Genomic DNA, 55,450 nt, shown 5'->3' with positions numbered 1-55,450 from the left:
CAACCTGTTCAACAACCAGAAGACCATCAACGTGCACCAGCGCTACGAGGCGCAGCCCGGCCAGTACCGCGAAGCGACCTTCGCAACGGGGACGCGCTGGCAGGCGCCGCGCTATACCCAGCTGGTGGTGACCTGGAATTTCTGAGCCGGTATCCCGCGCCGTCCCGGTGGGCGGCGCGGCCCCGGAGGGACGCCCGCATGCATCCTCTGTTGATCCTGGCGGCCGCACTGGCCGCTCCCCCCGCCGCATCGATCGACACCGCGTCCATCGATGCTGATGTGGCCAGCGTGGTCCGGCACGAGCATCTGCCGGGCCTGGCACTGGCGGTGGTCGAGGACGGGCGCGTGGTCTATCGCCACGCCGAAGGCGCACGTGGCGATGGCGGTCGCATCGACGAGGACACGCTGTTCAAGATCGCCTCCAACAGCAAGGCGATGACCGCGGCCCTGCTGGCCCGGCTGGTGCAGCAGGGCAAGCTGCGCTGGGACGATCCGGTGCAGCGGTACCTGCCCGGCTTCCGCATGCAGGATGCGTGGGTGGGCCAGCAGATGCAGGTGCGCGACCTGCTGATCCACAACAGCGGGCTGGGCCTGGGCGCCGGCGACCTGATGCTGTGGCCGGAGCCTAACGCGTTCACCCGCGCCGACATCATCGCCGGCCTGGCGCACCTGAAGCCGGTCAGCAGCTTCCGCAGCCGCTACGCCTACGACAACCTGATGTACGTGGTGGCTGGCGAGGTCGCGGCCGCCGCCGGCGGCAAGCCTTACGACCAGCTGATGCGCGAGCAGGTGTTCGCGCCGCTGGGCCTGTCGCGCTGCCAGGTTGGCGCGTGGCCGGTGCAGCAGGTGGGCAACGTGGCGCAACCGCATGCCTGGCGCGGTGATCGCAACGAGGTGGTGAATGCCGACGCTGCGCTCAGTCCGGACCTGCCGTCGATGGCCGCGGGCGGCATCCGCTGTTCACTGCGTGACATGACGCGCTGGATGCAGGTGCTGCTGGATCCAGCACGGGTGCCGGACTGGCTGGACGCCGGCCAGCGGCGCACGCTGTGGACCCTGCACATGCCGATGCCGTTGGGTGAACGCCAGCGACGCTGGGAGAACGCGCACTTCTACGGCTACGGCTATGGCTGGCGGGTCTCGGACATGGACGGGCAGTGGAAGGTGGCGCACACCGGCACGCTGTCGGGCATGTATTCATCGTTGGCCCTGTTGCCGGATCGCAACGTCGGTGTGGTGATGCTGATCAATGGCGAAGGCGAGGATGCACGCAGCGCGCTGATGCAGGCGGTGCTGAAGCGCTTCACCGCTGCGGGCGATGCGCGCCCGGCAATGGCGTACCTGGCCGAGCTGAAGGCCGACCAGGTGGCGCGCGCGGCCTCGGGCCAGTTGCGGCCCGCCACGGCGGCGGCGCGTGCGGCGGGCGGTGCCGATCTGCCGCGCTGGCAGGGACGCTACAACGATCCCTGGCTGGGACCGGCCTCGCTGTGCGCGGGCACGCAGGGCCTGCGCTTCAGCGTGGACAAATCGCCGAGGTTGCAGGGCCGCGTGCTGCAGCTGGAGGGGCGCTGGCTGCTGCGCTGGGATACGCTGGGCGACGACGCACAGGTGTGGCTGCAGCCCGCTGAAGGCACACCGCCGACCCTGGACCTGCGTGCCATCGACCCGGACATCGACTTCAGCTATGACTTCCAGGACCTGCATTTCACTCGTACTGGCGATTGCCCTGTCAGCGGGCGCACGCGCCGCTGAGCCCGTACGCGTCTCGCCAGCCACCGATGCCGCCAGTGCCGGGCTGGTCGAGATCCGCACGCTGTCGCCCAGCATCGAGATGGACATCCGCTACGCCGGTACCGACAACTTCACCGGCGCGCGCGTACCGGGCTACCAGGCGCCCTCCTGCTATCTGCTGGCGCCGGTGGCGAAGGCCCTGGCACAGGTGGAAGAGGACCTGCGCGCGGATGGCTTCGGCCTGCGGGTCTACGACTGCTACCGGCCGGTGCGCTCGGTGCAGGCGTTCATGGCCTGGGTGAACGATCCGCACGAACACTCGCGCCAGGCCGTGCAGTACCCGGGTCTGGACAAGCCGCAGCTGGTGGCTGATGGCTACATCGCCGAACGCTCCGGGCACAGCCGTGGCGCCACCGTCGATCTCGGCCTGCTGGACTGCCGCAGTGGCCGTTGCACGCCGCTGGACATGGGCACCGACTTCGACTTCTTCGGTCCCCGCGCGCATACGCGGACGCACGGGCTGAGTGCAGCACAGCAGGCCAACCGGCAGCAGCTGGTGCGAGCGATGGCCCGCCGTGGCTTCGTCAACTATCCGCAGGAATGGTGGCACTACACCCTGCAGCCCGAACCGGATCCCGGTACGGCCTACGACGTTCCAGTGCTTTAGGGGGTATCGGCAGGGCTGCGCCCTGCACCGGCAGAGGCAACGGCAACGGCAGAGGCAACGGCCGAAGCAACCGCTGGCGTTTTCGATGCAGATTCGTCCACGCATGGCGTGGATCTACAGACATCAGCGCGCCTGCGATGGCGCGCACCGGGCTGCTACCCGGCCGATACCCTTACACTGGCCGCCTTCTCCCTGCCGCCCCTCCGATGAACCTTCCCCTGCACTTCGGCCTGCTCGGTACCCTGGAAGCGGGCGCCATCGCCCTGCTGGTCGGCCTGCTGGTGTATTTCCTGTGGTCGCGGCTGTGCCGGCTGCTGCACTGGTCGGTAGGCCATGCGATCGGTTGGTCCTGCGTGATCTCGGTGGTGATCTCCGCAGGCATCGATGCGTGGAAGCTGTTCTATATGGGCATCGTGCGCCTGGAGTCGCCGCTGTACGCGCGCCTGTTCCTCGCCACCATCCACGATCCGAACGAACTCGGCAGCCGAGTGGTGCTGGAAATCGCCGGCGCGCTTGCCGGTGTGGCGCTGGGATGGGTGATGTTCAGTTCGCGGTCATCGGCGCAGAACGTCGACTGACGCAGGTTTTTCGTTCGCTGCCGGTTAAATCCGGTGGCGCTGAATGTGCATCTTATGAGCCGCTCACTTCGCGCTAACCACTGCGCTAACGCATGCGCGCGGGTGAGTGGTTAACCGTGCGTGTTGAGTCTGGTCGCGGCGCAAAATCGATTCAGAAACGCGGTGGCAGGGTAGGTGCCGTGCGGAAACAGACATGCCGCGCAACACCACCCAATCGGTAGGAGACACCCCTGATGACTATTCGCAACCGCAAGCCCCTGATCGCCCTGATCGTCGCCGCCGGCAGCGTGCTGGCCATCCCGGCGATGGCCCAGTCGGCCAAGCAGCAGGCCGCGCATGCGCAGAACGAAGCGGCGCAGGCCCAGCAGGCAGCGGCACAGGCCGGCCAGGCGGCAGACCAGGCGACCAATGCGGCCGCAGCGGCCTCGGCGCAGGCCAATGGCGGTGGCCAGACCTGGGCCAGTATCGATACCGATGGCAACGGCACCATCAGCAAATCCGAGGCACAGGTGAATGCCGGCCTGGCCCAGGTGTTCGATCAGGCCGATACCAACAAGGACGGCGAGCTGAGTGCCGATGAGTACAAGGCCTATGTGGCCGCCCAGCAGGCCGGTGCCGGTGGCGCCGCGCAGGGCGCACAGGGCAGGTAACACCAGGTTCGGGGCGTATGGGAACCCGGGCGGCGATGGCCGCCCGGGTTTTTTCTGCCCGACGGCCGCTGGCGCCGCCGCATTGACGGCAGCGGCGGCGTAAACGATGCTCCTCCGCAGATGGCAACCCTCAAGACCCATTTCGAGGCCATGGCCCGCTACAACGCCTGGGCCAACCAGCGCCTGTACGCGGCAGTGGAGCCATTGCCGGTGGAGGACTACCGCAGGCCATGCGGGGCGTTCTTCGGTTCCATCGAGGGCACCCTCAACCACCTGCTGGTGACCGATCGCATCTGGCTGCGCCGGCTGGCCGGGCTGGGTGACAGTGGGTATGCACTGGACACGCTGCTGTTCACTGAATTCACTGCCCTGCGCCAGGCGCGGATCGAGGAAGATGCGGGCATCGTCAGCTTCGTGCTCGACCTCCCGGAGGCCGCACTCGCCACCCGCGTTGCCTATCGGCGCGTCTCCACGCCCGAACCGCAGCTGCAACGGGTGGATGCCGGGCTGGCGCACTGGTTCAACCACCAGACCCACCATCGTGGCCAGGTGCATACCCTGCTGACCCAACTGACCGGGCAGGCCCCGGCACTGGACCTGCTGGTCTACCAGCGCCAGCACGGCGACTGAGCCCTTCCGGTGTCCCGCATGCCGGGACGGGGGTATCCTTGTGCGATGAATACCCCCACGCCTGCGCCGTCGCGCGCCATCGGCCTGGTCGGTTTTGACGGTGACGATACGCTGTGGAAGAGCGAGGACTACTACCGCAAGGCCGAGCAGGATTACCTTGACCTGCTGTCGCGCTATGTCGACGTGCATGACACCCAGACCGCGCGCCACCTGCTGGAAGTGCAGCAGCGCCACCTGGGCACCTTCGGCTACGGGGTGAAGAGCATGACCCTGTCGATGATCGAAGCGGCCATCGACATCACCGGCCAGCGCATCGACGCCAGGGATATCCAGCGCATCCTGGATATCGGCCACGACACCCTGCGCCACCCGGTCGAGCTGATCGACGGGGTGCGTGAAGCGGTGGCAGCGATCGCCGAGCACTACCCGGTGGTGCTGATCACCAAGGGCGACCTGTTCCACCAGGAAGCCAAGATCAAGGTCGCCAACCTCGCCGAGCTGTTCCCGCGCATCGAGATCGTCTCGGAGAAGGACCCGGAAACCTACGCCCGCGTGCTGGCCGAATTCGACCTGCCGATGCAGCGCTTCGTGATGGTCGGCAACTCGTTGCGCTCGGACATCGAGCCGGTGGTGACCCTCGGCGGCTGGGGCGTGCATACCCCGTACGCGGTGACCTGGGCCCATGAGACCCAGCATGGCGTGGCCGACGACGAACCGCGCATGGTCACTGCCGATACTGCCCACGACTGGCCCGCCGCACTGGCTGCGATCGAGGCCAAGGCCGCCGCGGCGGCCTGACAGGGCGCGGCGGCTGCGGCAGAATCGGCGCATGAATCCCCGACTGCGCACGCTGCTGTTGTCCCTGCTGCTGGCGCCGGCCACCGTGCTGGCGCAGCAGACCGCCGAGCGTTCAGCCGCCTATGAGGTGGACACCGGCGACGGTTGGGTCGATGCCCAGCTGCAGGACATCAACCACTACGCCGAACGCTACCCGGATGCCTTCCTCGACGAGGTGTCGCGCTATGCGGACGTGCCGCGTGGCTACATCAGCGCGTTGTTCAGCAGCCATGGCTGGCAGGCCGCCGATATCTACTTCGCCTGTTTCTGGGCCAAGGCCAGCGGCCAGACCTGCCGCGACAGCGTGCGCGCCTTCAGCCAGGACCCGGAAGGGGGCTGGGAGGCGGTGGTGAAGCGCATGCCGACCAAGCCGGACAACCTGCATTACCGCGCCGTGCGCCACGCCATCGTGGCCAGCTACGGGCATTGGGACCGGCCGATTACCCTGGATGCCACGCTGAAGCGCCAGCTGAAGCGGTAGTGCCGGCCGCTGGCCGGCAACTGCGTCCTTCCAGGCATCCGGAGGTTGCCGGCCAGCGGCCGGCACTACCGGTGTCCTTCATGTTGCTCTGCATATCGCCGCCACCGCGCGCTCCGGCGACAATACGGGTTCGAGCTGTTCCCCGTTCCCGTAATCGAGTGACTGATGAGCGCCTCTTTCGTTTCGCCTGATGTGATCCGCCGCCTGTTCGCACAGGCCATGTCCCGCATGTACCGCACCGAAGTGCCGCTGTACGGCACGCTGGTGGAACTGGTGGAGCGGATCAACGCGCAGGTGCTGGAGCAGGATCCGGCGCTGGCCGCGCAGCTGCAGCGCAACGATGAGCGCGCGCGCCTGGATGAAGAGCGCCACGGCGCGATCCGCGTCGGCACCGTGCAGGAGCTGGCGACGCTGCGCCGCCTGTTCGCGGTGATGGGCATGTATCCGGTCGGTTACTACGACCTGTCGGTGGCCGGCGTGCCGGTGCACTCCACCGCGTTCCGCCCGTTGACCGGCGCCGCGCTGGCGCAGAATCCGTTCCGCGTGTTCACCTCGCTGCTGCGCCTGGAGCTGATCGAGGACGAAGCACTGCGCGCGGAGTCGGCAACCATCCTTGCCCGCCGCCGGATCTTCACCGAGGGCGCGCTGGCGCTGATCGACCAGGCCGAGCATGACGGTGGCCTGTCGCAGGCCGATGCCGCGCGTTTCGTTGACGAGGCACTGGAAACCTTCCGTTGGCACGGTGATGCCACCGTTGACCTGCCGACCTACCACGCGCTGCACAAGGCGCATCGCCTGGTGGCCGACGTGGTCAGTTTCCGTGGCCCGCACATCAACCACCTGACCCCGCGCACGCTGGACATCGATGCGGCGCAGGCGGCGATGATCGAGCACGGCATGGCCGCCAAGGCGGTGATCGAAGGCCCGCCGCGCCGTGCCTGCCCGATCCTGCTGCGCCAGACCAGCTTCAAGGCGCTGGAGGAAGCGGTACATTTCCCGCACGGCGAGGGTGGCGACGCCGGCACCCATACCGCGCGCTTCGGCGAGATCGAACAGCGTGGCCTTGCGCTGACCCCGAAGGGCCGCGCGCTGTATGACCAGCTGCTGGCGCAGGCACGCGATGCAGGCGGTGCCGGCAGCACCGATGGCGACTACGGCCAGCGCCTGCAGGCGGTGTTTGCCGGTTTCCCGGATGACCATGACACCCTGCGCCAGGAAGGGCTGGGTTACTACCGCTACCAGCTGACCGACGCGGGCCGCACCGCACCGGAGCGCGTGGCCGATCTGCCGGCCGAAGTGCTGGTGGCCGCCGGCCTGGCCACGGCCGATCCGATCGTCTACGAGGACTTCCTGCCGGTCAGCGCCGCAGGCATCTTCCAGTCGAACCTGGGCGGTGAAGAACAGCGGGCGTATGCCGCCCATGCCAACCGCGGGGCCTTCGAGCAGGCGCTGGGCGCAGCGGTCAACGACGAGTTCGAGATCTACGAGCGGCTGCAGGCCGAATCGCTGGCGAGCCTGCGCAGCGCCTGAAGGTAGAGCCGGCCGCTGGCCGGCTGCTGGGGAAGCCGGCCAGCGGCCGGCTCTACCAGCTGTCCGTGCCTGGGGTCAGATCCCTTTTCGGCAGAAAAGGGCTCTGACCCCCAACGCAGTCAGCGCTTCATCGTGCCGGTATCCAGCCAGTGCTGGTGCCACGACAGCGCTTCCGGCAGCAGGTGCGGGGTGTGCTTGCCGTAGCTCTCGCGGCTGGCACGGTCGAAGTAGTCCTGCAGCTGCGGGCGGAAGTCCGGATGCGCGCAGTTGTCGATCAGCACCTGCGCGCGCTTGCGCGGGGTCAGGCCGCGCAGGTCGGCCAGGCCCTGTTCGGTGACGATCACCGACACGTCGTGCTCGGTGTGGTCAACATGGCTGGCCATTGGCACGATCGCCGAGATGGTGCCGTTCTTGGCCGTGGACGGGCTCAGGAACGCCGACAGGAAACCATTGCGGGCAAAGTCGCCGGAACCGCCGATGCCGTTCATGATCCGGGTGCCCATCACGTGCGTCGAATTGACGTTGCCGTAGATGTCCACTTCGATCATGCCGTTCATGCCGATGCAGCCAAGGCGGCGCACCAGTTCCGGATGGTTGGAGATTTCCTGCGTGCGCATGATGATGCGCTCGCGGTAGAAATCGATGTTTTCCTTGAACGTCTCGTTGGCCTGCGGGCTCAGCGCGAAGCCGGTGCACGACGCGTAGCTCAGCACGCCATCGCGCAGCAGGTCGAGCATGCCGTCCTGGATCACTTCGGTGAACGCCGCCAGGTCGCGGAAACCACTCTTGGCCAGGCCGGCCAGCACCGCGTTGGGGATGTTGCCCACGCCCGACTGCAGCGGCAGCAGGTTCGGCGGCAGGCGGCCCTTCTTCACTTCGTGCTGGAGGAACTCGATCAGGTGCGAGGCGATCTGTTCGCTGGTCGCATCGATCGGGCTGAACGGGCTGTTGCGGTCCGGGCCATTGGTGCGCACCACGGCCACGATCTTGTCCGGGTCGCAGCGCAGCGCGGTGTCACCGATGCGGTCGTTGGCGTTGACCAGCGGAATCGGCTTGCGGTGCGGCGGCAGCGCGGTGCCGTAGTAGATGTCATGCATGCCGTCGACGCCGGCCGGCTGCCATTCGTTGACCTCGACGATCACCTTCTTCGCCAGGTCCAGCCAGGTCTTGTTGTTGCCGACCGAGGTGGAGGGCACCAGCGAGCCGTCCTCGCGGATGGCCGACACTTCGATCACGGCGGTATCGATCTCGCCGTAGAAGCCGAACCACACGTGCTGGGCGACGTGGCTGAGGTGGATGTCGATGTAGTCCAGCTTGCCTTCGTTGATGCGGTTGCGCGCATCCGGGTCGCTCTGGAACGGCATGCGCATGGCGATGCCATCGGCCTTGGCCAGCGCGCCATCGAGTTCCGGCGCGGTGGAGGCGCCGGTCATCAGCTTGATCTGGAAGGGCTGGCCCTGGGCATGCACCGCTTCGATGCGGCGGGCCAGTTCGACAGGAACGGCCTTGGGATACCCGGAGCCGGTAAAGCCGCTCATGGCCACGGTTTCACCGGGCTGGATCAGCGCGGCTGCGGCCTCGGCGGAGACCACGCGGTCACGTAGACGCGCGTTGGCGATGCGATCAACAGACATGACGACAGTGTTTCTGGGGGGAAACCCGATTATCGGCCATCCTCATCCGTACGGGGGGTTCTACCTTCGTGGAATGGCTTTTCCCTGCCGGGGACACCCGTACCCACCGGTTTTGTTTTGCAGTGCAGCGTGCAAAGTGCTTTCGCAGCCCGCACGATGGCCCTGCATCCCGACGTGGGGGAGGGAGCAGAGCCCGCTGGCAGTTCGCTGCAAGCGGGCTTTTTTATTGCCCGTCGCCAAACATGAATACGCGACCCCATTACCGGTAGTGCCGGCCGCTGGCCGGCAACCCCAGCAATCTTCGGCAGGACCGTCGGATCTGCCGGCCAGCGGTCGGTACTACCGGGTCGATACAATCGACCCATGACCTTCGCCTCCGCTGAATTGCCCGCCGCCCTGCAGCCCGTCGTCGATCGCGCCCTGGCGCGCCTGGCCCAGGTCCTGCCCGAGCCCGTGCCGACCGACCTGCAGCCCCTGCTGACCCGGCTGGCCGTGGCCAGTGATTTCGCCCTCGACACCCTGGTCCGGCAACCGGCGCTGCTGGCGCAGCTGGCCGCGCCCGGATGCCCGCCGATTGCGACACCGGTACTCGACCCGCTGCAGCCCAGCGACTGGCCCGTGCAGTTGCGGCGCTGGCGCACGGCCATGTCCACGCGGCTGGTCTGGCGCGACCTGGCCGGGCTCGACGATGTCGCGCAGACCCTTGCCGGTGCCACCCGCCTGGCCGAGGACTGCCTGCGGCTGGCGCTGCAGGCGTTGCAGCAGGAATTCGCGCAGCGCCACGGCGTGGTCCGCGATGGCGAAGGCGCCGCGCAGCAGCTGGTGGTGTTCGGGCTCGGCAAGCTCGGCGGCGGCGAACTCAACTTCAGCTCCGATATCGACCTGGTCTACGCCTACCCGCACGGCGGTGAATCCGATGGGCCGCGCGCGCTGGCCGCCGAGGAATACTTCGCCCGCCTCGGCCAGCGCCTGGCCAAGCTGCTGGACGAAACCACCGTCGATGGCTTCAGCCATCGCGTCGACCTGCGCCTGCGTCCGTTCGGCAGCGCCGGCCGCGTTGCATTGTCGTTCGCGGCGATGGACCAGTATTTCCAGCGCGAGGGCCGTGACTGGGAGCGCTACGCGTGGCTGAAGGCGCGCGCGGTGGCGGGCGATATCGCGGCCGGCGAAGCGTGGCTGCAGACCCTGCGCCCGTTCGTGTATCGCCGCTACCTGGATTTCACCGCACTCGATGGCCTGCGCGAGATGAAGGCGGCGATCACCGCTGAAGTGGCGCGCCGCGAGCTGCACGAAGACATCAAGCGCGGTGCCGGGGGTATCCGCGAGATCGAGTTCCTGTGCCAGGCGCTGCAGCTGATCCGTGGCGGGCGTGAGCCGGTGCTGCGCGAACGCCGCCTGCTGGTCGCGCTGGATGCACTGGTCGGCGCAGGGCAGATCGCCGCGGACGACGGCGCCGCATTGCGCGAGGCCTACCTGTTCCTGCGCCGCCTGGAGAACCGCCTGCAGATGCTGCGCGACGCACAGACCCACGTGCTGCCGGGTGATGCGCTGGATCGCGAGCGGATCGCCGTCGGCCTGGGTTACCCCGACTGGGACGTGCTGCGCGCGGCACTGGCCGTGCAGCAGCAGCGGGTCAGTACCGAATTCGCCGCGCTGCTGGCGCCGCGCAAGGGCCAGGCCGCGCCGGACGCGCTGGCCAACTACTGGCGCAGCCTGCCGGAGGGCAGCAACGCGCCGCTGCTGGCCGAAGCCGGTTTCCTCGACGCCAACGGTGCCGACCAGTCGCTGCGCGATTTCGCCCAGGGCAGCGGCGTGAAGTCGCTGTCCGATGCGGCACGTGCGCGCCTGGACCGCGTATTGCCGGCACTGCTGCATGCGGCCACGCGTTCCCCGCAGCCGGACGCTGCGCTCAAGCGCGTGCTCGGCCTGCTGCAGGCGGTGTTGCGCCGGACCAGCTATCTGGCGCTGCTGGACGAGCAACCGAGCGCACTGGCACGGCTGGTCGATGTGCTGGCACGCAGCGCGCTGCTGGCCGAACGCCTGGCCGCGTACCCGCTGCTGCTGGACGAGCTGCTGGATGTGCGCGTGTCCGGACCGATGCCCGGCTTCGACGGCATGCTGGCCGAGTGCCGGCAGGTGCTGCCGGTGGAAGATCCCGAATCACAGCTGCGCTGGCTCAACGAGACGCGGCTGGCCCTCAGCTTCCGCATGGCGATGGCTACGCTGGACGGGCGTCAGGGCGCGGTGGACAGCACCCGGCAACTGGCCGAACTGGCGCAGGCGGTGGTGATGACCGTGCTGGCGATGGCCGAAGCGGACATGCGCGCAGCGCACGGCGAAATTCCGGGCGGACGCTTTGCGATCATCGGCTATGGCAGCCTCGGCGGTCTCGAACTGGGCTTTGGTTCGGACCTGGACCTGGTGTTCCTGCACGACCATCCGGCCGGGGTGGAGGCCAGCGATGGCGCACGCCCATTGGAGCCGGGGCGCTGGTATGCACGCCTGGCGCAGAAAGTGATGGCGCTGCTCGGTGCGGTGACCGCCGCCGGGCGCCTGTACGACATCGACGTGCGCCTGCGCCCGGATGGTGGCAAGGGCTCACTGGTGTCTTCACTGGCCAGCTACACCGAGTACCAGCGCGAGCGCGCGTGGACCTGGGAACACCAGGCGCTGGTGCGTGCGCGTGGCGTCGCCGGCGATGCCAGCCTGCTGGCCGACTTCGAGCAGGTGCGCGCGCAGACACTGGGGCGCCAACGCGATCGGGCCACGCTGTATGCCGACGTGCTGAAGATGCGTGGGCGCATGCGCACCGAGCTGGATCGCAGCGATGCCGCGCGCTTGGATCTGAAGCAGGGACCCGGCGGCGTGGTGGATCTGGAGTTCCTGCTGCAGACCGGGGTGCTGGCGTGCAGTGCGCAGCATGCGGGGCTGCTGCAGCCGCGCGATACACCGTCACTGATCGACGCACTGGCCGCGGCCGGCTTCCTGGTCGATGGCACGGCGCAGGCGCTGCACAGCGCCCACGCCACGTTGCTGGAAGTGGGCCTGGCCTGCACCCTGGATCGACGCCCGCGGCTGGCGCCGACCACCCCGGCGATCGAAGACGCCTGTGCGGCGATCACCGCCGCATGCATCGCCGCCGAGTTGCCGTTTGCCTGAGCGGCCACGACAGAACGCCAACCCAGGTTGGCAGCTACCAGGGCAGGAGCCGCGCATGGCTTGGCTTCTGGTGGGTGCCGACCGTTGGTCGGCACGATCTGTCGGTTGCGATGAAGGCTGAAGGCCAGTGCCGACCAACGGTCGGCACCCACCAACCAGCAAGCACCTACCAATCAGGCTTCAGCCGGCGCGTTCGGTCCGCAGCGGTGCCATCTTCCACAGCAGTGCGCGGAACGGGGCCAGCAGGCACACGCCGATCGCCAGCTTCACCGCCAGGTCGCCCGCGGCCCAGCTCACCCACGGCAGCGCCGAGCCGGCAAAGGCGATCGACCAGAAAATCGTGGTATCCACCGTCGCACTGCAGGTGGTGGCCACCATCGGTGCGCGCCACCAGCTGCCACGGCGCAGGCGGTCGAACACGGTGATGTCCAGCAGCTGCGCGACGATGAACGCCGAGCACGAGGCGATGGCGATGCGCGGCGTCGCCACCCAGATCGACAGCAGCACTGCCACCGCGAACCCGATCCACGCCACGCGGCGGGCCGGGCCCGGGCCGAAGCGGCGGTTGATCAGGTTGCTGACCAGGAACGCGACCGGATAGCTGAAGGCGCCCCAGGTCAGCCAGTCGTTGATCGGGTACTGCACCAGCACGTTGGACAGCAGCACCACCGCGCCCATCGCCAGCACCGCCAGCACCAGGGCGCGCGGAGTCAGCGGGGCAAACACAGGGGCAGGACGCACGGACATGGCGAGCCAGGAGGACAAAGGGGGATCGCCCATTATCCGCCCGGCCCGCGGCAATACCAAAACCGTCCGTTCAGTTTTACAGCGCTTCGCTCATCACGTCGCCGGCGGCGTAGGCCGTGGGTACGTAGGCCAGGGCCTGGCCCTGCGCGCTCTTCACGGTCCAGCCGGCGCCCGCCTCGGTGGGGTCGAAATGCACCTGCTGGCCCACCACGAAGGCCGCGGTCAGGTCTTCGTGCACCTGCGCCGGCCAGCGCAGGGTGGCGGTCTGATCGGCCTTGTCGGGCACCTGCAACTGCACCTGGCGTTCGCCCTCCGGCGTGGTCTCGACCTTCTTCACTTCCATCGGCGGCAGCGGTACCGCCTTGCTGCGCGTGGCCTTGCCGTTGCGCTCGCTGGCCTTGAACGGGGCCTTGGAAAGTTCGGACAGGCCCGCCGACGCGGCGAGCGGGACCGACACCACGATCAGCGAGGTGATCAGCACGCTGGCCTCGCTGCTGTTCAACTGCGGCGCGGCGCCGGCATGGACGGTGGGCACCAGCAGCGCGGAAAGCAGCAGGGCAGTGGCGGGAATACGCAGGCAACGGAACATGCAGACCTCCTGGTCAGTACAAGACGGCGACTCAGCGCCGGGTATCGAAGATGTCGCGCGGGCCGGTGGCCTCGGGCAGGTATTCCAATGCGCGGCCCTGCTCGTCCTTCAGTTGCCAGCCCTGGTCGGCACCGGTCGGCTCGAAGTTGACGGTCTGGCCGACGCTGAACTGCACGGCCGGATCGCCGGTGCGCTGCGGATACTGCATGGATGCGGTATTGGCCGGATCGTTGGCATCGCGCAGCAGCACTTCGCGGCGGCCATCGACCGTGGTCGCGATCGCGCTCACCTGCATCTGCGGCAGCTTGATCTGCGCAGGGCGCGCCAGCGGGCGGCCGGCGTCGGCAGCATCCTGTGCCTCCCTGGCGGCGGCTGCGCGCGCCGACTCCACCAGCTGCGAGGACATTTCCAGGCTCGGCCCCGCTGGCGGCGCATCATGGATGATGACGATCCGGCGCCCGGCATGGGCGTTGGCCGAGCAGGCCAGGGCAGTGACGATCAGCATCGGCATCAGGCAGCGGTGCAGCAGGCGCATGTCGTTTTCCTTGCGGAAATCAGGGGGTGGCTGCGGCGGCCGTGGCCACCGGCACATGGGGAATCACCAGTTCCTGCTGCAGCTGGCTGCGCTGGTGCAGGAAGTCGAATACCGATTCCACCGTCACCACCGAATAGTTGCCGGAGAGGCGTTCGCCGGCGGGGTGGTCGGTGGTGGTCGCGTTGGCCACGAACAGGCGTGCACCGACGCGCTTGCCGAGCCCGATATGCAGCACGCTGGGCTGGTACTTCTGCTGGCGCAGCCACTGCTGGGCCTGTTCGCGCTTGACGATGGCCGCGGCACCGTCGGCCTGCGCCATCGCCGCGGCCAGCACTTCCAGGACCCACTGGTTGGAGTTCTGGTAGTCGGTGGCGAACGGATAGGCAACCACGTTGTAGCGGGTTTCATGCAGCGCCTTGGGCTGGATCGAGGGCGAGACCAGCATTGCCTTCAGCGCGGCGCGCAGCGCTGCCGACGGCACGCCGATGCGCAGGTCGGTATGGCCGCCGCTCTCGCCGACGAAGTTGCCCAGGCCCTCGTGGTACAGCTGCGAGCTGTCGGTCTTGCATCGGTTGAGCAGATGCATCGCACGCCAGCGGCCGTCGTCCTCGCGCAGCAGGAAGGCCAGATGGCTGTGGCGCAGGCCGTAACGGCTCAGGTCCTGGCCACCGCGTGCGGCCACCACCACGTCCACATCGGGCAGCGCATCCAGTCGCTCGGCGGTGGTCCAGGCCACATCCAGCATGGCCGCCTGCGCCGCCACGCTGGGGTAGCGCTCGCGGCAGACGCTGCTGTTGGCCCACGTGGGTGCAGCAGCCAGCAGGCCGATGATCAGCAGCAGGATGCCGGGCAGGCGGGGAGAACGATCCATGTCGATACCTTCAACGGCGGGTAGGCCCGCGCGCCGATCATACGCCGCTCAGCGCAGCGGGCGGTCCACGCCCTTGCGCTTGAGCTCCCTGTCGCAGGCATCGCTGATCGGTGCCACCGGCAGCGGTGGGCGCTCGCTGCGCGAATCACGCAGGGCCGGCTGTTCGCGGTAGGCGTCCAGCTGCTGCTGGCATTGATACGAGATCGGATCCAGCTCGGTGGGCGCGGTGGAACACGCGGCAAGCAGGGCCAGGGGCAGCAGGAGCAGGGTACGCATGGGGACAGGCCGGTCCGATGGGGGGACACGGGACTCTAACCGCGCGGCCCGATCGAAATGTTCAAAAAGCGCTGGCCGCCCGCGTCGGTAGTGCCGGCCGCTGGCCGGCAACGGCATTCGTCAGCCCGGTGCCAGGCGCTGCTTCACCTCGGCCGCGATGCGTGCGGTCTCGCGCAGCGGTTCGATGCGGTCGTACTGCCAGTCCAGCCACCTCGGCTGCAATCGCCCGCGTTCGCGCAGCTGCTGCTGGAAGCGCGCCAGCCGGCCCTGCACGGTATCGGCCAGCGCCACCATCACCGGCATGCGGGTGGCGCAGGCTTCGGAAAGCAGGTTCACCGAATCGGGTGACACCACCACGCGGTTGGCCCAGCCGAGCAGGCCGCCATACGGGTTCACGCCATCACCGCCGTCGCCCCAGATCACATGCGGAAGATGGGCGAACTTCGCGCGCAGGATCTCCGCCAGTGCCGGTGGCGTGCGCCGCGAGGTGGTGGCCAGCAGGCTGCCGCCTTCGCTGTGGATCTGCTCGGCCAGCGCCTGGAATACGCCGACCATGGCGGTTTCGTCCCACGGCGCCAGCGGCGTCGGCCCGCCCACCAGCAGCGCGGTACGCGGGCCGGGCAGGGTGCTGAAGCCGGCAAACGCGGCGCGACCCCAGGCCAGCCAGTCATCGTCCACCGGGTTGAGGCTGCCAAGCAGAGTCAGCACGTTGCTGCCGCGCAGGGCGTCGTGTTCGGGAACCACCACTACATCCCAGTGACGGGCGCCGATGCGGGGGTCGAGGATCTGCACCACCTGGCTGCCGCGCGCGCGCAGCACGCGCAGGGCGCCCGCGGCCTGGCGGCCACAGCCGATCGCCAGTGAGGGGGCCTCCGCGGCCAGCGTCGCGAACGCCTCGCCGTAGCCGTTCACATCGCCCGGCAGGCGCCGCGGCGACAGCCAGCGCCAGGGCGCGCGGGGCTGCAGGAGCAGCGGCCGATGGGTGCCCTGGCGCAGCGCCGAGGCCAGCGCGACCGCCTGGCGGACATTGCCCGCACGGCCGTCAGTGACCGTCCAGGGTGCGCTCGATCGTTTCACCATTGGCATTAATTCGTTTCAGCCCTGCTGGGTGTTGCAACAGTCGCGACACTCTACACTGCGGCTCGTCGTTTCGCCCCGCGCCGCCCGCGGGCACTGACTTCCCTTAGCCGCCCTGGAGATCCACCGATGTCCCACGCGCTCGACGCTGCTGCCCTCGACCAGCTGTTCCGTACTGCCCGCACCCAGAACGCCTTCCTCGACAAGCCGGTGCCGGCCAGCCTGCTGCAGGAGCTGTACGACCTGGTGAAGTGGGGCCCGACCGCGGCCAACACCACGCCGGCCCGCTTCGTCTTCGTGACCTCGAAGGAAGCCAAGGAAAAGCTGGCCCCGGCCCTGTCCGAAGGCAACCTGGCCAAGACCATGGCCGCCCCGGTCACCGCCATCATCGGCTTCGACCTGGACTTCCACGAGAAGCTGCCGTACCTGTTCCCGCACACCGATGCCAAGGCCTGGTTCGACGGCCCGCAGGAAGGCCGCCACGAAGCCGCCATCCGCAACGGCAGCCTGCAGGGCGCCTACCTGATCCTGGCCGCGCGCGCGCTGGGCCTGGATGCAGGCCCGATGTCCGGCTTCGATGCGGCCAAGGTCGATGAGGCCTTCTTCGCCGGCACCTCGATCAAGTCGAATTTCCTGGTCAACCTGGGTTACGGTGACCCGGCGGGCCTGTTCCCGCGTCTGCCGCGCCTGTCGTTCGACGAAGCGGCGCGCATCGCGTAAGTCGCTGTATCGGTTTCGGGCCCGCTGCCGCGCGGCGGGCTCTTGCTGCACCGTGTACCCACCCTACGATCCGGAGAGTTCCTGAGATGAGCGCCACCCGTAAACTGCTGCTGCCGCTGGCCCTGACCCTGGCCATCGCCGCCTGCTCCAAGCCGGCCGACACCGCGGCCCCGGCCGCTGATGCCGCCGCCCCGGCCACCACCGAACAGGCCGCCGCCCCGGCTGCCGATGCCGCCGCTGCTGCGCCGGCCGCCGAAGCGATCAAGATCGCCTCGGGCACCTACAAGCTGGACCCGAGCCACACCGACGTGCTGGCCCAGTGGAGCCACTTCGGCTTCTCGCACCCGAGCGCGCACTTCGGCAACGTTGAAGGCACCCTGGTGTACAACGCCGAAGACGTGACCAAGTCCACCGTGGAAGTGAAGCTGCCGCTGAGCGGCCTGAACAGCTTCACCGCCAAGTTCGACGAACACCTGAAGAGCGCCGACTTCTTCGACGCTGCCAAGTTCGCCGACGCCACCTTCAAGAGCACCAAGGTGGAAGCTGCGGGCACCAACAAGCTGACCGTCAGCGGCGACCTGACCATCAAGGGCATCACCAAGCCGGTCACCCTGGATGTCACCGTCAACGGCGGCGGCGAGCACCCGATGGCCAAGGTTCCGGCCGCCGGCTTCGATGCCACCACCACCCTGAAGCGCAGCGACTTCGGCGTCGGCGCCTACGCCCCGAACGTCAGCGATGAAGTGAAGATCCGCATCACCACCGAAGCCACCGGCGAAAAGCCGGCCGCGTGATGCACCCCGCTCACTCGTCGTGAGAAGGCAGAAGGCCCGCTGCGAAGCGGGCCTTCTTTTTTTCATGGTCTGGTAGAGCCGGCCACTGGCCGGCTGCATATGAGGTGCCCGATGTTGAGGAAGTTGCCGGCCAGCGGCCGGCACTACCGGGCCCGGTGATTGCCCCTCAAGGTAGGTGCCCTTAGAAGGTGGGTGCGGACCGTTGGTCCGCACATCCCCGCACATCCCATCCCTCAGCGCAGCGCCCCCAACCACGCCGCGCATGCCTCGCTCGGGCTCTGCTTGGGCTTCACCGTCATCCCGCTCACGCGCACGAAGGTCTGCGCCGCCTGCGCTACCACCTGGCGCGCGATCAGCGCTGCCTGCTTGGTGGCAGCCTGCTGCTTGCGCAGCTGCACGATGTGCACCGAGGGGCGGCCCACCGGCGCGTACTTCTGGTCGCGACGCAGTACGTCGGCGACCTGGGCGACTTCGAACTCGGCCTGCAGGTAGCGGTGCTGCGCCTCCACCAGTTCACGCAGCGGCGTGCGCAGGGCGGCGGCATCGGCGAACGCGGCCAGTGCGGCATCGCAGGCGGCATCATCGACAAGGCGGGTACGCAGCGCATCCACGCTGGCCAGGGTCAGTTTGGCCATGTGGGCCTCATCGCTGCAGGAAAGGAGCGCGATTGTCGCATTGCTTGCCCGTGAGGAGTGCGGACCAACGGTCCGCACCCACCCGACCGCAGTGGCAGCCACCGGTCCGCACCCACCCGGGTGGCGAGCAGCCAGGCGTGGGCTCGGGCCTACAATGGCCCGCTGTTCTACCCACGGAAGGAATCCCATGCAGGACGCGCAGTACTGGTTGAACGAATTCTGGTCGGGCCTGAGCGTGCTCGATCTGGTCGGTGGCAGCGTGCTTGGCACGGTCATCGGCCTGCTGCTGGGCAGCCTCGCCTGGCACTGGCTGCACCGCCGCGGCTGGCTGCGGCGGCAGCGGCGCTGGCATCACTGGCTGCTGGCCAGCTACGTGGTGGTGTTGCCACTGGCCACCGCCTTCTTCGGCCTGCAGCTGGGTTTCAGTGCCGGTGCGCACCGCGCGCTGTTCAAGCAGCTGGATCATTTCCAGCCGCACCTGCAGGCCCTGGTGGAAGGTTGGAGCGAAGGCTTCACCGATTCGCTGGATGACCCGCGCATGCGCGAGGCGCTGCGCAGCCAGGGCACGGTGGGTGAGGTCGCCGATACCATCGCCTCGGCCTATCTGAGCGAACACCCGCTGCCCGGCCTCGATCGCCTCGGCGATGGCCCGCTGGCGCGCGGCACCGGCTGGGTGATCGGCAAGGTGCGCGAAGGCCTGCTGCGCGGCATGCTGGAAGACACGCTGGTGGACAGGGCCGGCAGCCTCGGGTTGGAACCGAAGGTGGTGCGTGAAGCACTGACCATGCACGTGGACGAACTGCTGCATACCCGCGGCGTGCTGCGGCTGGTGAAGGCGCAGATCAACGGCATGATGCCCGGCGTGTACTTCGGGCTGCTGCTGCCGTTGCTGGTGATCGCGCTGCTGGTCGCGCTGGAGATCTGGGCCGCGCAGCGCTTCGGCTGGACGCGGCAAGCGGTAGTGCCGGCCGCTGGCCGGCAGCTGCAGATTCCTGCCGAGGGTTGATGAGGTTGCCGGCCAGCGGCCGGCACTACCCATCACCTACCCTGGGATCAATCGCCGTCCTGGTCGTCCGGGTGGGCCTTCCAGTAGCCGGTCGATCGGATCCAGTCGCGCGGCACGCCGAGGTGGCCTTCGATGAACTTGCGCATCATCCGGGCGCGGCGCGATTCGGTGGCGATCCAGTAGAAGACGTCGCCTTCCGGAGCCTCGAAGTCGGTCAGCATGTCTTCCAGCAGGGTGCTGGTCGCGGCCGGGAAGCCGTTGCGCTCCAGCCAGTGGATGCGCACGTTCTCATACTGCGGCAGGTCCTGGCGCTCGGCCTCATCGCTCACTTCGATGAAGGCCTGCACCTCGGCACCTTCCGGCAGCACGTCCAGCCAGCGGGCGATGGCCGGCAGCGCGGTTTCGTCGCCGATCAGCACATAGGCGTCGTAGCTGTCGGCCACCACGAACGAGCCGCGCGGACCGCCGATCACCAGCACATCGCCGGCCTTGGCCTGCTCGGCCCACGGCCCGGCGATGCCCTGGTCGTGCAGCACGAAGTCGATGGCCAGCTCACCGGCCTGGTGGTCCCACCAGCGCGGGGTGTAGTCGCGTGCCGGCGACGGCTCCTTGCCGGCCGGGTAGCTGCGGCCTTCGGCGGTGAGCACCGGCAGCACCATCTCGCCGCTGGCGTTGGGGAAGAACAGCTTGATGTGGTCGTCGGCGCCGGGCGAATCGAAGCCGGCCAGCTCGGCGCCGCCCAGCACGACGCGGCGCATGTGCGGGGTGACTTCTTCGGTGCGCAGCACGGTCAGTTCACGGAAGCGCACATCCAGGCGCAGGCGCGAGTTGTTGTGTTCAGTCATGGGAGTACCTGTAAAGGTGTCGCGCAGTGCTGCGCGGCGTAGGGGAGACCTGGCTGGAGTCAGTCTGGCTGGGTCGTTGGAATCGATGCGCTCTCGCTGCCGGCATGACCGTTGAGCAGGGCCGAGGCCCGCGTCAGCAGTGCCGCCACCTCGTCCGCCTCGCCTTCGGCCCAGCGGCCGTGGTGGTGGACCAGCGCCCGCTTGAACTCGCGCAGGGCGCAGGCCAGCGGCGGCGGCAGCGAGGCCTTGGTGATCTCGCGGGCGCGGTCGAAGGCACGCCGCTGCGCCAGGCGGACCTGGGTGCGCTGCACCTTCAGCTCGAACTCGCCGGCGGCGGTGATGCGGAAGATCCGCTTCCCGTCCACTTCCTCGGCCTCGATCCAGCCGGCCTGCTCGAAGCTGGCCAGCAGCGGGTACATGGTGCCGGCGCTGGGCGTGTAGGCCTGCATGAACTGGTTGCTGATCAGCTGCATCAGTTCGTAGCCATGACGCGGCTGCTCGCCGATCAGGGCCAGTACCAGCAGGCGCAGGTCGCCGCGGCTGAGCACCCGCGGCTGGCCGTTTCGGCGCGGCACGGCCGAATCAGTGGAACGGGCTCTGGGAGAGGGGTTGCGGCTCATTTCGATATATCGGTAACGAGTGTGCAAACGATATATCGATATATCGAAGCCGGCAATCATCGATCCGGCCACAAGCGGGGCTGTTTTGGGCCATGGGCGGCCACGCGCGCAGCAGAAGGGGCGCCTCTTGCGAGGCGCCCCTGCCGCAACCGTGGAAGGGAGTGAGGCAGGGCCAGACGGCGGACCGAGAGGTCGGGGCCAACACTCGAGGCCTACCCTGAGGCCGGGGCGGCGACCAATCCAGAGGCAGATGCGACACGTTGTCGCCGGTTCAGCGCTGCGCCCGGAACACTCCTGCCCGCGTGTCGGAGTTGCCCCACAACGGTCATCGGCAGCAGTAACACTGCGTCCTGCACATGGGCGCAGCGGTCCGCAAGCGACACCCCGCGCAGCCGCCAAGCCCCGCCAGTGCACCCTCGCAGGGCCTGGCAAGCCCCTTGCGGACACTGGCCGGTTGCATCCATACGGCAGCGTAGCCAAGTGACGAAAGCCCTTGGTGCGCTACACTTTGCGGTCTAGAAATCTATACAACAGTCGCGCGCGTGCGTGCGGTTATGGGAGCGCTAATGAACTGGTTGAACGAGGTGCTGAACAACGACCCGAATCCTGTGGAAACCCAGGAGTGGATCGAGTCGTTGAAGGCCGTTATTGATGTCGAGGGCTCCGAGCGCGCGCATCAGCTGCTGGAAGGCATGGTGGAGCTGACCCGTCGTTCGGGCGCCTACCTGCCGTTCTCTCCCACCACCGAGTACGTCAATACCATCGAGCCGCAGCTCGAGGCCAAGAGCCCGGGCAATGCCGAGCTGGAATGGCGCATCCGTTCGATCATCCGCTGGAACGCGATGGCCACCGTGGTCCGCGCCAACCGCAAGCCGGGTGACCTGGGCGGCCACATCGCCTCGTTCGCCTCCGGCGCCACCCTGTACGACGTGGGCTTCAACCACTTCTGGCGCGCCCCGAGCGAGAGCCACCCGGGCGACCTGCTGTTCATCCAGGGCCACAGCGCCCCGGGCATCTACGCGCGTTCCTTCCTGGAAGGCCGCATCAGCGAAGAGCAGCTGGACAAGTTCCGCATGGAAGTGGACGGCGGTGGCCTGTCCTCGTACCCGCACCCGTGGCTGATGCCGGACTACTGGCAGACCCCGACCGTGTCGATGGGCCTGGGCCCGCTGGCCGCCATCTACCAGGCGCAGTTCATGCGCTACCTGGAAAACCGTGGCCTGATCGAGAAGTCCGACCGCAAGGTGTGGTGCTTCATCGGCGACGGCGAGAGCGACGAGCCGGAAACCCTGGGTGCGATCGCCCTGGCCGGCCGTGAAGGCCTGGACAACCTGATCTTCGTGGTGAACTGCAACCTGCAGCGCCTGGACGGCCCGGTGCGCGGCAACGGCAAGATCATCCAGGAACTGGAAGGCGTGTTCCGTGGCGGCGGCTGGAACGTGATCAAGCTGCTGTGGGGCGGTTACTGGGATGCCCTGCTGGCCAAGGACAGCGACGGCGTCCTGAAGAAGCTGATGATGGAAACCGTCGACGGCGAATACCAGAACTGCAAGGCCTTCGGCGGCGCGTATACCCGCGAGCATTTCTTCGGCAAGTACCCGGAAACCGCTGCGATGGTCGCCGGCCTGTCCGACGACGACATCTGGCGCCTGAACCGTGGTGGCCACGATCCGCACAAGGTGTATGCCGCCTACCACCAGGCCGTGAACACCAAGGGCATGCCGACCGTCATCCTGGCCAAGACCGTGAAGGGTTACGGCATGGGCAGCGCCGGTGAGGCACTGAACCCGACCCACCAGACCAAGAAGCTGGACGACGAAGCGGTGCGCCACTTCCGCGACCGCTTCAACATTCCGGTGACCGACGCGCAGCTGGCCGACGGCCAGGTGCCGTTCTACCACCCTGGCCCGGATTCGCCGGAAGTGCAGTACCTGCAGGAACGCCGTGCCGCCCTGGGCGGTTACCTGCCGCAGCGTCGCCGCAAGGCCGACAAGACCTTCGTGGCGCCGAAGCTGGAAGCCTACGACCGCCTGCTGAAGAGCAGCGGCGAGCGCAGCTACTCCACCACCATGGCGTTCGTGCAGAGCCTGAACATCACCCTGCGTGACAAGGAACTGGGCCCGCACATCGTGCCGATCGTGGCCGACGAAGCCCGTACCTTCGGTATGGAAGGCCTGTTCCGCCAGATCGGCATCTACGCGCCGTTTGGCCAGAAGTACAAGCCGGTCGACGCCGACCAGCTGATGTTCTACCGCGAAGACCAGAGCGGCCAGGTGCTGCAGCAGGGTATCAGCGAGCCGGGTGCGATCAGCTCGTGGATGGCCGCCGGTACCAGCTACTCGGTCAGCAACGTGCCGATGCTGCCGTTCTACATCTACTACTCGATGTTCGGCTTCCAGCGCGTGGGCGACATTGCCTGGCAGGCCGCCGACATGCGTACCCGCGGCTTCCTGCTGGGTGGCACCGCCGGCCGCACCACGCTGAACGGTGAAGGCCTGCAGCACGAAGATGGCTTCAGCCATCTGGTGGCCGGTGGCATCCCGAACGTGCGCAGCTACGACCCGACCTTCGGCTTCGAAGTGACCGTGGTACTGCAGCACGGCACCAAGCGCATGATGGAAGATCAGATTGACGAGTATTACTACGTCACCCTGATGAACGAGAACTACACCCACCCGGAAATGCCGGAAGGTGCGGCCGAAGGCATCGTCAAGGGCATGTACCTGCTGACCGACGCCGGCAAGCCGAAGAAGGGCGAGCTGCGCGTGCAGCTGCTGGGCTCGGGCACCATCCTGCGCGAAGCCATTGCCGCCGCCGAGCTGCTGGACAAGGACTTCGGCGTGACCGCCGACATCTGGTCCTGCCCGAGCTTCAACGAACTGCGTCGCGATGGTTTCGACGTGGAACGTGCCAACCGCCTGCATCCGGAAGGTGAGCAGCGCAAGGCCTACGTGACCGAGCTGCTGGAAGGCCGCCAGGGCCCGGCGATTGCCGCTACCGACTACGTGCGTGCGTACGCGGACCAGATCCGCGCGTTCGTGCCGATGTCGTACACCGTGCTGGGTACCGATGGCTTCGGCCGTTCGGATACGCGTGCGAACCTGCGTAGGTTCTTCGAAGTGGACCGCTACTACATCGCGCATGCCGCGATTGCGGCGCTGGCGAAGGAAGGCAAGATGACCGCGAAGGATGTGGCCCGGGCGATCAAGCAGTACAAGATTGATCCGGAGAAGGCTAATCCTGTTGGGGTTTGATTGAGCACCTGCTAGAAGCAAATAGGGCGACCGCAGGGTCGCCCTATTTTGTTGGTTGGAATTTTCATATGCTGGGAAGTAGAAGTCGGCAGTCGCCGATCGCTGCCTTGGCGCAACGAAGAGAAGTAAGATGGATCATGATGTCCCGCAAGTAGTTGAGTCCCACGGAAATGGCCAATCGCCTCAATGTGAGCAATTGGTAGCGTCGTGCGGCCGGGCGGGTGATGTTATTAGTATCTTCAGTGGCGCCGGCGGTCTCGACCTAGGGTTTGAGCAGTCCGGCTTCTCGGTTCCTGCTGCGTACGATGTTAGGAGGTCGAGCATTGATTCTTACAATGCAAATCGTCGAGGCTCTCCTGCGGGCCATGTGGCCGATGTCAGGAATCTGTCCGTTGAAAAAATTGTTGCGGACTGTGGAAGCCGAGAGACCAGCCCTGTTGGCCTAATCGGGGGCCCCCCTTGTCAAAGTTTCAGTGGCGCGAATACAGCGGACAGAGATGATGATCCTCGCCACTCTCTTCCCGAGCAGTATGCAAGATTGGTACATGAGCTAAACGCACGATCCCCCTTGCACTTTTTCGCCTTTGAGAATGTTGTGGGCCTCATTGGTCCGAAACATGTGCATGTCTATGAGAGGCTGAAGCTCGATTTGGCAAGGGATTTTAACCTGACCGAGGTAGTTTTGGATGCGTACGACTTCGGCCTTCCTCAACGCAGGCGACGCATCATAGTTGTGGGGTTTAATAGAAAGATTTATGGAAATCTGCATTGGATCGTGCCTGAGCAGGTTTCGAAGAGACTAACGGTTAAGGACGCAATCGGTGATTTGCCTGAGCCAGTTCACTTCGAGCGAGGGCTTTCTGAGTCTTCTATTCCATATCATCCAAACCATTGGTGCATGAAGCCTAAATCGCCAAAATTTAGTGATGGTCGAATGAGTGTGGGCAGTAAGAACAGGCGGTGCTTTAAGGTCTTAAGTTGGCATGAGCCCAGTCCTACAGTTGCTTACGGTAATCGGGAGGTTCATGTCCACCCTGGACAGCACCGCCGGTTGAGTGTCCTTGAGGCTATGAGACTGCAGGGATTTCCCGAGAGCTTTGTGCTGAAGGGAACTTTATCTTCCCAGATCACCCAGGTCAGCGAGGCCGTTCCGCCCCCTCTTGCGCGGGTCATAGCTGAATCTATAAAGAACCAGCTTCGGCTTGGATGAAATTGAATAATCAAGGCTGTAGGACAATTTTTATCTTCTTGAAGAGAAATCGGTTCAATTTGTCTTGATAGATGTTGAATGGGGATGGTCTGCCCTTAGATCGATCGACAGCAGAGCCCGAAGATGATGGCTCGCCAATGGAGTGGACTGTGACGAACGAGAATGAAATCCGCACCAAAAGTGCTGAGTACATCGAGAATCAAAAGGCTCTGGCCGCCTATCTGGCCGATCCAGACTCATCTGGAAAGCCGGTCAGAACTCACCTTCAAGCAAGCGATAGAGTCATCGCCCGGGTCACCGATGGCATCTACCGAGAGCCGGCCTCTGCGCTTCGCGAGCTAATTTCGAATGCATGGGACGCTGACGCTACTCATGTGACAATTCTGACAGATGCGCCGAGGTTCGCGAGGATATATGTGCGTGACGATGGCAATGGGATGTCATTCGACACCCTTTCCCATCTTGTAAAAAACATCGGCGGGAGTGCAAAGAGGAGCGCGAAGGGTGAGGATCTCGGCGTTACTGGCGCTGATCTCGATAAATCACCTAGTGGGCGCCAATTAATCGGAAAGATTGGGATTGGACTCTTCTCGATTAGCCAGCTTGCCCGTCGCTTTCGAATAATCACAAAGGTCAAGGGCGAAAAATATCGCCTGATTGCCGAAATATCTCTGCGAACCTACGCGGAAGACGCAGGGGAATTTGATCACGCCGAAGTTGAAGGTGATGATCAGTATATTAGTGGTGTCGTAGAAATAGTGAGTCAGCCTGCGGATGATGTAGATTCACATGGCACTGACCTGATACTAGAAGATGTAAAACCACGCGTCAGGGACCTTCTGAGAGATTCTGATAGGTGGTCACAAGTATTTCAGCGAGAAGAGGCGGAGAAGGATGGAGACAGGGAGGCGGCAAATTCAATTAGAGTTCAACGTCCTATGTTCCACTCGGGATGGGTTGCCACTTCGTCGCCTGGTGTGGCAACGACCGTAGAGGTCCCGTCCCACTACCCATGGACGGATGAGACCGATATCGGCGACCGCATGGCTGCACTAATGGACGCAGTCGAGGAGCAAGGGAAGAAGACGGACAGACCTGACCTTTCCTCCACTTTAGATGCATATTTGAACATGCTTTGGACGCTAGGTCTGTCTGCGCCGGTTCGCTATGTAGATAGCCATCCCTTTGACTTGAAGGCATCCGATCAGCTGGATCTGTATTGGATATCGAACGAGCAAAAAGGCCAGTCAACTGCAGTGCCTATGTTGCCTGGAGAGACGGTTCGTGAGGCAGTTAAAGCTCGGGGCCCGGGGCAGAGAGAGTTGAGGGATGGATTGACTCAGGCCGGTGGCGATTTTAGAGTATTCATCGATTCGGTTGAAATAAAACACCCGGTCAGGTTCAAGTATCTCCCGGCGGGAGAAAGGAATCTGTCTAAGTCACTTTTGTTCGTGGGTAGTTACAGCCCTGATCTTAGTAAGGTTTCAGCTGATCGAAGGGGAGGGGGGCTCTCTCTTGAGGGTTATGCTTTTTGGACTGGTCGAATTGTCCCGAAAGAGAATAATGGTGTGCTAGTCCGGATCAGGGGGGCGAGCGGTGCATCCTTTGATCCAACTTTCTTTAATTATCAGGTTTCAGAGCTAACGCGTCTCCGGCAAATTACGTCTGAAATATTTATCCGTCGCGGTCTGGATGCTGCACTGAACATTGATAGAGAATCGTTTAACTTCTCACATCCTCATGTGCAGTTAGTCGCCGGCTGGGTTCAGCGTGGCATAAGGCAGCTGACGAACAAGCATAAGGACCTAGCCGCCAAGCTTAGGAAAGATCGTCTTGGAACTAAGGCAGCGCAAGAAATCACAGCGCTCCAGAGCTACGTCAACAAGGTCTGGGCTGAAAGGCAGGCAGACGAATTGCCGCCTGAAGTTACAATCGCAGATGCTCCGGTAGTGGAGGTTGCGCGAAATCAGGGAAAAGTTGCGCTTCACAAAAAGACCGTGTCTTCGATCAAGGCACTTCGACAAATGCCCTCTGGTCAAGGAGAGAATAAAGTCGAGGCGCTAGTGCAAGTACTGCTGGCGTATGACGTACTTCAGGGCATGGATTACGCGGAGCAAGAAGCTCTCGTCGCGGCCATTCTTTACGTGTTTCACGGAGTTGAATCGAAATGAATAGAGTTGACCCAGATGGACATGGGCAGGACTATCTAGACGATTCCCTGCTGGAGAATATATATGGGGAAGATTCGCCTCCTGAAGACTTGGTGGCCTCTAGAAAGCGAGTAGACTTTAAGGCGTGGCATCATCCGGCAAAGCAATTTGTTCGTGAAAATCAGTGGCTTATGCAGGTGGAGCGACTGGGGCCCTTCGAGGGGAAAACAATCGTCTATCTCTCACTACCTGGCGAAGACATGTTCGATGTCAGAGTCATTGGAGAGGCGGTAAAACGTGGAGGAGGTCAGATTAAGCTTCTCGGATTCAACTCGAGAATTGCGGGGGCGGAAGATGCTGGGAGCCAAATTAACTCTGAGTCTGTTCTTCGGCAAGAAGGGATAATAACCGACGACTCTCTGACGCTTCCTGATCGCCTGCAGGACATTGCTGCTCCGAGATCTCACGTATACGAGCGAATGGCTTCATATGGTAAGTTTGATGTGGTTAATCTTGACCTCTGCGATCACTTGGGTGCTAGTACCGATGGTGTGAGCATCTTCGATGTAATCGAAAAAATAGCGTTTCATCAGCGAGGATATACCACTCCTTGGCTCTTTATGCTAACTACGCGAGTACATCCAAATTTCATAAACCTTGCTCAAGAGAAGTTCTCTCCCCCTATTCGAAAGAATATTGAACTGGGCGAAGCGTTTTCGGAGAAGTTGGCGGAACTGATAGGTGCTCACAGCTGCGTGGTGGACGATGTCGATCAGTACTGGGAGCTGGTCGGCGATCCCTTGCTTAAGATATTTGCAGTCGGTCTTGGAAAGTATCTATTGCATTTGCTTCATAATCAGGTGCAGGATCCGGCGGCGGTTGAGTTGTCGAGTTGCTGCGGCTATCGAGTCGAGGCGCAGCATCTTGATATGCTTTCGGTCGTTTTTAGGGTAACTCCGCGCGACAAGGTAATGATTCCTGCGGCACAGACCAATTCAATTGAAATTCCGGAAGTAGAGCTGTCCAGTGCAATACAGATTGTCCGGAAAGCCGGCCGCACAATTGATGTCGATGCTGCTCTCCAGAGTCCTGAGACGCTACGTAATTTAGTTGAAAGTACGGAGAGGTTGCTGCAAGGCGGGAACTATGATGTCTCAAAGTACCAAGAGTGGCTGGGTGCGCACAACGTTCGGCCACATGTGCTCTGAATGGTTGACTGTTGATCTATAACCACCTTTGTCGGAATATTCGTCCCCTCTTCTTGGTCAGATCCAAATTATGACATTCAATGCGAGAAGAGTTCTTAGCGACTGCAGAGTGGCTCGCTCAATGCTGGAGTCCGAAGCTGATCTTCAGAGATGGCGCGTAATTTGGGCAAGCGCAATCGCGCTGATTCGGGCGGTAGGGCATGTTCTTGAGAAAGTGGATGCCAAGAATCCTAAGCTCAAGCCTTTGATAAAGTGTTCATACGCCCGCTGGAAGCGTGATCCTGAGCATGAAATTTTTCGCGAGTTTATAGAGCGTGAAAGAAATAATTTGCTTAAGGAGTATGAGAGTAACGTTCATCCCTTGGAGCAGGTGCCGGTTTTTGTGAGTCTCACTTTGACCTCCGTGGAAGGCTCTGTTCAGCAAGCCTACGTCGATACCTTTGATATCGGCGAAAACATCTATCGTCCGCTTCTCTCCGGACCATGGGAGGGCGATGACTGCAGGGACGTGCTGGACGAAGCTATTGAGTGGTGGGGACGTGAGCTGGATTCTTTAGATGTTGATATCAATAAAATTGATGGTACTGAATTTTAGAGCTTTATAAAAATATGGCCATAAAGTTCTATATTTGATCGGTATTTGATATCATTGGGGCTAATTGTCACCTGGCTGCCATGGGTGCCTTAACTTATTTGGAATCTTAGCGAGGTAATGGCTACGGGGCGGTTCGCGTCGATGTCCGTTCTTACTTAATATTCAATCAATGAGTATTTATACAAGACTCACCTCCCCAATAACAGCGCCATCAGTTGGCAGAGATTTCGCCCTCTTTGGGCGGCTGGGAATTCGCTTGGCGCCCGTATTCTTGGGTGAATTCCGAAGGGTTTTCCATGCTGATGCATTGTGGGGGCACTCCTCGTTATAGAAACGCCGCCACGCTTCGATTTTTCTCCTTCCTGCGGCAGTCGGCCTTTGAAGCCTTCGGAAGAAATTCAGCTCCACACCGTTCTCATCGGCCCAGCGGCCCGTGACCTTGCCGACAATCTCGCTGCCGCTACCCACGTTGGGTGCGTCCGGCCTGCCGCGTCGAGCGACCAGCCGCGCCACTGCTTCGGTCACATCGTCTGCTGCCAAGGACTGATCCCCCAACGATCTTCAGGCACTCGTGGGTGAACTGATCCAGAATCGGTAGCAACCGGAAACGACGTCCAGCGAACAGGGTGTTGCTGACAAAGTCCTTGCCCCACAGAGTAGTGGGTGCAGTGGCCATCTCGATTGTTTGCCGCCGACGGCAGTTCCGGCCGCGGCGTGGCGGGCAATGCCGTAAAGACGGGCCGCCTTGCTTTGTAGATGCGATGCACGCGCTTGTGATTGCCTCGCCAGCCTTCCTGGCGCAGCATCAGCAGCACGGGCTCACAGCCGCAGTGAATCCGCGTCTGAGCAATCGTGCCTCGGGCGGCGGATAGCACTACTGACACGCACCTTGGGCGCGCAGGGAAGCGCCCAAGGCGACATCGACATGACCCATAGCGCACGCTGCTCACTGCTATCAAATCGCTCCTGCAGGCGTCCCATCCAGGCACGCTCCAGGACAGGTCTCAGAGCACTTTTTGACCAGCTCCTGCAGCATTACCTAGTTCAGACTCAGGTCGGCCGCCAACTCCTTGAGCTTGCGATTTTCCTCCTCCGGCAATCGCAGCCGCTTGAGCTCGGACGGCCCCAGCCCGCCGTATTTCTTGCGCCACGCTTAGAACGTTACCTACGCACTATCCATCTTGCGATACACCTCGCCGACCACCATCCCCAGTTGGACCTGCCTGAGCACGTAGACAATCTGCTCTCCAAGACCGGGACTCCTTCATCACCTGGTTCCTCGTGATCCACGGGGCCATGCGGGGCGAAGCCTCTACTTTATGCTTGCCCGATTCTTCGGGGGGGCATGCCAAATGCCAAAAAATCAAAGGAGTGATGATTGCCAGTCCTGATGCTCTCGGCATTGCCGCACACGGTGTTAAGCCAGCAAGCGATAGCGCCACAACACTCTTGAAGGGCTGGCGCTAGTGACTTCAAGCGCGGCAGCACCCGCAGTCGGCGCAATGGCTGCGGGACAACTACGACAGATTGGATTGGCGGTTCAGCCGGGCGGCGCCTTGGCCGTGGGCACGAACGTCATACGGACCCGAACCCGCGCAGGCCGCGCGACGCCCCCCACCACGACCGGTTCAAAGCGCCACTGGTCCACCGCGGCAAGGGCTGTACGATCAATCTCCCGCATTCCGCTGGACCGCGCCACCCCCACGTTGGAAACCTGGCCCAGCTCATCCAGCTGAGCAACCAACAGCACCCCCATGGGAGCCTGCAGGAAGGTATCGGGCGATAGGGCAGCGGCCGTTGAATACACGACAGCAGGTGCTTGCAGCAGGGTGAAGGTGGGGTTGTCACCGCGCTCTACGAACACTTCAGTGGAGACTTGCGGGTCTGTTGCCATGGCCATGGCAGGTGTAGCGCTCAGCAGCATCAGAACTAGGTTCAGTGCCAGGGCGGTGTTCAAACGGGGCATGCGTGGTTTCCATTCCGGTGCGCTGCCAGCATAGCGGTCATCCCTTGGTATCGCTTACCTTGAATGGCGGTGAGCCGGACGGCCGCACGGTTCACACAGGCACGCCGGGCCGTGGCCACAGCGCATCGTCGCGTCCCAGGTCGTAGTCATTGCCGAACGCCAGCGCCGCCTCACGCGGCGGCAAGTCTGCGTAGCAGCCCAGCAGGTACTCATCCATGCCGGCATCGCTGTGGTCGATGGCGAACAGGTGAAGGAGCTCCTTGTCGAAGGCTTCCAGCCATCCGGCGTCGATCTTGGTCATGGTCATCCTCTCGAAGCAGGCGAGGATGACCTGGGCAGGTCTCAGGGGCTGCGATCTCTGACCCCGAGGGAGGCCGCCTCAATCTGGGCGGTCAGCCCATGCGCATGGCCTGGCTCTGCTGCTCCTGAACACGTGCATCCAGGGCCTGCTGTTCATTCTGACGGGCGAGCTCGCGCTGATTGCCAACCACGGCCAGTTGCTGCAGTGACTCAGACACCGGCGTTTGCGCGGCCACCGCGGTGGGCATTCCTACACGCAGGTGGGCGGGGTCAGACAGGTCGCCTTGCACAACAAAGGTGGTGTGACCTGCCGGCTGATTGGCCGCGGCGCTGCTCAGCACCACATGGTCCACCTGTTCCAGACCCTGCTCGCGGGCCTTCACTGTCAAGCTCGCTGCGAGGTTCTCGCTGATCGCGTCGAAGGGGCGGCCGTGCTTCTCGTCCAGTGCAGCGACGCCCTGGCGAATCTGCTGGTGAAGCGCGTAGTCCGGGCTGCCTGGCGCCATCGCCGCGATTCGGCGTCCTTCCGTAAAGAGACGCTCGGGCTCCTGCGTAGACACCACGCGCGGGCTCTTTGCGATCTCTCTGTAGGGATCTTCAGGATGAAACTGCTTAGCCTTGGCCTCGCGCTCCAGGCGAACCCCGCGGGTCTCGTTCAACGTGGAAATCTCGGCGGGATCGGTCTCTCTGGTTGTTCTGTCGAGCGGGGGAACGCCGACTGTGCGGCTCCAGCTGCCGTCCTTGGGGTCGTAGCTGTGATAGTCGAACAGGGTGCCAATCACATTGGGATTGACGGCATCGCGCTGCAGAAGCGCGAGACCCTCGAACTTGCTCAGCTCAACGAAGTAGAAATGTCCGGCGGGCTGCGGCATATCCAGGTGCACGCTGACTGCCGTCTTGCCGGCACGGAATGCGCCGGCAGCGCTGTTGTCCAGCATGTTCTGCCAGACCTTCTCGGCTGCCTGCTCGCCGCGTTTGTGCTCCGTGGCCACCAGCAGCAAGCGCGGCGTCCAGCAGTTTACATTGAGGTCGTTCTTTTCAAACGAAACATCGTGGGACTTGAGCGTGCTCGTGTAGGGCAGGTTGAGTGCCAGATCGGGCCTGCCGGCCTCCATCCAACTTCTGCGCTCCGCCAGGTCGTTCCTGATCAGATCTTGGCCGAAGGTTTCTTGCCTGCGCTCGGTGAACGCTACGCTCTTCTCATTGCCGAACAGCGTGGCCTGTTGCTCGGCAACGGCGGTTGCAAAGCTGTTGGCCACCCGGCCGGGAAGGCTGTCGTTGCGCACAACACCCAGCGCAAGGAGTCCGTAGCCATCATTGTCGGGAAGCTGCGCGAGATAGTTCCAATACAGCTCGCGATTTCCCTCCTTCGCGTAGGAGGACAGGACACGAATGTCCTTATCAGTAAGTCCGCTCATGGTTCATCCTTGAGATGCGGTTCACGGCTGAACGCGATATCGGCTCAGAAGTTCACGCACGCTGGTTTCCAGGCGCTGCCAGTCGCTCAGCATGACGCGTGCATAGTTCATCTCGATGGCGATGCTGTCGCCCACGTCCACGATGGAATGGCGGCACATTGCGATCTGGTCTTCGCCGGCGCGTTCAAGTGTCTTGCCCTGAATCGTGAGCCCGTCAGGAATGCGGTCTGCCGGGTCGCAGCTGATGAAGGTCGCCAGTTGGCCATCTGTGGTGCGCGCGACATACCAGTCTGGTTCCATCCCCGGGTTGTGCACGTAAGGCCTGCCCAGCGCAGCCTCTGAATCCTTCGCATAGGCTGCCATCAACGACGGGTCGATCGCATACGGCGTCAAACCCCAGCGTTCGGGTTGTGCAACGCGCAGCGCAAGGTTCTCTACCGGGTCCCTCCGCTCCAGCGATCCCGGCGCGCTGGTGGCTTCACTGCTGGACCGACGTTCCAGATAACTATGGATCGGGACGCGATCGATGTATCTAAGCTCGACCAGCACCTGACGCCGACTGACCTGCGTGGTACGCACAGGTCGATCACCTGGCGGTGCAGCGTCGAAATCCGGCCAGAGCACTGTAAGCATCACGCCGCCATCGGCGAGTGGGCCGGTCTGGTTGTAGTAGAGGTTGGCGGGGAACATGAAGCGATGCGGTCCCACTCGTGCCTCTACCGGCTCCGTTGTATAGGTATGTCCACCCACCGTTCGTGAGCTGGCTGCAGCTTCAGACATGTTGGTTCCGTTCGGGTCCTTTTCCGTGGATGGGGCCTTCGCGCAGGCGGTGGTGCTCAGCACGGCCACCAGGGCGAAGGAGGCAAGCCGGCAAGCCGGTGCTCTGCTCATGGGCGATTCCCTTGCATGATCGAATCGACTATAGAACGGTGGAATGGCAAGCTCCAGTCGCCGCCGGGACTTCGCTCACGCCCGCGTCCACTATTGCACGCGGGCGCACATGAAATCTGTTTATCTGCATGCAGATCGGCCAGTAACGGCTCGATACCCGATTCGATCGAAGTTGCATCGCCATGCGCGCCAGATGCGACATCGCGCGACAACGGTCCAGACGATGCAGCCAGGTAGTGACGGTCGGAAATGAGCTCAAAGCCCCTGGGGTTGTAGTGCCCATCAGCGCGTCCAATGCAGTGTTGAATCCACTATACGGGCGCAGTGCCAATGCGCTCCACCCTCGGCATCCCGCTCGCCCCGCCGACTGTTCGCTGGTTCACATATTCAGCAAGCTGCTGCCAGCCAGCCCGTGTTGCATGCCCGGCCTCCACCTGCCCCCCATCCCACCTATGCCATCATCCAGCCAGGACCGCAGCACCGATCAAGGCTGAACAGGCATGGAGCAAGCAACACGCTACACCGCAACGCTGTACCTGGCCGCCCCCGGCACTGCGTTGAAGAGCGGGGGCATCTCGCCGCACGGCCATATGTACCTGCAGGTAGCGGCCGGCGACGAGGCCCACAGCTACGGCTTCGCTCCACCGCGCCACCCCACTGGCGAAGCAACCTCCGGCGTGCAGTGCGCACAGGTGCATCACGACGATGCCGACGAGCATCTGGACCCGTACTACAGCCGCACCCTGGAAATCACCGAGGAGCATTACGGCTGCCTGCGTGACTTCGCCGAGGAACCGGCCGAGTTCGAGTTCGATGTGGATCGCCCGGCCAGCATCAACCGGTGCAGCGATTTCGTCTGGGCGGCGCTGCACTACGCGGGCCTGCATCCGTTGCCGGCGCCGCTGGATGGCGGCAGCAACCTGGGCGAGTTCGCGGTGCTGTTCAACCTGCCGGAACTCCAGTGCATTGCCGCGCCGTTCCCGGGCAGCGTTCTGAATGCCGAAACCCATCACCCGATGCCCGAGCGCGAGGCCGAACAGCATCGCCAGGGCGATCCTGCCAGCGATGAGCCACCACCGACGCCGATCGAAGTGGCCGGTACGCTGCTGGACCCTTCGCATCCGGACCATCGCTTGTTCGCGCAGCTGATCCAGAAAGTGGCCGAGCTGGACGCGGCGCACGGGCGTCCGTTCGATGCGGCCAGCCAGCGCATCAGCGCCAGCCTGCTGGTGCTGGCCAAGCAGAACAATCTCTCGCGGGTGGACCATGTGCTGCTCAGCCGGCCGACCCGGAGCAGCCATGCGGCCGAGAGCATCTTCATCGTGCAGGGCGACCGCAACGATCCGGGACACCGCCGCGCCAGCATCGCCACCGAGGTGGCGGCCACGACCGATGTGGCCGATTCGCTGCGGCTGAAGGAGCAGTAATCCGCGCGTCCACCATACGCGCGCAGACGCACGCCACGCGCCCCACCTGCTACCATTCCCCCGCAACCCAGCCAGCCCACCCCGCGCAGACAGCGTTGGAGCGGGCCGTCGCAGTACGGCCCAGCGAGCCAGGACACCCTCCCGTGCCCTTTCAAGGATGCTCGCATGTTCCGTCATTCCGCTCTCCGCTCGGCCGCCCTGGCCCTTGCCGTCTCGCTCAGCCTTGGCGCGCCGTCCGCGTTCGCCGACAACGCCCCTGCCGCCAGTGCGGCCACCGCCGTGCAGCGCCAGGCCGTGGCCAAGGGCCTGTACGAGCTGGCCTTCAGCCCCACCCAGAACGCCGTGTTCGTCGCCTCGTCCGGTGGCTTCGGCGATGACGCCGGCCCGGCCCAGGTGCTGCGCCTGAATCCGACCACGCTGGCGGTGGAAGCGCGCATTCCGCTGGAGCGCAAGGCGTTCGGCGTGGTGCTGGATGACGCCCACAACCGCCTGTACGTGGGCAACACCGTCGATCTGTCGGTGACCGTGGTCGACACCGCGCAGAACAAGGCCGTCGGCACCGTACAGCTGATGGAGAAGAAGACCGGCAAGGACGGCAAGGCCGCCTACACCCACGACCTGCGTGAGCTGGTGGTCGACAGCGCGGCCAACCGCCTGTACGTGACCGGCCACAGCAGCCAGCCGGATGTGAGCAGCGTGTTGTTCGTGGTTGATACCACCACGCTGAAGGTGATCAACACCATTCCGGGCCTGGGCAACGCCAAGGCACCGGGCCTGGCGCTGGATGCGGCCAACAAGCGCGTGTACACCAGCAACCTGCTGGCCGACCTGGTGGTGGTCGGCACCGATTCGAACAAGGTGGTGGCGCAGCACAAGATCGCTGCCGAGCAGCCGATGAACATCGCGCTGGACCCGGCCGGCAAGCGCCTGTTCGTGACCGACCAGGGTTCGGAATTCCTGCGTGGCTACCAGGCCAAGAGCAGCGGCCTGGTCAGCAAGCACCCGGGCCAGCGCGTGCTGGTGCTCGACCGCAGCAACGGCAAGGAGCTGGCCAGCATCCCGACCGATGCCGGCCCGCTGGGTCTTCTGCTGGATGCGCCGCGCAAGCGCCTGTACGTGACCAACCGCGAAGCCGGTACGGTGACCGCGTACAACAGTGACAGCTACCAGAAGGTGGCCACCTACCCGGTGCCGACCCATCCGAACAGCCTGGCACTGGATGCGAAGAACAACGTGCTGTTCGTGAGCATCAAGAACGGCGAGAAGGATGCGAAGGACGCCGAGGAAAGCGTGGCACGCATCCAGCTGTAAGTTCGCACTATCGCTGGAAACGAAGGGGCAGGGCGGCATGCGCTGCCCCTTCTCATTTCCGCCTGGATGGCTGCATCAGGCGATGGGCAGCCGACCGTGATCACACGGCGGTACGCGAGCGTGATGTAGATTGCGGCCAGATGCTCTGGACGAGGTACAGGGATGACCCTTCGCAATAGCCTGTTGATCGGCGCAGCCGCTGCGGGCCTGGCGTTGCTGGCGGCCTGCCAGCCGGCTGAACCCCCCGCGCCGCCGGCGCGTGCTTCCTCATCCAAGGAGAACGTCGTGCCGATCATCCGGCCGTTCCCGCTGGCTGCCATGAATGAACCGCAGGTGGTCGAGTTCGAACTGGCGCCGCCCGGGCCGAATGCCTCGTCCTCGCTGTCGATCGGCATTCGGGTAAGGGCCGCCGATGACGCGCAGGTCGCAGGGATCGCCGAGCGCGTTGTGCGCGAGGGTGGGCCGGCGGAGATTTCGCTTGAACGCATCGAGTCCTCCGGCAGCCAGCCGGTGCCGCTGACGCGCCGCGAGTTCAAGGGCTTCGAGCCGTCCGAAATGGTGGCTGTCGACGCGGAAGGGCGCGTGCCCGGCGCAGTGCCCGACAGCGCCGATGAGACCTCGCTGGTGGACGCTGGCCTGGCCGAGAAGGACGGGCACTATCGCACCCTGACCTTCGCCTGGGCCGAGCAGATCACGCCCGGGCGCTACCGGCTGCACATCCGCCTGCTGGCCCCCGGCTCCGGCCTGGAAACCCTTCCCGCTGAACTGCAGTTGGCCTATACACACCGCGCCAAGTAGGAGTACGTCATGGATGATCGCTACCTCGTTTCCATTTATGTTGCCGCCCCCGGAACGCCGCTGCGTGCGGGTGGAACGTCGATGGCCGGGCATGTGTATTACACGGTCTCCGATGGCAGGACCAGCCACAGCCTTGGGTTCGCGCCGGAGGAACATGGCGCGCGCAGTGGGCCGGGCCGGGTCTTCACCAATGACGCGGATCAGTACCAGAAGCCGATCTATCGGCGCGACATGGAAATCTCCAAGGCGCAGTACGACAAGCTGCTGGAGTTCGGCAACGCGCCTGCCCGGCATGGCTTCGAGATGAACTACAACGGCGCCAGCAACAGCTGCATCGATTTCACCTGGGGCGCGCTGAACCATGCCGGCCTGCACCGGCAGAACATCCTGCGCATGGAGCAGAAGGGCTTCGAGGGCCACATCAAGCCGCTGGACAACATCGATGCCATCCGCAGCATCCACGCGCCGTTTCCGCACAGCGAGCTGAACAGGGAGGTGCGCAACCCGATGCCGGACCGCACCTTGATGCAGCGCCTGATCAGCGAGCAGCAGCTCCCGCCGAAGGATCGGGAACTGCTGGAGTCGATCCGCAGCAAGGTGGCCGAGCTCGACCAGCAACATGGCCGCAGCCATGACGACGCGAGCGAGCGGATGGCTGCCAGCCTGTTCGCGCTGGCCAAGGAAAGCGGCATCGAGCGGGTGGACCATGTTGTGCTGAGCCAGCCCACGGCGGGTGCCGGCGCAGGGCAGCGGATCTTCCTGGTCGAGGGCGACCCGATGGATCCGGCGCACACGCGCGCATCGATGGACACCGCGATCGCCGCGCAGGAACCCGTGGAGCACTCGCTCGCGCGGGTGGAACAGCGGGAGCACACGCAGCAGGCCCAGGTGCTTGCCGCGATGCAGGAGCCTGAGCAGGCCGTGCAGGCGCCGAGCATCATGCGTCCGGGCTGAGGACACACCTCACGTGCGGCGCAGGCCTCCGTGCTGCCTGCGCCTGCCGCTCGATCGTCTGCTGCATGGATGGCGCTACGGCGTCGCCGGTCGGTGGTCGTAGCTGATCACCCGCTCGGCCAACCAGCGTCCATCAACGCGGCGCCAGACGTGGATGAAGCGGGCCTGGCCAGTCCAGCGCTCGACACCCTTCGCATCGCGCTCATGGAAGCGATGGTCGCCGATCTCCAGCGCGCGGTCGTCGTGCAACGGAAAGACCTGCAATGTGCCGTCCATCCGTTCCCGGCGCAGATGCGTGTGGTTGGCACGATTGCTTTCGCACAGTACCGCAACGCTGCGGCGGAAGTCATCACGACTGCTGGCGGACTTGCCGGCCTTGTCATGGAAGAACTCCAGGTCTTCGGTGGTCATGGCGGCCGCCTTGTCGGCGTCGCAGTCATCGAATGCGGCCGCGAACAGCTGCGTGTCGGCCTGGCGGATCTGTTGGTCGAGGGTTTCGGCGGTGACGGGCGTGGCGGCGAGGCCGGCGGCCAGCAGGGGCAGGATGAGCAGCAGCATGGCGAAGCTCCAGGGTGGATCCACGCAGGCTGGCATGGCGGCCGGATGGGTGCAGCCGGCCTGCGACGAAACCGGCTTTGCGTGGAGTGAAGGGCGGCATTGCCGGGCCGGCGCGGCGGGCGGGCCCGTGCAGGCCATGTCATGGCGCGCGCCGATTCCATCACGGTCGCCACAGGGCACGCCGCCTAGCCTGACATCCTCCCCTTCCACTGGAGCTCCCATGCCCGCTTCCCGCATCCGCCTGCACGTAGAAGACACCGGCGGCGACGGTCGCCCGGTCATCCTGATCCACGGCTGGCCGCTGTCTGCCGATGCCTGGAAGCCGCAGGCGGCGATCCTGCGCGATGCCCAGTACCGGGTGATCCGCTACGACCGGCGCGGCTTCGGCCGCTCCGACAAGCCGGCCGAGGGCTATGACTACGACACGCTGGCCGCCGATCTGGCCGGGTTGATCGAGGAACGCGACCTGCACGACGTGACCCTGGTCGGCTTCTCGATGGGCGGTGGCGAGGTGGCCCGCTATGTTGCCAACCATGGGCAGGACCGGCTGCACAGCGTGGTGTTCGCTGCGGCAGTGCCGCCGTACCTGCTGCGCAGCGACGACAATCCCGAAGGACCGCTGACCCGCGACAAGGCCGATGAGATGCGCCGTGGCCTGGAGAAGGATCGTGAAGCCTTCTTCGATGGCTTCACCCGTGATTTCTTCAGTGCCCATGGCAAGCTGATGGTGACCGAGGATGAGCGCCAGGCGGCGATCGCGCTGTGCCATCAATCCGACCAGACCGCGGCGCTGGGCTGCATGCAGGCCTTCGCAACCACCGATTTCCGCGATGACCTGAAGAAGATCAGCGTGCCGACCCTGATCCTGCACGGCGACAGCGACGCCATCGTGCCGTTCGAAGGCTCGGGACAGCGCACGCATGCTGCCATTGCGGGCAGTGAGGTGGTGATCCTGGAAGGCGCGCCGCATGGCTGCAACACCAGCCACGCCGACCACTTCAACCTGGCGCTGCTGAACTTCCTGAAGCGGTAAGCTGCCACGATGCGCGAGCCGAAGACACCGCCGTGGAAGAAGCCCCACCCCAAGGGCCAGACGTCGCACCCGTTGTCGCCCACCCAGAAGGCGGCAGCGCGGCAACGGGCAGAGGAGAACGGGCGGCGCTACCCGAACCTGGTGGACAACATGTGGGCGGCGAAGCTGCCGCGTGGGTCGTGACAGCATCGACGCCTACCCATCTGTAGAGCCGAGCCCATGTTCGGCTGACGCGCGCACCGCGTGATTTCCGTGGGCGAAGAAGACCGCAGCCCTGCAACATGCAGCCGAGCATCGGCTCGGCTCTACATGAACCCGGACTGCAAGATGCTCGACCGATGTCGCATCCGCCTGCCGACAACGCTGCGCCGGCTTGGTTAGGATGGTTCTTCGTCGTCATGGATGAGCTGATGGTCTCTGCTGCTTCCCGCTTCTGCCGTATCTGTGGTCCTGGTCCGATGCTGCTGGTGTTGCAGGTGGTCGCACTGCTGGCGGTGGCGCTGGCCGCCGGCTTCTTCCACTACCGCGTTGGACTGCTGCTGGAGCCGGTGGACGAAGCCTGCGGCGGTCCCGATCCTGCCGCGCGTTTGCAGGTGGCCGAGCAGCTGATGGCACGTTCCACCGCACTCGCCGCGTGGCAACCGCTGCAGTGGATTCCGATGGCAGGGGTGGTGCTGGCCCTGTTGGGGGCGATGTCGATCAGCGTCTATCGGCTTGGTCGCGTGTCCATTGCGCTGCGGCGTGCCAACTGGGGCTTGATGGCCGTGCATGGCGCCATCCTGGTGCTGGCGATCCGGGCATTGCATCTGTATGACCTGGCCTGGATCAGCGTGGCCAAGCTGTCTCCAACGGCGTGCCTGGTGGAACTGGGCGAGCAGGGGCGGCTGCCCTTGGCGCAGGCGCAGCAGGTGGTGTTCAGCATCCTCACCCGCGAACAGGCTTCGCTGCTGCGCAATCCCGATGATCTCGCAGCGGTGCTGGCCGTCCTGCTGCTGGTGGCGATGGTGGCCGGGTTCATGCTGTGGCGCGCGATCGTGCGCGAGCGTCGGGAAGCGCCGCCCGGCGTGTAGCGGGTGTGGCGGCAGCGGTGCCGCCACACGACTTACCCAATGAAGCTCCTCGCGGCAGCGGTGCCGGCAATCGCGCTACAGTCCACGCATCGCCCCTGCAAGGAAAAGCTGATGCGTTGGTTGCTGCGTGCCCTGCCGTTGTTGTTGTGTTCGTTGGCGGTGCAGGCCGCCGAGGTGGATCGCCGGATCGCGGTGACCATCGACGACCTGCCATGGGCGAGAGTGGATGAGATCGTGCCGCCCGACCTGCAGGCACGTCATCTGGCGCTGATGGCCCAGCTGCGCGAGGCGGGCGTGCCAGTGGTCGGCTTCGTCAACGGCAACAAGCTTGAAGTGGACGGGCAGGTGCAACCGGCGCGGGTGCAGATGCTGCGCGACTGGCTCGATGCCGGTCTTGAGCTGGGCAACCATACGTACTCGCACATGGATCTGAATGCCAAGGGCATGGCCGCCTTCCAGCAGGATTTCCTGCAGGGCGAGACGGTGCTACGGCCGCTGCTGGCCGAGCGGGGGCAGGCTCCGCAGTGGATGCGCCATCCTTACCTGCGCGCCGGCCGCACGCCGGAAGAGCGTGCGCAGATGGAGACATTCTTCAAGGCGCACGGCTACCGGGTGGCACCGGTAACGGTCGACAACGGCGAGTGGGTGTGGGCGTTCGCCTATGCCAACGTGATGAACGAACAGGCCGATTCTCCGGCGCGTGAGGCCACGCTGGCGCAGCTGCGCAAGGGCTATGTGCCGTACATGCTGAACAAGCTGGACTACTACGAGAAGCAGTCGCAGGGATTGCTCGGCTACGCGCTGCCACAGGTGTGGCTGATGCACGCCAACGAGCTCAACGCGGCCACCTTCGCCGAACTGGTGGCGGCGACCCGGCGCCGCGGCTATCGCTTCATTTCGCTGCAAGAGGCGATGCGCGACCCGGCCTATGCGCGCGGCGCGGAAGGCTACAACGGCCGCTACGGCCCGAGCTGGCTGCACCGCTGGGCGATGGCGGAGAACAAGCCGAAGGACTTCTACGCCGGTGAGCCGGAAGTGCCGGCCTGGGTGCTGACGCTGGCGAAGGTCAAATCGGAATGACGTTCAGCGCTTGACGGCCAGCACGCCGTCAAGCGCCAGTTCGGCCTTGAAGCCGGCCTTCTCCAGGCGCTTGGCGACTTCGCGCGGCACGTCGCGGCCGCTGGTCAGCTTGTTCGGCGCACCGGTGTAATGGAACAGGCGGCCGCCCTTGCGGATGACGCGCGACAGGTGGTCGTAGAACACCTGCGAATACAGTTCGCCGGCGATGCCGAAGCGCGGCGGGTCATGCAGGATCGCATCGACGCTGTTGCTGGCCACCTGTTCGATCTGCTGCGAGACGTCGCCGTGGCTGAACTGCAGGCGGCCACCGGCGGCGGCCGAGTCCGGATCGGGCGACCACGGATTGAGCGTGCGCAGCCACATCACATCGGCGTTCTTCTCGAACGAGCGGATCTGGCCGACACCGGCCTCGAGCGCGCAGGCCGCGAAGTAACCCAGGCCGCCACAGGTGTCGAGGATGATCTTGCCGGCGGGCGCAACCAGCTCGACCTTGCGGCGCGCGTCCTCGAACGGCGACAGTCGGGAGGTCGGCAGCATCTTGATGCCGTCGATCTCGAAGGTTGGCGCACCCCACTCGGTGGGCACCAGCTTGATCAGGGCGCCGCTGTAGCGCGAGATCGGTGCGAATTCCTCGCCGTCCCAGTAGTACAGCGTGCGGTCCTTCAGCTTGCCCGGCCACGGGTAGGCCTGGCCGCGGTACTGGAAGCCAGTGGCGTCCAGCGCCACCGGCTGCTGGCTGCGGCCCAGGTCGAGCGAGCCCTGCCAGTCGGTGGCGCCCTTGTCATGGGCACGGCGCAGGGTATCGGCGCTGTCGCGGGTCAGCAGGGGGCCGGTGTAGTGGGGCACGGCGGGTACCGGGGCGGTTCGGGGGAGGGCATGGTACCGCAGCTGCTGCAGCGCCGAGCCGGCGCCGCGGGGCGCTCAGCTGCACTTCACCGCATACACCGGTCCGGCGCCGATCAGCATCAGCGCCATGTAGTCGCTGTCACTGGCCTTGCCCTTCAAGGTCGCGCCCTTGTTGAAGTGGAAAATGCCGAAGCCGCCGGCCATGCGGATCAGCGCACTGTCGATCTGTTCGGCGTCGTCGCGGAAGTAGCGGCTGATTTCGCTGCGGGTGGCCTTGTGCAGGGCATTCGGTTCGCGCTGCCACTGGTCGCCACGGCTGAACGAGACATAGTACTGGCCGCCCTCTTTTTCGACGCGGAAATCGGCCGGCTTGCGTGCGCTGGTGGCGAAGCAGCCCTGCAATGGATCGGCAGAGAACGGAAGGCCGGCATCACCGCTACAGGCGGTAAGCAGCAGAAGGGCACCGGGCAGCAGCAGGCGGAGCGTGCGCATGGGATGTCCCGACGGGGCAGGTGCGGCTAGTGTAGGCAGCACGCGGGCGCGGCCCGTACAGAAATTCGGCAAGAGCAAAGGGGTTTTCGGATGGCGCAGGGCAAGGCTCCGTGGTGCGGCGTGGCCAGTTGGCTGGGAATGGGCGTGGGCTGGGGCGCGGGTAGCCTGGCCGCGCAGGCGGCGGTGGCGGCTGGTGGCAATGGCATGGCCGCGGGCCTGGGGGTAGGCGTGCTGGGCGCGGCGCTGGTGGGCGGCGGCCTGGCGGTGGCCTCGCGCGTGCGCGGTGAGCGCTGGCCGTGGATCGGCATCGGCGGCGCCGTGCTGAGTGCACTGCCGCTGCTGATGTACCTGCTGCGGATGATGTTGAAGCTCTAGCGGTAGTGCCGGCCGCTGGCCGGCAATGGCAGAGAAGGCCGGCCAGCGGCCGGCACTACCGTTGCGTTCCCATGTGGTTGCCGGCCAGCGGCTGCCACGAGCCGATGCGGGTTATTGGCTGCGGTGGATCTCCACGGTCACGTGCACCAGTTCTTCGTGGATCGCCAGCGCCTGCCGCACGCTATCGGCATCCAGCGTGGCGTCGCTGGTGACCACGCTGGCGCTGACCGCATACTTGCCGCGGCCGACCTGCCAGACGTGCAGGTCGGCCAGGCGTGCCGGCCACCGGCCCTGTTCGATCACCTCGCGCACTTCGGCCACCACCGGGGCATCCATCTGTGCGTCGAGCAGGATGCGGCCACTGTCGCGCAGCAGGCCGACCGCCCACACCGTCACCAGCACGGCACCGACCAGGCCCATCACCGGGTCCAGCCAGGTCAGGCCCAGCAGTTTGCCGCCGAGCAGGGCGACGATGGCCAGCACCGAGGTGGCAGCGTCGGCGAGTACGTGCACATAGGCCGAACGCAGATTGAGGTCATGTGTGTGCGCATGGCCGTGGTGGTGATCGTGACCGTGACCGTGGCCGTGCTGGGCATGGTCGTGTCCATGGGCATGATGCGCGTGGCCGGGACTGTCGTGCAGCCACCAGGCGCACAGCAGGTTCACGCCCAGGCCGACCACTGCGATCGCAATGGCTTCGGTGTAGTGGATGGGAGCGGGCAGCCACAGCCGCTGCAGCGATTGCACGGCCATCAGGGCGGCGACCCCCAGCAGGGCGATGGCGCTGGTGTAGCCAGCGAGGATCTCGATCTTCCAGGTACCGAAGGCGAAGCGCGGATCCTGCGCGTAGCGCCGCGCACAGCGGTAGGCGAACACCGAAAGGCCCAGTGCCAGCGCGTGCGAGCTCATGTGCCAACCGTCGGCGAGGACGGCCATCGAGTTGAACCACCAGCCGCCGATGATCTCCACCAGCATCATGCTGACGGTGAGCCACATGGCGCGGCGGGTGTTGCGTTCGGCCAGCGGATTGCCGTCGTCGAAGCGGTGTTCGTGGCGGCGGGCGGCAGCAAGGGCGTCCAGGTGCATGGGCAGTCATGGGGTGGAGTAGATACCCCCATAGGGTATATGATCCGGCCATGGCCCATGTACACAGAAATCGAAAGCAGCTGCTGACCCGGGTGCGCCGTATCGGCGGCCAGGTGGCGGCATTGGAGCAGGCGCTGGACACGCCCGAGGGCGAGGCCGGTGACTGCGCCGGGGTACTGGTGCAGGTCGCCGCCGTGCGTGGTGCGGCCCACAGCCTGCTGATGGAACTTCTGCACGAGCATCTGCAGGAGCACGTGGTCGGCGCCGAGGACCCGCAGCAGCGGGCGGCCGAAGCCGAGGTGCTGGTGGAGCTGCTGCGCCGCTACGGCAAATAGCGGGGTCCTGCCGGCCAGCGGCCGGCATCTGCGGGTTGCATGGGGCGTTTGTGAGATTGCCGGCCAGCGGCCGGCACTACAGGCGTGTTTCCGCGCATTTGCCGGCCAGCGGCCGGCACTACCCCGCGTGCCGGTGTCGCGCGTTCCAGAGATGGGTTGCCGCCAGCAGCAGGCTGCCGGCAACGGTCATGCGGGTTTCCCAGGCATGCGAGGGCAGCGCCAGCGCACCGGCCAGCAGCAGTGCAAGGCCGGCACCGGCACTGGCCCAGGCCAGCATCGGCAGCGGCTGGCGGCGTTCGGCCCGCCACAGCGCATAGCCGGTCAGCGGCAGGGCAATGGACACGAACAGCAGGTGCACCCATTCCGCTTCGGCCCAGGCGCCGAACAGCGGCAGCGCCGCCGCGAGCAGGGGCAGCGCCAGGCAATGCAGCAGGCACAGGCTGGACAGCGCGACCGCGCCGGCATCGAGCAGGGCGGCAGACGGTGACTTCATCGGGGAGGTTCCTTGCATAACATATGTTATAAAGTAACATTTCCGTTCCGCAGCCAACCCGCTCCGACATGAACACTGTTTCCCGCGCCGACCGTCGCCTTCCGGTCACCGTGCTGTCCGGCTTCCTTGGCGCCGGCAAGACCACCCTGCTCAACCAGATCCTGCGCAACCGCAAAGGCCTGCGCGTGGCGGTCATCGTCAACGACATGAGCGAGGTCAACATCGATGCGCAGCTGCTGCGCGAGGGTGGGGCCGAACTGCGTCGTACCGAAGAGACGCTGGTGGAGTTCAGCAACGGCTGCATCTGCTGCACGTTGCGCGACGACCTGCTGCAGGAAGTGCGGCGCCTGGCCGACGCCGGCCGCTATGACTACCTGCTGATCGAATCGACCGGAATCGGCGAACCCATGCCGGTGGCAGCCACCTTCGCGGTGCGCGATGAGCAGGGCTTCAGCCTGAGCGATATCGCGCGCCTGGACACGATGGTGACGGTGGTCGATGGCAGCGCCTTCCTTGCAGATTTCGGCTCGACCCTGCGCCTGGCCGAGCGTGGCCAGCAGGCCGGCCCGGAGGATGATCGTGGTGTGGTGGACCTGCTGTGCGAGCAGGTGGAGTTTGCCGACGTGATCGTGGTCAGCAAGGTTGACCAGGTGGATGACGAAGTGCTGCAGGACACGCTGGCGGTGCTGCGCGGGCTCAACCGCGACGCGAAGCTGTTGCTGTCCAGCTTCGGTGATGTGCCGCTGGCCGAGCTGCTGGATACCGGTCGTTTCGACTTCGAGCGTGCGCAGCGTGCGCCCGGTTGGGTGAAGGAGCTGCGTGGCGAACACACGCCGGAAACCGAGGAATATGGCATCGGCAGCTTCGTCTACCGTTCACGGCGTCCGTTCCACCCCGCGCGCTTCGCACGCGCGCTGCAGTCGGGCATGCCTGGCGTGATCCGCAGCAAGGGCTGGTTCTGGCTGGCCAACCGCATGGACTGGGTTGGCGAGCTGAACAGCGTGGGCGCGGCTACCCGTACGCAGGCGGCGGGGTTCTGGTACGCCGCGCGCGAGCGCGTGCGCGCCGGCCTGGAGGACACCACGCCGCTGCTGCCGCCCACGCCACTGCCCTACAGCGACCTGGGCTGGGCGCGGCAGCAGGCCGACTGCTGGAGCGCGCCCTTGCCGGGCCTGGAGGAGTTCCCGGACTCGGCCGCACACGCGGCGATGCAGCGTCTGTGGCATCCGCTATGGGGCGATCGTCGCCAGGAGCTGGTGGTGATCGGTGTGCACATGGATGAGCGCGCGGTGCGTGCGGAGCTGGACGCGTGCCTGCTCAACGATCATGAGCTGCGCGCAGGACCGCTGCTGTGGCAGCAGCTGCCGCAGGCCTTCCCGGTGTGGAAGCGCTGAGCGGCGTTCACCGGTGGAGCCGGGCTCACGCCCGGCTGTGCCGTCATCGCATCCATGCATGGCGTGGATCTACTGCGAACCCGCCCCGCAGAACCGCCCCGCCGAAGACCCACGCCACGCGCAGATGCAGGTAGATCCACGCCTCGCGCGAATTGCAGGTAGATCCACGCCACGCGTGGATGCAGCCCCACCGAAGCCGAGCATCGCCCGGCTCTACAGTTCATCCCGCCACTGCCAACCTTCGGCGCTGACCTGCAGCACCAGCGTCGGCCGCAGCGCCTGCAGCAGGTGCCGGTCATGGCTGACCATCAGCAGGGCTCCCGGCCACGCCGCCAGCAGCTGCTCCAGCGCCTGTAATGCACCCAGGTCCAGCGCGTTGCCGGGCTCGTCCAGCAACAGCAGCTGGGGCGCCGGCTCGGCATACAGCACGCTGGCCAGCGCTCCTTTCACCCGTTCGCCATCACTGAGGCTGGCGGCCGGCCGCTGGATGCGCTGGGCATCCAGCCCGAGCAGGGCCAGCCGCGTGCGCAGTTCGCCGGGATCGGCGGCCGCGTTGGCCGCCTGCACGGTGTCGAGGATGCTGCGCTCTCCGGCCAACCCCAGCAGCTGCTGGTCGAGCAGGGCCACGGGCGCGTGGCGCTGCACCGTGCCGCAGCGCGCGGCCAGCTGACCGGCCAATACGCGCAGCAGGGTCGATTTGCCACTGCCATTGTCGCCGACCACCGCGATGCGTTGGCCGCGGCGGATCTCCATCTGCAGCGGGGCTGTGCAGCCCTGCGGCAGCACCAGATCCTCTGCCTGCAGCAAGCGTGCGCTGCCGCGCTCGGCATCACCGGCGAACAGCGCCAGCTCCGGCGCCACGTGCACCGCCGAGGCTGCGGCGCGCAGCTGCTCGGCACTGGCCTGCAGGCGCTCGGCCTGCACCTGCAGTGCGCGGCCGTGGCTGGCTTCGGCGCGCTGCTTCTGCCGGCCGAGCAGGATCGGTGCCTGGTTGGCCTGCTTCGCATCGCGGTTGCCACGTGCCTGCCGCTGCTGCTGGCGTTCGTGCTGTTCGCGCGCGCTGCGCTGCTGTTGCCGGTGCTGGGCGCGGGCATGGTCGAGCTGGGCGGCCGCCGCTTCGCGCTCGGCGGCGCGCGCATCGGCGTAGTGCTGCCATGGCCCGCCATAGCGATGCAGCCCGCGTGCATCCAGCTCGACGATCTGCTGCATGCGGGCCAGCAGATCGCGGTCATGGCTGATCGCGAGCAGGCCGCCGCGCCACTGCTGCAACTGCTGGTACAGGTGCTGGCGATGGCGTGCATCGAGGTGGTTGCTGGGTTCGTCCAGGATCAGCCAATCGGCGCCGCTGGCCCAGGCACCGGACAGCGCCACCTGCATCGCCTGGCCGCCGCTGAGGCGCGCGGCGGGCTGGGCCGGATCGAGATCATCCGGCAGTTCGAGCGCCTGCCATTGCTGTTGCAGGCGTTCGCGCAGGTCCCAGCGGTCACCGACGCAGGCGAAGTCGGCTTCGTCCACGCTGCCGGCCTCGATGCGTGCCAGCGCGTCCAGCACATCACCGACGCCGGCCAGTTGACCGACCGTTCCGGCCGGCGGATAGCCAGGTGTCGGCAACAGGAACACGCGACCGCTGCCGCGTACCTGGCCACTGTCGGGCAGCAGTTGCCCGGCCAGCAGGCGGGCGAGCACGCTCTTGCCGGCACCATTGGCACCGACCAGGCCGGTGGCGACCGGTTCGAAGGAAAAGCTCAGATCGGAAAACAGCGGGCGGCCGTCGGCCAATCGATACGACACGCGATCGAGCGTGAGGGAATGCGGAGTCATGCGACCTCCATGGATGCCGGGTTCTCCCCTGCGCGCAGGGGCGGGAAGAGTCAGGCCGTCTGTTGCGAAGACGGCGGCATCAATGGCGCATGGGTCGCGAGCCTCTGGGAGGAATGAGCGGGCAGTATACCGGGGCTGGCTGAATGGTCGGGTGTGGTGCGCCGGGTATCCGGTAGGTCGAGCATGGCTCGACTGTACAAAGGCATCCACGCATGGCGTGGATCTACTGCGGGCCGGGCATGGGGTGGAGTGATCGCGCCTAGGGCACGGTTTCCAGGCGCGCGCTGACGAAGTCGATGAACACCCGCAGCTTCGGCAGCACGTGGCGGCCCGATGGCCACAGCAGGTGGAAGATGCCGCAGGAATGCACGTGTTCGTCGAGCACGGTGACCAGGCGGCCGTCGGCCAGCGCATCACGTACAGAATGCACCGGTACGAAGGCCAGGCCGATATCGCGCAGCGCCAGCGCCACGCGTGCTTCGATGGTGTTGGCGACCATATGCACCGGCAGGTCCTGCGGGGTCTCGGGGTCGGGCCAGCGGATCGGCCACAGCTCCAGCTTGCCGGTGCTGGGGAACCGGTAGTGCAGCAGCGTGTGCTGCATCAGTTCGGCCGGCGTGCGTGGAATGCCGCGGCGTTGCAGGTAGGCCGGCGAGGCGACGATGCGGCGCGGGAACACGCCAAGGCGGCGGGCATTCATCCGCGAGTCGCTGGGCTCGCCCACGCGCAGCACGGCATCGAATCCTTCCTCGATGACATCGACCAGGCGATCGCTGAAGTCGAGATCCAGGCGGATGTCCGGGTAGGCGGCCATGAACTCGGCCATCAGCGGCAGGGTGAGGTCACCGACCAGTGGCAGGCCGATGCGCAGCGTGCCGCTGGGCGTGGCATGCGGCTGCGCCAGCTCGGTGCGCGCGGCGTCGCGCTCGTCGAGGATGCGCCGGCAGCGGGCGAGGAACAGCTGGCCCTCGGCGGTGAGGGTGATGCTGCGCGTGCTGCGATGGAACAGGCGCACGCCCAAGGCGTGCTCCAGCCGCGCAACGCACTTGCCGGCCGCCGAGGCCGAGATGCCCAGCAGGCGCCCGGTCTCGACAAAGCTGCGGGTGTCGGCAGCGTGCACGAAGGTCTGCAGGTTGGCGAGGTTGTCGAGGACGGACATGACGGTGCGGGTATTGAAGGCGGCAGGGTAGGCGCAGGGGGGCACGCGGAGGGTGCCGCCACCGCAACACTGTGGTTCGGCGCGGACCGTCCGGCGTTGCGGCCTTGCAGTTCCGGCCATCATGCCGATTGCGGACTGCACGGTCCATGATGCGCGGAGCGGCGACCGGCTTTTTGCCCTGCGGCGGGCTGCCTAACGTGGCGGCCTCTCCCCACGGATCACCGCGATGAATGCCGCCCTTTCCCTTGACCCCGCACCGACCCTGCCTTCGGTGCAGCAGCTGCTGCAGCGGGTCCATCCGCAGCGCCTGGTTGGCGCGGTCGTGCTGGTGCGCGAGCACGGCGCGCTGCGCCACGCCAGTGCTACCGGCCTGGCCGATCGCGAGTCGGCCACGCCGATGCAGCGTGACCAGCTGTTCCGGCTGGCTTCGGTCAGCAAGCCGCTGCTGACCACCGTGATCCTGCGCCTGGTGGCCGAGGGCGTGCTTGAGCTGGACGCGCCGGTGCAGCGTTGGCTGCCGGTGTTCCGCCCGGCATTGGCCGACGGCAGCACGCCGCCGATCAGCCTGCGCCAGCTGCTCAGCCACAGCAGCGGCCTCGGTTACCGCTTCCTGGAAGCCGATGCGGATGGCCCCTATGCGCGTGCCGGCGTCAGTGATGGCATGGATGCGAATCCGCTGACCCTGGCCGAGAACGTGCAACGCATCGCGCAGGCGCCGTTGCTGTTCGCACCGGGCAGCCAGTGGATGTACTCGCTGGGCGTGGACGTGGCCGGCGCAGTGGCCGAGGCGGCGACCGGTGAGACACTGCAGGCCTTGTTCGCGCGCCTGCTGGCGACGCCGCTGGGCCTGCGTGACACCGCCTTCGCCAGCGCCGAGCCGGCGCGGCTGGCCACGCCCTACGTGAGTGATCTGCCGCTGCCGCATCGCCTGCAGGAGGGCGAGGTTGTCGCGCCGTTCGAGGGCACCGTGGGCATCGACTACAGCCTCGCGCGTGCCACCAACGCCCGTCGTTTCGCCTCCGCCGGTGCGGGCCTGGTGGGCACCGCCGATGAGGTGATGGCGGTGCTGGAGGCGTTGCGCGACGTACGCGCCTCGGCGCTGTTGCCGGCGGCGCTGGTGGCAGAGATGGCGCGGGCGCAACTCGGCGAGCAGGGGCCGCCGGAACCGGCGGGCTGGGGTTTCGGCCTCGGCTTTGCAGTGCTGCGTGATGCCGCCGCCAGCGGCACGCCGCAGAGCGAAGGCAGCTGGCGTTGGGGCGGCGCCTACGGCCACAGCTGGTTTGTCGATCCAGCGCGCGGCCTCAGCGTGGTGGCGCTGACCAACACCCTGTACGAAGGCATGGATGGCGCTTTCGTCGATGAGCTGCGGGATGCGATCTATGCCGATCTGGGGGCTGCCCGATGAGCGGCCATGCCATCGATGCCGCCAGTCCGGCGGGCGAGGCGACACGCCTGCCCTGGGCGGGCCTGCTGGCCCTGGCCGGTGGCGGCTTCATCACCCTGCTGACCGAGACCCTGCCAGCCGGCGTACTGCGGCCGATGGGCGAGAGCCTCGCGGTGAGCGACGCGGCCGTGGGCCAGCTGGTCAGCGTGTACGCACTGGGATCGGTGATGGCGGCGCTGCCGATGACCGCACTGACCCAGCGCCTGCCGCGGCGGCCGCTGTTGCTGGCGGCGATCGCCGGCTTCGTGGTGGTCAACACGCTCACCGCAGTGAGCAGCAGCTATCCGTTGGTGCTGGCCGCGCGTTTCCTGGCCGGCGTGAGCGGCGGCCTGCTGTGGTCGCTGGTGGCTGGCTACGCGGCGCGCATGGTGGTGCCGTCGCTGCAGGGCAGGGCGATCGCCGTGGCGATGATCGGTTCGCCGCTGGCGCTGTCGCTGGGGGTTCCGGCCGGCACGCTGCTGGGCCAGCAGATCGGATGGCGCTGGGCGTTCGCGTTGATGAGCGTGCTCGGTGTCGCATTGCTGGCCTATGCGCGCTGGGCGTTGCCGGCGCTGCCGGCGGCGGCGGCCGGCCGGCGCACGTCGCTGCGCACGGTCTGGCGCATGCCCGGCGTACGCAGCACGCTGCTGGTGATGGTGCTGTACGTGCTGGCGCACAACGTGCTCTACACCTACATCGAACCCCTGGCGGTGGAAGCTGGCGCCGGTGCCTGGCTGGACCGCCTGCTGCTGGCTTTCGGCCTGTCCGCCATCGCCGGTATCGGCCTTGCCGGCTGGGGCGTGGACCGGCATCTGCGGCGGCTGGTCTGGGCGGCGGTGATCGGGTTCATCCTGCCGGTGCTGGCCCTGCTGCTGTGGCCGGGCCAGGCCACACCGCTGCTGCTGGCGACGGTGTTGTGGGGCGTGGCGTTCGGCTCGGTGGCGACCCTGTTCCAGACCGCGCTTGCCCGCCGTGCGGGGGCCGCTGCCGATCTGGCGCAGTCGATGCTGGTGACCGGCTGGAACCTGGCCATCGCCGCCGGCGGCGTAGCGGGCGGCGTGCTGCTGCAGGCCGCTGGACCCAGCCAGCTGGGATGGCTGCCCTTGCTGCTGCTGGCGGTGAGCGCGGCATGGCTGCTGGCGCGGCCGAAAGCCTGGGCGTAGGTGGGGTGCCGGCCAGCGGCCGGCACTACCGTTTTCGGGCAGGGTAGCCGCGCCAGGTGAGGTGGGGTGCCGGCCAGCGGCCGGCACTACCAGGGCGGCCGAGCATGGCGCGGCCGAAGCGCTTTCGGCGCTATTGCTCTGACTCGCGCTCGATCGGCACGCTGCGCGGGTTCTGCATGTGCTCCCGCGCGGCGCCGTAGCGCTGCTGCCGTTTCTGGTGGAAGGCCACGAATTCGTCGCGTGGCAGTGGCCGCGAGAACAGCCAGCCCTGTCCGAATTCAACATGCCGGCTGTGCAGGTAGGCCAGCTGCGCCTCGGTCTCCACGCCTTCGGCCACCACCCACAGGCCCAGCTCCTTGGCCATGTCGATGATGTGCGGGGTGACCGGGCTGGTCGCGCTCTCGGTGCCGATCGCATCAATGAACGACTTGTCGATCTTCAACGCATCCAGCGGCAGCTGTTCCAGATACTGCAGGCTGGAGAAGCCGACGCCGAAATCGTCGATGGCCACGCTGTGGCCGGCCCGGCGGGCCTGCGCCAGCATGGTGCGGGCGCGATCCAGGTCGAGGAAGCCGCGCTCGGTGGCTTCCATCCAGATCTGCTGCGGCAGGATGCCGCTGCCTTCCATGTGCTTGGAGATCATCTGCAGGGCGCGGCCGCTACTGATGTCTTCGGCGGCGAGGTTGATCGCGATGTGTGCGCTGCGGTCGCCAACCAGCAGTTCACGCATGTCGCGCACCACGTTCTCGATCACCAGGTCGGTGACCGCGCCGATCATGCCGGCCTCTTCGGCCAACGGAATGAACAGGTCCGGCCGCACCTGGCTGCCGTCCGGGCGCTGCCAGCGCACCAGGGCTTCGGCACCGACGCAGATGCCGGTATCCAGCTCGATGATCGGCTGGTAGTGCAGGTACAGCTCGCGCCGGCGGATCGCGGTGGCCAGCTCACCGCGCAGTGACAGGCGGCGCCGTGACAGCCAGATCACCAGGCCGGCACCGGCGGCGGCCAGCAGCACGCCCAGCGGCACGAACAACCAGGCCTGCTGGCGGAAGGTCACAGCCAGCGCGGCCCGTGGCGTGGTCGCGATCGCCAGCCATTCCTCGTTGCGGGCGGTGGCATACAGCGTGCTCTGGTCCAGCCCTTCGCCCGGATTGCGCAGCAGCGTCTCCAGCAGCGCGGGGTCCATGCCGTCCTGCTTGGCCAGCAGGCGCCCGTCCGGGCTGGCCAGGGCCAGCCGCACATGCGGGTCGACGATGACATCGACGAAGCGGCGTGGATCGACCAGCACGTCGTAGTTGCCGTACAGGATCGACAGGACCGGGTGACGGCCGCTCGCTTCGGGGCGCACGTCCACCGCGATGCCAGCACCGTCGCTGGTCACATGGTCGGCCCGGGGCTGGTTCACATCCGAGCGGAACGGCCCCCAGGATGTGCAGCGCAGCTTGCCGCCTTCGAAGTAGCCCATCTGGTCTGCCGAAGGGGTGGTCATCACCAGCGTCTGCATGCGCCGGATGTGCTCCTCGCTGCAGGGCAGGGCGGTGCTGGCCTCGGCCGATTTCAGCGCGGCCAGCGCCTCGTGGTAGGACAGGTCGGAGCGGCGCAGGGTGCGCAGGGCGATGTCGTGCAGCCGCTGCTGCTCGACGCTGACCGCCCGGTCCCAGGTCGCATAGGCCATCACCGCGATCGGGACGGCCGCCGCCAGGAGTGCCAGGGCGGTGCCACCAATGATGACGCGCAGGCGGCTCATGGCCGGGCCTCCAGCGGGACGTTCAGGGCAGGGCGCATGGTCAGGCCGGTCCTTGGGCAGAGGCCGTTATCTGAGCATGGCGCCGGGCTGAGCGGAATGGGATCAGGCGCGAAATTCATCACATTGTGGGTACGGCGACCAACTTTGACGGGATACGACCTTCCGGTGCTGGCGCTCCGGCCCGGGGAGGACTACCGTCGGATGCTTCGCCCGCCCCTTTCCGCGCCCATGACCGAGCCCGCAACGCCTCCCGAGCACCTGCGCCGCAGCCTGTCCAACCGCCACCTGCAACTGATCGCCATCGGCGGTGCCATCGGTACCGGCCTGTTCATGGGCTCGGGCAAGACCATCAGCCTGGCCGGCCCGTCCATCATCTTCGTCTACCTGATCATCGGCGCGATGCTGTTCTTCGTGATGCGTGCGATGGGCGAGCTGCTGCTGTCCAACCTGCAGTACAAATCCTTCATCGATTTTTCCACCGACCTGCTGGGCCCCTGGGCCGGCTTCTTCTGTGGATGGACGTACTGGTTCTGCTGGATCGTCACCGCCATCGCCGATGTGATCGCGATCGCCGCCTACGCGCAGTTCTGGTTCCCTGGATTGGATGCGTGGATACCGGCGCTGGCCTGCGTGCTGTTGTTGCTGGCGCTGAACCTGGTGACGGTGAAGCTGTTCGGCGAGATGGAATTCTGGTTCGCGCTGATCAAGATCGTGGCGATCTGTGCGTTGATCATCACCGGTGCCGGTCTGGTGGCGTGGGGCTTCACTTCGCCGAGCGGGCACACCGCGTCGCTGTCGAACCTGTGGAATGACGGTGGCATGTTCCCGATGGGCCTGGTCGGCTTCTTCGCCGGCTTCCAGATCGCGGTGTTCGCCTTCGTCGGCATCGAGCTGGTCGGCACCACCGCCGCTGAAACCGCTGACCCGGAGCGCAACCTGCCGAAGGCGATCAACTCGATTCCGGTGCGCATCATCATCTTCTACGTGCTGGCGCTGATCGCGATCATGGCGGTCACGCCGTGGCGCCAGGTGGTTCCGGACAAGAGCCCGTTCGTGCAGCTGTTCGTGCTGGCCGGCATTCCTGCCGCTGCCAGCCTGATCAATTTCGTGGTGCTGACCTCGGCCACCTCCTCGGCCAACAGCGGCATCTTCTCCACCAGCCGCATGCTGTACGGCCTGGCCGAGGAAGGCCACGCACCGCGCGGCCTGTCGCGCCTGTCGCGTGCGGCGGTGCCGGCCCGTGGCCTGCTGTTCTCCTGCCTGTGCCTGCTGGGCGGCACC

The 55,450-nt window shown here is 65.7% G+C and carries 53 protein-coding genes (2 of these 53 running past the window's edge); 31 read left to right on the top strand and 22 right to left on the bottom strand.

The window, feature by feature from the left end; genetic code table 11:
- From Q0P60_RS12990 to Q0P60_RS12950, 9 genes are all read left to right on the top strand, one after another.
- On the top strand, positions 1–145 hold the 3' portion of the coding sequence (locus Q0P60_RS12990; RefSeq protein ID WP_294993918.1) for a TonB-dependent receptor. The gene continues 2,879 nt to the left of window position 1, outside the view; the window shows 145 of its 3,024 coding nt (coding positions 2,880–3,024); its start codon lies beyond the left edge, outside the window; its stop codon occupies positions 143–145.
- A 53-nt stretch (positions 146–198) separates the two neighbouring features.
- Positions 199–1,752, top strand: a complete 1,554-nt coding sequence (locus Q0P60_RS12985; protein WP_294993915.1) for a serine hydrolase domain-containing protein — start codon at positions 199–201, stop codon at positions 1,750–1,752.
- Positions 1,685–2,398 carry a M15 family metallopeptidase gene (locus Q0P60_RS12980; RefSeq protein ID WP_294993912.1) on the top strand — a complete coding sequence of 238 codons (714 nt, stop codon included), beginning with the start codon at positions 1,685–1,687 and terminating at the stop codon, positions 2,396–2,398. The genes Q0P60_RS12985 and Q0P60_RS12980 overlap by 68 nt, the downstream gene beginning before the upstream one ends.
- A 206-nt stretch (positions 2,399–2,604) precedes the next feature.
- On the top strand, positions 2,605–2,976 hold the full coding sequence (locus tag Q0P60_RS12975) for a hypothetical protein (RefSeq protein ID WP_294993909.1): 372 nt from the start codon (positions 2,605–2,607) through the stop codon (positions 2,974–2,976).
- Positions 2,977–3,209: 233 nt separating this feature from the next.
- Positions 3,210–3,626 carry an EF-hand domain-containing protein gene (locus Q0P60_RS12970; RefSeq protein WP_106549734.1) on the top strand — a complete coding sequence of 139 codons (417 nt, stop codon included), beginning with the start codon at positions 3,210–3,212 and terminating at the stop codon, positions 3,624–3,626.
- 120 nt (positions 3,627–3,746) lie between these two features.
- Positions 3,747–4,256, top strand: coding sequence for a DinB family protein (locus tag Q0P60_RS12965; protein ID WP_294993904.1), 510 nt, complete (start codon positions 3,747–3,749; stop codon positions 4,254–4,256).
- Positions 4,257–4,301: 45 nt separating this feature from the next.
- A complete protein-coding gene (locus Q0P60_RS12960) occupies positions 4,302–5,054 on the top strand; it encodes an HAD family hydrolase (RefSeq protein WP_294993902.1) in 753 nt (250 codons plus the stop codon).
- A 31-nt stretch (positions 5,055–5,085) separates the two neighbouring features.
- Positions 5,086–5,574 (top strand): hypothetical protein, encoded by a 489-nt coding sequence (locus tag Q0P60_RS12955; RefSeq protein WP_294993899.1) that lies wholly within the window; start codon positions 5,086–5,088, stop codon positions 5,572–5,574.
- Positions 5,575–5,739: 165 nt separating this feature from the next.
- Positions 5,740–7,104: a VOC family protein gene (locus Q0P60_RS12950; protein WP_294993896.1), complete on the top strand. Its 1,365-nt coding sequence runs from the start codon at positions 5,740–5,742 to the stop codon at positions 7,102–7,104.
- Between the two features lie 119 nt (positions 7,105–7,223).
- Here Q0P60_RS12950 and Q0P60_RS12945 read toward each other — a convergent pair whose 3' ends face one another.
- Positions 7,224–8,738: an acetyl-CoA hydrolase/transferase family protein gene (locus Q0P60_RS12945; RefSeq protein WP_294993893.1), complete on the bottom strand. Its 1,515-nt coding sequence runs from the start codon at positions 8,736–8,738 to the stop codon at positions 7,224–7,226.
- Between the two features lie 363 nt (positions 8,739–9,101).
- On the opposite strand from Q0P60_RS12945, the gene glnE reads away from it, so the two are divergent.
- Entirely contained in the window at positions 9,102–11,897 is a 2,796-nt protein-coding gene (gene glnE, locus Q0P60_RS12940) for a bifunctional [glutamate--ammonia ligase]-adenylyl-L-tyrosine phosphorylase/[glutamate--ammonia-ligase] adenylyltransferase (RefSeq protein WP_294993890.1), read from the top strand.
- Positions 11,898–12,077: 180 nt separating this feature from the next.
- Here glnE and Q0P60_RS12935 read toward each other — a convergent pair whose 3' ends face one another.
- The 6 genes from Q0P60_RS12935 to Q0P60_RS12910 form a co-directional block, all read right to left on the bottom strand.
- On the bottom strand, positions 12,078–12,644 hold the full coding sequence (locus Q0P60_RS12935) for a queuosine precursor transporter (RefSeq protein ID WP_294993888.1): 567 nt from the start codon (positions 12,642–12,644) through the stop codon (positions 12,078–12,080).
- 76 nt (positions 12,645–12,720) lie between these two features.
- Positions 12,721–13,233: a hypothetical protein gene (locus Q0P60_RS12930; RefSeq protein WP_294993886.1), complete on the bottom strand. Its 513-nt coding sequence runs from the start codon at positions 13,231–13,233 to the stop codon at positions 12,721–12,723.
- 31 nt (positions 13,234–13,264) lie between these two features.
- Entirely contained in the window at positions 13,265–13,768 is a 504-nt protein-coding gene (locus tag Q0P60_RS12925) for a hypothetical protein (protein ID WP_294993883.1), read from the bottom strand.
- Between the two features lie 19 nt (positions 13,769–13,787).
- On the bottom strand, positions 13,788–14,639 hold the full coding sequence (locus tag Q0P60_RS12920; RefSeq protein WP_294993880.1) for a DUF2145 domain-containing protein: 852 nt from the start codon (positions 14,637–14,639) through the stop codon (positions 13,788–13,790).
- A 48-nt stretch (positions 14,640–14,687) separates the two neighbouring features.
- A complete protein-coding gene (locus tag Q0P60_RS12915; RefSeq protein WP_294993877.1) occupies positions 14,688–14,915 on the bottom strand; it encodes a hypothetical protein in 228 nt (75 codons plus the stop codon).
- Positions 14,916–15,035: 120 nt separating this feature from the next.
- On the bottom strand, positions 15,036–15,995 hold the full coding sequence (locus tag Q0P60_RS12910; protein ID WP_294993874.1) for a mitochondrial fission ELM1 family protein: 960 nt from the start codon (positions 15,993–15,995) through the stop codon (positions 15,036–15,038).
- Between the two features lie 126 nt (positions 15,996–16,121).
- On the opposite strand from Q0P60_RS12910, the gene Q0P60_RS12905 reads away from it, so the two are divergent.
- Both Q0P60_RS12905 and Q0P60_RS12900 read left to right on the top strand, forming a co-directional pair.
- The gene (locus Q0P60_RS12905) at positions 16,122–16,712 is read left to right on the top strand and encodes a malonic semialdehyde reductase (RefSeq protein WP_014035771.1); all 591 of its coding nucleotides are present in this window, start codon (positions 16,122–16,124) and stop codon (positions 16,710–16,712) included.
- An 86-nt stretch (positions 16,713–16,798) separates the two neighbouring features.
- Positions 16,799–17,506 carry a YceI family protein gene (locus Q0P60_RS12900; RefSeq protein ID WP_294993869.1) on the top strand — a complete coding sequence of 236 codons (708 nt, stop codon included), beginning with the start codon at positions 16,799–16,801 and terminating at the stop codon, positions 17,504–17,506.
- A 233-nt stretch (positions 17,507–17,739) separates the two neighbouring features.
- On the opposite strand, the gene Q0P60_RS12895 is transcribed toward Q0P60_RS12900, so the two are convergent.
- Positions 17,740–18,141: a hypothetical protein gene (locus Q0P60_RS12895; protein ID WP_294993866.1), complete on the bottom strand. Its 402-nt coding sequence runs from the start codon at positions 18,139–18,141 to the stop codon at positions 17,740–17,742.
- Positions 18,142–18,328: 187 nt separating this feature from the next.
- Here Q0P60_RS12895 and Q0P60_RS12890 point away from each other — a divergent pair, with 187 nt between their 5' ends.
- Positions 18,329–19,147, top strand: coding sequence for a hypothetical protein (locus Q0P60_RS12890; protein ID WP_294993863.1), 819 nt, complete (start codon positions 18,329–18,331; stop codon positions 19,145–19,147).
- A gap of 47 nt (positions 19,148–19,194) precedes the next feature.
- Here Q0P60_RS12890 and Q0P60_RS12885 read toward each other — a convergent pair whose 3' ends face one another.
- Positions 19,195–19,992 carry a siderophore-interacting protein gene (locus Q0P60_RS12885; RefSeq protein WP_294993860.1) on the bottom strand — a complete coding sequence of 266 codons (798 nt, stop codon included), beginning with the start codon at positions 19,990–19,992 and terminating at the stop codon, positions 19,195–19,197.
- A 59-nt stretch (positions 19,993–20,051) separates the two neighbouring features.
- Positions 20,052–20,612, bottom strand: coding sequence for a PadR family transcriptional regulator (locus Q0P60_RS12880; RefSeq protein ID WP_294993857.1), 561 nt, complete (start codon positions 20,610–20,612; stop codon positions 20,052–20,054).
- A 566-nt stretch (positions 20,613–21,178) separates the two neighbouring features.
- On the opposite strand from Q0P60_RS12880, the gene aceE reads away from it, so the two are divergent.
- The 4 genes from aceE (at position 21,179) to Q0P60_RS12860 (ending at position 29,029) form a co-directional block, all read left to right on the top strand.
- Entirely contained in the window at positions 21,179–23,866 is a 2,688-nt protein-coding gene (gene aceE / locus Q0P60_RS12875) for a pyruvate dehydrogenase (acetyl-transferring), homodimeric type (RefSeq protein ID WP_294993854.1), read from the top strand.
- Positions 23,867–25,225: 1,359 nt separating this feature from the next.
- Positions 25,226–27,247, top strand: a complete 2,022-nt coding sequence (locus Q0P60_RS12870; protein ID WP_294993851.1) for an ATP-binding protein — start codon at positions 25,226–25,228, stop codon at positions 27,245–27,247.
- On the top strand, positions 27,244–28,434 hold the full coding sequence (locus Q0P60_RS12865; RefSeq protein ID WP_294993848.1) for a hypothetical protein: 1,191 nt from the start codon (positions 27,244–27,246) through the stop codon (positions 28,432–28,434). Before Q0P60_RS12870 ends, Q0P60_RS12865 begins: the two co-directional genes overlap by 4 nt.
- 121 nt (positions 28,435–28,555) lie before the next feature.
- On the top strand, positions 28,556–29,029 hold the full coding sequence (locus tag Q0P60_RS12860) for a hypothetical protein (protein ID WP_294993845.1): 474 nt from the start codon (positions 28,556–28,558) through the stop codon (positions 29,027–29,029).
- Between the two features lie 1,540 nt (positions 29,030–30,569).
- Here Q0P60_RS12860 and Q0P60_RS12855 read toward each other — a convergent pair.
- From Q0P60_RS12855 to Q0P60_RS12840, 4 genes are all read right to left on the bottom strand, one after another.
- Entirely contained in the window at positions 30,570–30,995 is a 426-nt protein-coding gene (locus tag Q0P60_RS12855; RefSeq protein ID WP_294993842.1) for an energy transducer TonB, read from the bottom strand.
- 91 nt (positions 30,996–31,086) lie between these two features.
- A complete protein-coding gene (locus Q0P60_RS12850; RefSeq protein WP_294993839.1) occupies positions 31,087–31,296 on the bottom strand; it encodes a hypothetical protein in 210 nt (69 codons plus the stop codon).
- 91 nt (positions 31,297–31,387) lie between these two features.
- The gene (locus Q0P60_RS12845) at positions 31,388–32,713 is read right to left on the bottom strand and encodes an XVIPCD domain-containing protein (protein ID WP_294993836.1); all 1,326 of its coding nucleotides are present in this window, start codon (positions 32,711–32,713) and stop codon (positions 31,388–31,390) included.
- Positions 32,714–32,734: 21 nt separating this feature from the next.
- Positions 32,735–33,604 (bottom strand): hypothetical protein, encoded by an 870-nt coding sequence (locus tag Q0P60_RS12840; protein WP_294993833.1) that lies wholly within the window; start codon positions 33,602–33,604, stop codon positions 32,735–32,737.
- 500 nt (positions 33,605–34,104) lie between these two features.
- Here Q0P60_RS12840 and Q0P60_RS12835 point away from each other — a divergent pair, with 500 nt between their 5' ends.
- The 4 genes from Q0P60_RS12835 to Q0P60_RS12820 all read left to right on the top strand — a co-directional run bounded on the left by Q0P60_RS12835 (position 34,105) and on the right by Q0P60_RS12820 (position 38,094).
- Positions 34,105–35,031, top strand: a complete 927-nt coding sequence (locus Q0P60_RS12835) for an XVIPCD domain-containing protein (protein WP_294993830.1) — start codon at positions 34,105–34,107, stop codon at positions 35,029–35,031.
- Positions 35,032–35,196: 165 nt separating this feature from the next.
- Positions 35,197–36,342 carry a YncE family protein gene (locus Q0P60_RS12830; protein ID WP_294993827.1) on the top strand — a complete coding sequence of 382 codons (1,146 nt, stop codon included), beginning with the start codon at positions 35,197–35,199 and terminating at the stop codon, positions 36,340–36,342.
- Positions 36,343–36,504: 162 nt separating this feature from the next.
- Entirely contained in the window at positions 36,505–37,140 is a 636-nt protein-coding gene (locus Q0P60_RS12825) for a hypothetical protein (protein WP_294993824.1), read from the top strand.
- A gap of 9 nt (positions 37,141–37,149) precedes the next feature.
- A complete protein-coding gene (locus Q0P60_RS12820) occupies positions 37,150–38,094 on the top strand; it encodes an XVIPCD domain-containing protein (protein WP_294993821.1) in 945 nt (314 codons plus the stop codon).
- Positions 38,095–38,169: 75 nt separating this feature from the next.
- On the opposite strand, the gene Q0P60_RS12815 is transcribed toward Q0P60_RS12820, so the two are convergent.
- Complete coding sequence (locus tag Q0P60_RS12815; protein WP_294993819.1) at positions 38,170–38,652, bottom strand: DUF4440 domain-containing protein; 483 nt, start codon at positions 38,650–38,652, stop codon at positions 38,170–38,172.
- Positions 38,653–38,872: 220 nt separating this feature from the next.
- Here Q0P60_RS12815 and Q0P60_RS12810 point away from each other — a divergent pair, with 220 nt between their 5' ends.
- From Q0P60_RS12810 to Q0P60_RS12795, 4 genes are all read left to right on the top strand, one after another.
- Complete coding sequence (locus Q0P60_RS12810) at positions 38,873–39,685, top strand: alpha/beta hydrolase (protein WP_294993818.1); 813 nt, start codon at positions 38,873–38,875, stop codon at positions 39,683–39,685.
- A gap of 9 nt (positions 39,686–39,694) precedes the next feature.
- Positions 39,695–39,868: a hypothetical protein gene (locus Q0P60_RS12805; protein WP_294993815.1), complete on the top strand. Its 174-nt coding sequence runs from the start codon at positions 39,695–39,697 to the stop codon at positions 39,866–39,868.
- A gap of 227 nt (positions 39,869–40,095) precedes the next feature.
- Entirely contained in the window at positions 40,096–40,755 is a 660-nt protein-coding gene (locus tag Q0P60_RS12800) for a hypothetical protein (RefSeq protein ID WP_294993812.1), read from the top strand.
- A gap of 111 nt (positions 40,756–40,866) precedes the next feature.
- Positions 40,867–41,835, top strand: coding sequence for a polysaccharide deacetylase family protein (locus tag Q0P60_RS12795; RefSeq protein WP_294993808.1), 969 nt, complete (start codon positions 40,867–40,869; stop codon positions 41,833–41,835).
- Between the two features lie 3 nt (positions 41,836–41,838).
- On the opposite strand, the gene Q0P60_RS12790 is transcribed toward Q0P60_RS12795, so the two are convergent.
- Both Q0P60_RS12790 and Q0P60_RS12785 read right to left on the bottom strand, forming a co-directional pair.
- Positions 41,839–42,681, bottom strand: a complete 843-nt coding sequence (locus Q0P60_RS12790; RefSeq protein WP_294993805.1) for an MnmC family methyltransferase — start codon at positions 42,679–42,681, stop codon at positions 41,839–41,841.
- Positions 42,682–42,756: 75 nt separating this feature from the next.
- A complete protein-coding gene (locus tag Q0P60_RS12785; protein WP_294993802.1) occupies positions 42,757–43,173 on the bottom strand; it encodes a hypothetical protein in 417 nt (138 codons plus the stop codon).
- Positions 43,174–43,263: 90 nt separating this feature from the next.
- Here Q0P60_RS12785 and Q0P60_RS12780 point away from each other — a divergent pair, with 90 nt between their 5' ends.
- Complete coding sequence (locus Q0P60_RS12780; RefSeq protein WP_294993799.1) at positions 43,264–43,548, top strand: hypothetical protein; 285 nt, start codon at positions 43,264–43,266, stop codon at positions 43,546–43,548.
- Between the two features lie 111 nt (positions 43,549–43,659).
- Here the strand turns inward: Q0P60_RS12780 and dmeF are convergent, their stop codons facing one another.
- Positions 43,660–44,634 (bottom strand): CDF family Co(II)/Ni(II) efflux transporter DmeF, encoded by a 975-nt coding sequence (gene dmeF / locus Q0P60_RS12775; RefSeq protein WP_294993797.1) that lies wholly within the window; start codon positions 44,632–44,634, stop codon positions 43,660–43,662.
- Positions 44,635–44,684: 50 nt separating this feature from the next.
- Here dmeF and Q0P60_RS12770 point away from each other — a divergent pair, with 50 nt between their 5' ends.
- Complete coding sequence (locus Q0P60_RS12770; protein WP_294993790.1) at positions 44,685–44,969, top strand: metal-sensing transcriptional repressor; 285 nt, start codon at positions 44,685–44,687, stop codon at positions 44,967–44,969.
- A gap of 118 nt (positions 44,970–45,087) precedes the next feature.
- Here Q0P60_RS12770 and Q0P60_RS12765 read toward each other — a convergent pair whose 3' ends face one another.
- Entirely contained in the window at positions 45,088–45,462 is a 375-nt protein-coding gene (locus Q0P60_RS12765) for a MerC family mercury resistance protein (RefSeq protein WP_294993788.1), read from the bottom strand.
- 68 nt (positions 45,463–45,530) lie between these two features.
- On the opposite strand from Q0P60_RS12765, the gene Q0P60_RS12760 reads away from it, so the two are divergent.
- Positions 45,531–46,856 (top strand): GTP-binding protein, encoded by a 1,326-nt coding sequence (locus tag Q0P60_RS12760; protein ID WP_294993786.1) that lies wholly within the window; start codon positions 45,531–45,533, stop codon positions 46,854–46,856.
- A 213-nt stretch (positions 46,857–47,069) separates the two neighbouring features.
- On the opposite strand, the gene Q0P60_RS12755 is transcribed toward Q0P60_RS12760, so the two are convergent.
- Positions 47,070–48,677, bottom strand: a complete 1,608-nt coding sequence (locus Q0P60_RS12755; RefSeq protein WP_294993783.1) for an ATP-binding cassette domain-containing protein — start codon at positions 48,675–48,677, stop codon at positions 47,070–47,072.
- 259 nt (positions 48,678–48,936) lie between these two features.
- Positions 48,937–49,836, bottom strand: coding sequence for a LysR family transcriptional regulator (locus Q0P60_RS12750; RefSeq protein WP_294993781.1), 900 nt, complete (start codon positions 49,834–49,836; stop codon positions 48,937–48,939).
- 226 nt (positions 49,837–50,062) lie between these two features.
- On the opposite strand from Q0P60_RS12750, the gene Q0P60_RS12745 reads away from it, so the two are divergent.
- Both Q0P60_RS12745 and Q0P60_RS12740 read left to right on the top strand, forming a co-directional pair.
- Positions 50,063–51,241, top strand: a complete 1,179-nt coding sequence (locus Q0P60_RS12745; protein ID WP_294993778.1) for a serine hydrolase domain-containing protein — start codon at positions 50,063–50,065, stop codon at positions 51,239–51,241.
- Positions 51,238–52,422, top strand: coding sequence for an MFS transporter (locus tag Q0P60_RS12740; protein ID WP_294993775.1), 1,185 nt, complete (start codon positions 51,238–51,240; stop codon positions 52,420–52,422). The genes Q0P60_RS12745 and Q0P60_RS12740 overlap by 4 nt, the downstream gene beginning before the upstream one ends.
- 130 nt (positions 52,423–52,552) lie before the next feature.
- On the opposite strand, the gene Q0P60_RS12735 is transcribed toward Q0P60_RS12740, so the two are convergent.
- Positions 52,553–54,169: an EAL domain-containing protein gene (locus tag Q0P60_RS12735; protein WP_294993772.1), complete on the bottom strand. Its 1,617-nt coding sequence runs from the start codon at positions 54,167–54,169 to the stop codon at positions 52,553–52,555.
- Between the two features lie 228 nt (positions 54,170–54,397).
- Between Q0P60_RS12735 and cycA the strand changes: the two genes are divergently transcribed.
- On the top strand, positions 54,398–55,450 hold the 5' portion of the coding sequence (gene cycA / locus Q0P60_RS12730; protein WP_294993769.1) for a D-serine/D-alanine/glycine transporter. 321 nt of this gene lie beyond the right edge of the window; only the first 1,053 of its 1,374 coding nucleotides appear in the window; it begins with the start codon at positions 54,398–54,400; its stop codon lies beyond the right edge, outside the window.

The sequence above is a fragment of the uncultured Stenotrophomonas sp. genome, assembly GCF_945952405.1.
Lineage (GTDB): Bacteria > Pseudomonadota > Gammaproteobacteria > Xanthomonadales > Xanthomonadaceae > Stenotrophomonas.
The sequence above is the reverse complement of the archived record's forward strand: the minus strand, read 5'-3'. Positions and strand labels throughout refer to the sequence as shown.

What these genes read in the sequence shown, in the direction of transcription:
- Q0P60_RS12985 (WP_294993915.1), top strand. Translation starts at nt 199, where the DNA reads ATGCATCCTCTGTTGATCCTGGCGGCCGCACTGGCCGCTCCCCCCGCC.
- Q0P60_RS12980 (WP_294993912.1), top strand. Translation starts at nt 1,685, where the DNA reads ATGACTTCCAGGACCTGCATTTCACTCGTACTGGCGATTGCCCTGTCA.
- Q0P60_RS12975 (WP_294993909.1), top strand. Translation starts at nt 2,605, where the DNA reads ATGAACCTTCCCCTGCACTTCGGCCTGCTCGGTACCCTGGAAGCGGGC.
- Q0P60_RS12970 (WP_106549734.1), top strand. Translation starts at nt 3,210, where the DNA reads ATGACTATTCGCAACCGCAAGCCCCTGATCGCCCTGATCGTCGCCGCC.
- Q0P60_RS12965 (WP_294993904.1), top strand. Translation starts at nt 3,747, where the DNA reads ATGGCAACCCTCAAGACCCATTTCGAGGCCATGGCCCGCTACAACGCC.
- Q0P60_RS12960 (WP_294993902.1), top strand. Translation starts at nt 4,302, where the DNA reads ATGAATACCCCCACGCCTGCGCCGTCGCGCGCCATCGGCCTGGTCGGT.
- Q0P60_RS12955 (WP_294993899.1), top strand. Translation starts at nt 5,086, where the DNA reads ATGAATCCCCGACTGCGCACGCTGCTGTTGTCCCTGCTGCTGGCGCCG.
- Q0P60_RS12950 (WP_294993896.1), top strand. Translation starts at nt 5,740, where the DNA reads ATGAGCGCCTCTTTCGTTTCGCCTGATGTGATCCGCCGCCTGTTCGCA.
- Q0P60_RS12945 (WP_294993893.1), bottom strand. Translation starts at nt 8,738, where the DNA reads ATGTCTGTTGATCGCATCGCCAACGCGCGTCTACGTGACCGCGTGGTC.
- glnE (WP_294993890.1), top strand. Translation starts at nt 9,102, where the DNA reads ATGACCTTCGCCTCCGCTGAATTGCCCGCCGCCCTGCAGCCCGTCGTC.
- Q0P60_RS12935 (WP_294993888.1), bottom strand. Translation starts at nt 12,644, where the DNA reads ATGTCCGTGCGTCCTGCCCCTGTGTTTGCCCCGCTGACTCCGCGCGCC.
- Q0P60_RS12930 (WP_294993886.1), bottom strand. Translation starts at nt 13,233, where the DNA reads ATGTTCCGTTGCCTGCGTATTCCCGCCACTGCCCTGCTGCTTTCCGCG.
- Q0P60_RS12925 (WP_294993883.1), bottom strand. Translation starts at nt 13,768, where the DNA reads ATGCGCCTGCTGCACCGCTGCCTGATGCCGATGCTGATCGTCACTGCC.
- Q0P60_RS12920 (WP_294993880.1), bottom strand. Translation starts at nt 14,639, where the DNA reads ATGGATCGTTCTCCCCGCCTGCCCGGCATCCTGCTGCTGATCATCGGC.
- Q0P60_RS12915 (WP_294993877.1), bottom strand. Translation starts at nt 14,915, where the DNA reads ATGCGTACCCTGCTCCTGCTGCCCCTGGCCCTGCTTGCCGCGTGTTCC.
- Q0P60_RS12910 (WP_294993874.1), bottom strand. Translation starts at nt 15,995, where the DNA reads ATGGTGAAACGATCGAGCGCACCCTGGACGGTCACTGACGGCCGTGCG.
- Q0P60_RS12905 (WP_014035771.1), top strand. Translation starts at nt 16,122, where the DNA reads ATGTCCCACGCGCTCGACGCTGCTGCCCTCGACCAGCTGTTCCGTACT.
- Q0P60_RS12900 (WP_294993869.1), top strand. Translation starts at nt 16,799, where the DNA reads ATGAGCGCCACCCGTAAACTGCTGCTGCCGCTGGCCCTGACCCTGGCC.
- Q0P60_RS12895 (WP_294993866.1), bottom strand. Translation starts at nt 18,141, where the DNA reads ATGGCCAAACTGACCCTGGCCAGCGTGGATGCGCTGCGTACCCGCCTT.
- Q0P60_RS12890 (WP_294993863.1), top strand. Translation starts at nt 18,329, where the DNA reads ATGCAGGACGCGCAGTACTGGTTGAACGAATTCTGGTCGGGCCTGAGC.
- Q0P60_RS12885 (WP_294993860.1), bottom strand. Translation starts at nt 19,992, where the DNA reads ATGACTGAACACAACAACTCGCGCCTGCGCCTGGATGTGCGCTTCCGT.
- Q0P60_RS12880 (WP_294993857.1), bottom strand. Translation starts at nt 20,612, where the DNA reads ATGAGCCGCAACCCCTCTCCCAGAGCCCGTTCCACTGATTCGGCCGTG.
- aceE (WP_294993854.1), top strand. Translation starts at nt 21,179, where the DNA reads ATGAACTGGTTGAACGAGGTGCTGAACAACGACCCGAATCCTGTGGAA.
- Q0P60_RS12865 (WP_294993848.1), top strand. Translation starts at nt 27,244, where the DNA reads ATGAATAGAGTTGACCCAGATGGACATGGGCAGGACTATCTAGACGAT.
- Q0P60_RS12860 (WP_294993845.1), top strand. Translation starts at nt 28,556, where the DNA reads ATGCTGGAGTCCGAAGCTGATCTTCAGAGATGGCGCGTAATTTGGGCA.
- Q0P60_RS12855 (WP_294993842.1), bottom strand. Translation starts at nt 30,995, where the DNA reads ATGCCCCGTTTGAACACCGCCCTGGCACTGAACCTAGTTCTGATGCTG.
- Q0P60_RS12850 (WP_294993839.1), bottom strand. Translation starts at nt 31,296, where the DNA reads ATGACCAAGATCGACGCCGGATGGCTGGAAGCCTTCGACAAGGAGCTC.
- Q0P60_RS12845 (WP_294993836.1), bottom strand. Translation starts at nt 32,713, where the DNA reads ATGAGCGGACTTACTGATAAGGACATTCGTGTCCTGTCCTCCTACGCG.
- Q0P60_RS12840 (WP_294993833.1), bottom strand. Translation starts at nt 33,604, where the DNA reads ATGAGCAGAGCACCGGCTTGCCGGCTTGCCTCCTTCGCCCTGGTGGCC.
- Q0P60_RS12835 (WP_294993830.1), top strand. Translation starts at nt 34,105, where the DNA reads ATGGAGCAAGCAACACGCTACACCGCAACGCTGTACCTGGCCGCCCCC.
- Q0P60_RS12830 (WP_294993827.1), top strand. Translation starts at nt 35,197, where the DNA reads ATGTTCCGTCATTCCGCTCTCCGCTCGGCCGCCCTGGCCCTTGCCGTC.
- Q0P60_RS12825 (WP_294993824.1), top strand. Translation starts at nt 36,505, where the DNA reads ATGACCCTTCGCAATAGCCTGTTGATCGGCGCAGCCGCTGCGGGCCTG.
- Q0P60_RS12820 (WP_294993821.1), top strand. Translation starts at nt 37,150, where the DNA reads ATGGATGATCGCTACCTCGTTTCCATTTATGTTGCCGCCCCCGGAACG.
- Q0P60_RS12815 (WP_294993819.1), bottom strand. Translation starts at nt 38,652, where the DNA reads ATGCTGCTGCTCATCCTGCCCCTGCTGGCCGCCGGCCTCGCCGCCACG.
- Q0P60_RS12810 (WP_294993818.1), top strand. Translation starts at nt 38,873, where the DNA reads ATGCCCGCTTCCCGCATCCGCCTGCACGTAGAAGACACCGGCGGCGAC.
- Q0P60_RS12805 (WP_294993815.1), top strand. Translation starts at nt 39,695, where the DNA reads ATGCGCGAGCCGAAGACACCGCCGTGGAAGAAGCCCCACCCCAAGGGC.
- Q0P60_RS12800 (WP_294993812.1), top strand. Translation starts at nt 40,096, where the DNA reads ATGGTCTCTGCTGCTTCCCGCTTCTGCCGTATCTGTGGTCCTGGTCCG.
- Q0P60_RS12795 (WP_294993808.1), top strand. Translation starts at nt 40,867, where the DNA reads ATGCGTTGGTTGCTGCGTGCCCTGCCGTTGTTGTTGTGTTCGTTGGCG.
- Q0P60_RS12785 (WP_294993802.1), bottom strand. Translation starts at nt 43,173, where the DNA reads ATGCGCACGCTCCGCCTGCTGCTGCCCGGTGCCCTTCTGCTGCTTACC.
- Q0P60_RS12780 (WP_294993799.1), top strand. Translation starts at nt 43,264, where the DNA reads ATGGCGCAGGGCAAGGCTCCGTGGTGCGGCGTGGCCAGTTGGCTGGGA.
- dmeF (WP_294993797.1), bottom strand. Translation starts at nt 44,634, where the DNA reads ATGCACCTGGACGCCCTTGCTGCCGCCCGCCGCCACGAACACCGCTTC.
- Q0P60_RS12770 (WP_294993790.1), top strand. Translation starts at nt 44,685, where the DNA reads ATGGCCCATGTACACAGAAATCGAAAGCAGCTGCTGACCCGGGTGCGC.
- Q0P60_RS12765 (WP_294993788.1), bottom strand. Translation starts at nt 45,462, where the DNA reads ATGAAGTCACCGTCTGCCGCCCTGCTCGATGCCGGCGCGGTCGCGCTG.
- Q0P60_RS12760 (WP_294993786.1), top strand. Translation starts at nt 45,531, where the DNA reads ATGAACACTGTTTCCCGCGCCGACCGTCGCCTTCCGGTCACCGTGCTG.
- Q0P60_RS12755 (WP_294993783.1), bottom strand. Translation starts at nt 48,677, where the DNA reads ATGACTCCGCATTCCCTCACGCTCGATCGCGTGTCGTATCGATTGGCC.
- Q0P60_RS12750 (WP_294993781.1), bottom strand. Translation starts at nt 49,836, where the DNA reads ATGTCCGTCCTCGACAACCTCGCCAACCTGCAGACCTTCGTGCACGCT.
- Q0P60_RS12745 (WP_294993778.1), top strand. Translation starts at nt 50,063, where the DNA reads ATGAATGCCGCCCTTTCCCTTGACCCCGCACCGACCCTGCCTTCGGTG.
- Q0P60_RS12740 (WP_294993775.1), top strand. Translation starts at nt 51,238, where the DNA reads ATGAGCGGCCATGCCATCGATGCCGCCAGTCCGGCGGGCGAGGCGACA.
- Q0P60_RS12735 (WP_294993772.1), bottom strand. Translation starts at nt 54,169, where the DNA reads ATGAGCCGCCTGCGCGTCATCATTGGTGGCACCGCCCTGGCACTCCTG.